The sequence below is a fragment of the Salipiger bermudensis genome (assembly GCF_017309175.1).
Taxonomy (GTDB): Bacteria; Pseudomonadota; Alphaproteobacteria; order Rhodobacterales; family Rhodobacteraceae; genus Salipiger; species Salipiger bermudensis.
The window spans coordinates 1-53,156 of the sequence record NZ_JAEKJV010000016.1; the positions used below are offsets into that span (position 1 = coordinate 1).

At 65.9% G+C, this 53,156-nt stretch carries 61 protein-coding genes (1 of these 61 running past the window's edge); 18 read left to right on the top strand and 43 right to left on the bottom strand.

The genetic code is table 11. The features are described from left to right. Positions 1 to 266 precede the first annotated feature (266 nt). The 6 genes from JF542_RS18575 to JF542_RS18600 all read right to left on the bottom strand — a co-directional run bounded on the left by JF542_RS18575 (position 267) and on the right by JF542_RS18600 (position 6,012). The gene (locus JF542_RS18575) at positions 267 to 1,757 is read right to left on the bottom strand and encodes an AMP-binding protein (protein WP_207076941.1); all 1,491 of its coding nucleotides are present in this window, start codon (positions 1,755 to 1,757) and stop codon (positions 267 to 269) included. 18 nt (positions 1,758 to 1,775) lie between these two features. Next, positions 1,776 to 2,189 (bottom strand): DUF3830 family protein, encoded by a 414-nt coding sequence (locus JF542_RS18580; protein ID WP_207076942.1) that lies wholly within the window; start codon positions 2,187 to 2,189, stop codon positions 1,776 to 1,778. 19 nt (positions 2,190 to 2,208) lie between these two features. Continuing rightward, positions 2,209 to 3,495 carry a TRAP transporter large permease gene (locus JF542_RS18585; protein ID WP_207076943.1) on the bottom strand — a complete coding sequence of 429 codons (1,287 nt, stop codon included), beginning with the start codon at positions 3,493 to 3,495 and terminating at the stop codon, positions 2,209 to 2,211. Next, positions 3,495 to 4,007 carry a TRAP transporter small permease gene (locus JF542_RS18590; protein ID WP_007804041.1) on the bottom strand — a complete coding sequence of 171 codons (513 nt, stop codon included), beginning with the start codon at positions 4,005 to 4,007 and terminating at the stop codon, positions 3,495 to 3,497. The genes JF542_RS18585 and JF542_RS18590 overlap by 1 nt, the downstream gene beginning before the upstream one ends. An 82-nt stretch (positions 4,008 to 4,089) precedes the next feature. Next, positions 4,090 to 5,067 carry a TRAP transporter substrate-binding protein gene (locus JF542_RS18595; RefSeq protein ID WP_207076944.1) on the bottom strand — a complete coding sequence of 326 codons (978 nt, stop codon included), beginning with the start codon at positions 5,065 to 5,067 and terminating at the stop codon, positions 4,090 to 4,092. A gap of 66 nt (positions 5,068 to 5,133) precedes the next feature. Further along, positions 5,134 to 6,012: a dihydrodipicolinate synthase family protein gene (locus tag JF542_RS18600; protein WP_207076945.1), complete on the bottom strand. Its 879-nt coding sequence runs from the start codon at positions 6,010 to 6,012 to the stop codon at positions 5,134 to 5,136. Positions 6,013 to 6,142: 130 nt separating this feature from the next. Between JF542_RS18600 and JF542_RS18605 the strand changes: the two genes are divergently transcribed. The 4 genes from JF542_RS18605 to JF542_RS18620 all read left to right on the top strand — a co-directional run bounded on the left by JF542_RS18605 (position 6,143) and on the right by JF542_RS18620 (position 8,852). Next, on the top strand, positions 6,143 to 6,508 hold the full coding sequence (locus JF542_RS18605; RefSeq protein ID WP_207076946.1) for a tautomerase family protein: 366 nt from the start codon (positions 6,143 to 6,145) through the stop codon (positions 6,506 to 6,508). A gap of 66 nt (positions 6,509 to 6,574) precedes the next feature. Next, positions 6,575 to 7,717, top strand: a complete 1,143-nt coding sequence (locus tag JF542_RS18610; RefSeq protein ID WP_007804034.1) for an acyl-CoA dehydrogenase family protein — start codon at positions 6,575 to 6,577, stop codon at positions 7,715 to 7,717. Further along, positions 7,714 to 8,157 carry a MaoC family dehydratase gene (locus JF542_RS18615; RefSeq protein WP_207076947.1) on the top strand — a complete coding sequence of 148 codons (444 nt, stop codon included), beginning with the start codon at positions 7,714 to 7,716 and terminating at the stop codon, positions 8,155 to 8,157. Before JF542_RS18610 ends, JF542_RS18615 begins: the two co-directional genes overlap by 4 nt. Before the next feature lie 14 nt (positions 8,158 to 8,171). Then, on the top strand, positions 8,172 to 8,852 hold the full coding sequence (locus JF542_RS18620) for a GntR family transcriptional regulator (protein WP_207076948.1): 681 nt from the start codon (positions 8,172 to 8,174) through the stop codon (positions 8,850 to 8,852). A 265-nt stretch (positions 8,853 to 9,117) separates the two neighbouring features. Here JF542_RS18620 and hydA read toward each other — a convergent pair whose 3' ends face one another. From hydA to JF542_RS18640, 4 genes are all read right to left on the bottom strand, one after another. Next, on the bottom strand, positions 9,118 to 10,527 hold the full coding sequence (hydA, locus tag JF542_RS18625) for a dihydropyrimidinase (RefSeq protein WP_207077025.1): 1,410 nt from the start codon (positions 10,525 to 10,527) through the stop codon (positions 9,118 to 9,120). Between the two features lie 72 nt (positions 10,528 to 10,599). Continuing rightward, positions 10,600 to 11,565, bottom strand: coding sequence for a TRAP transporter substrate-binding protein (locus JF542_RS18630; protein ID WP_207076949.1), 966 nt, complete (start codon positions 11,563 to 11,565; stop codon positions 10,600 to 10,602). Positions 11,566 to 11,618: 53 nt separating this feature from the next. Continuing rightward, positions 11,619 to 12,896 carry a TRAP transporter large permease gene (locus JF542_RS18635; protein WP_007804024.1) on the bottom strand — a complete coding sequence of 426 codons (1,278 nt, stop codon included), beginning with the start codon at positions 12,894 to 12,896 and terminating at the stop codon, positions 11,619 to 11,621. After that, positions 12,893 to 13,465, bottom strand: a complete 573-nt coding sequence (locus JF542_RS18640; RefSeq protein WP_207076950.1) for a TRAP transporter small permease — start codon at positions 13,463 to 13,465, stop codon at positions 12,893 to 12,895. Before JF542_RS18640 ends, JF542_RS18635 begins: the two co-directional genes overlap by 4 nt. A gap of 230 nt (positions 13,466 to 13,695) precedes the next feature. On the opposite strand from JF542_RS18640, the gene JF542_RS18645 reads away from it, so the two are divergent. Next, a complete protein-coding gene (locus tag JF542_RS18645) occupies positions 13,696 to 14,481 on the top strand; it encodes an HpcH/HpaI aldolase family protein (protein WP_242533833.1) in 786 nt (261 codons plus the stop codon). Here the strand turns inward: JF542_RS18645 and JF542_RS18650 are convergent. From JF542_RS18650 to JF542_RS18690, 9 genes are all read right to left on the bottom strand, one after another. Then, on the bottom strand, positions 14,471 to 15,427 hold the full coding sequence (locus JF542_RS18650) for a LysR family transcriptional regulator (RefSeq protein WP_224888153.1): 957 nt from the start codon (positions 15,425 to 15,427) through the stop codon (positions 14,471 to 14,473). The two genes, JF542_RS18645 and JF542_RS18650, sit on opposite strands and share 11 nt — an antisense overlap. Before the next feature lie 8 nt (positions 15,428 to 15,435). Next, on the bottom strand, positions 15,436 to 15,723 hold the full coding sequence (locus tag JF542_RS18655) for an EthD domain-containing protein (RefSeq protein ID WP_007804016.1): 288 nt from the start codon (positions 15,721 to 15,723) through the stop codon (positions 15,436 to 15,438). Next, positions 15,720 to 16,643, bottom strand: a complete 924-nt coding sequence (locus JF542_RS18660) for a dihydrodipicolinate synthase family protein (RefSeq protein ID WP_207076951.1) — start codon at positions 16,641 to 16,643, stop codon at positions 15,720 to 15,722. Before JF542_RS18660 ends, JF542_RS18655 begins: the two co-directional genes overlap by 4 nt. Next, entirely contained in the window at positions 16,643 to 17,572 is a 930-nt protein-coding gene (locus tag JF542_RS18665) for a dihydrodipicolinate synthase family protein (protein ID WP_207076952.1), read from the bottom strand. Before JF542_RS18665 ends, JF542_RS18660 begins: the two co-directional genes overlap by 1 nt. Then, positions 17,569 to 18,003 (bottom strand): MaoC family dehydratase, encoded by a 435-nt coding sequence (locus tag JF542_RS18670; protein ID WP_207076953.1) that lies wholly within the window; start codon positions 18,001 to 18,003, stop codon positions 17,569 to 17,571. Before JF542_RS18670 ends, JF542_RS18665 begins: the two co-directional genes overlap by 4 nt. Before the next feature lie 2 nt (positions 18,004 to 18,005). Next, entirely contained in the window at positions 18,006 to 18,401 is a 396-nt protein-coding gene (locus tag JF542_RS18675; RefSeq protein ID WP_207076954.1) for a hypothetical protein, read from the bottom strand. A 17-nt stretch (positions 18,402 to 18,418) separates the two neighbouring features. Further along, a complete protein-coding gene (locus JF542_RS18680; RefSeq protein ID WP_007804007.1) occupies positions 18,419 to 19,579 on the bottom strand; it encodes an acyl-CoA dehydrogenase family protein in 1,161 nt (386 codons plus the stop codon). 33 nt (positions 19,580 to 19,612) lie between these two features. Further along, the gene (locus JF542_RS18685; protein ID WP_007804005.1) at positions 19,613 to 20,815 is read right to left on the bottom strand and encodes a CaiB/BaiF CoA transferase family protein; all 1,203 of its coding nucleotides are present in this window, start codon (positions 20,813 to 20,815) and stop codon (positions 19,613 to 19,615) included. A gap of 108 nt (positions 20,816 to 20,923) precedes the next feature. Further along, complete coding sequence (locus tag JF542_RS18690) at positions 20,924 to 22,147, bottom strand: amidohydrolase family protein (protein ID WP_207076955.1); 1,224 nt, start codon at positions 22,145 to 22,147, stop codon at positions 20,924 to 20,926. 262 nt (positions 22,148 to 22,409) lie between these two features. Here JF542_RS18690 and JF542_RS18695 point away from each other — a divergent pair, with 262 nt between their 5' ends. Further along, positions 22,410 to 22,832 (top strand): nuclear transport factor 2 family protein, encoded by a 423-nt coding sequence (locus tag JF542_RS18695; protein ID WP_207076956.1) that lies wholly within the window; start codon positions 22,410 to 22,412, stop codon positions 22,830 to 22,832. Between the two features lie 39 nt (positions 22,833 to 22,871). On the opposite strand, the gene JF542_RS18700 is transcribed toward JF542_RS18695, so the two are convergent. From JF542_RS18700 to JF542_RS18715, 4 genes are read right to left on the bottom strand one after another with little or no spacing between them, the layout of a single operon-like run. Next, positions 22,872 to 23,489, bottom strand: coding sequence for a MotE family protein (locus JF542_RS18700; RefSeq protein ID WP_207076957.1), 618 nt, complete (start codon positions 23,487 to 23,489; stop codon positions 22,872 to 22,874). Positions 23,490 to 23,495: 6 nt separating this feature from the next. Then, positions 23,496 to 23,861: a flagellar motor switch protein gene (locus tag JF542_RS18705; RefSeq protein WP_207076958.1), complete on the bottom strand. Its 366-nt coding sequence runs from the start codon at positions 23,859 to 23,861 to the stop codon at positions 23,496 to 23,498. Further along, on the bottom strand, positions 23,845 to 24,786 hold the full coding sequence (locus tag JF542_RS18710; protein WP_007803996.1) for a flagellar motor switch protein FliM: 942 nt from the start codon (positions 24,784 to 24,786) through the stop codon (positions 23,845 to 23,847). Before JF542_RS18710 ends, JF542_RS18705 begins: the two co-directional genes overlap by 17 nt. Next, entirely contained in the window at positions 24,783 to 25,373 is a 591-nt protein-coding gene (locus JF542_RS18715; protein ID WP_207076959.1) for a flagellar basal body-associated FliL family protein, read from the bottom strand. Before JF542_RS18715 ends, JF542_RS18710 begins: the two co-directional genes overlap by 4 nt. 199 nt (positions 25,374 to 25,572) lie before the next feature. Between JF542_RS18715 and fliF the strand changes: the two genes are divergently transcribed. From fliF to JF542_RS18740, 5 genes are read left to right on the top strand one after another with little or no spacing between them, the layout of a single operon-like run. Further along, the gene (gene fliF, locus JF542_RS18720) at positions 25,573 to 27,204 is read left to right on the top strand and encodes a flagellar basal-body MS-ring/collar protein FliF (RefSeq protein WP_340689165.1); all 1,632 of its coding nucleotides are present in this window, start codon (positions 25,573 to 25,575) and stop codon (positions 27,202 to 27,204) included. Beyond that, positions 27,201 to 27,875, top strand: coding sequence for a FliH/SctL family protein (locus tag JF542_RS18725; protein WP_207076961.1), 675 nt, complete (start codon positions 27,201 to 27,203; stop codon positions 27,873 to 27,875). Before fliF ends, JF542_RS18725 begins: the two co-directional genes overlap by 4 nt. Then, the gene (locus JF542_RS18730) at positions 27,872 to 28,216 is read left to right on the top strand and encodes a FliM/FliN family flagellar motor switch protein (protein WP_007803990.1); all 345 of its coding nucleotides are present in this window, start codon (positions 27,872 to 27,874) and stop codon (positions 28,214 to 28,216) included. Before JF542_RS18725 ends, JF542_RS18730 begins: the two co-directional genes overlap by 4 nt. Then, positions 28,213 to 29,061 (top strand): flagellar type III secretion system pore protein FliP, encoded by an 849-nt coding sequence (gene fliP / locus JF542_RS18735; protein WP_007803988.1) that lies wholly within the window; start codon positions 28,213 to 28,215, stop codon positions 29,059 to 29,061. The genes JF542_RS18730 and fliP overlap by 4 nt, the downstream gene beginning before the upstream one ends. 20 nt (positions 29,062 to 29,081) lie before the next feature. Next, a complete protein-coding gene (locus tag JF542_RS18740) occupies positions 29,082 to 30,146 on the top strand; it encodes a flagellar motor switch protein FliG (protein ID WP_007803985.1) in 1,065 nt (354 codons plus the stop codon). Positions 30,147 to 30,167: 21 nt separating this feature from the next. On the opposite strand, the gene JF542_RS18745 is transcribed toward JF542_RS18740, so the two are convergent. The 8 genes from JF542_RS18745 to JF542_RS18780 form a co-directional block, all read right to left on the bottom strand. After that, entirely contained in the window at positions 30,168 to 30,992 is an 825-nt protein-coding gene (locus JF542_RS18745) for a DUF1217 domain-containing protein (RefSeq protein WP_207076962.1), read from the bottom strand. Further along, positions 30,989 to 31,399, bottom strand: a complete 411-nt coding sequence (locus JF542_RS18750) for a flagellar biosynthesis repressor FlbT (protein ID WP_007803980.1) — start codon at positions 31,397 to 31,399, stop codon at positions 30,989 to 30,991. The genes JF542_RS18745 and JF542_RS18750 overlap by 4 nt, the downstream gene beginning before the upstream one ends. Further along, positions 31,368 to 31,805 carry a flagellar biosynthesis regulator FlaF gene (locus JF542_RS18755; RefSeq protein ID WP_207076963.1) on the bottom strand — a complete coding sequence of 146 codons (438 nt, stop codon included), beginning with the start codon at positions 31,803 to 31,805 and terminating at the stop codon, positions 31,368 to 31,370. Before JF542_RS18755 ends, JF542_RS18750 begins: the two co-directional genes overlap by 32 nt. A 144-nt stretch (positions 31,806 to 31,949) precedes the next feature. Further along, positions 31,950 to 32,879, bottom strand: coding sequence for a flagellin N-terminal helical domain-containing protein (locus JF542_RS18760; protein ID WP_207076964.1), 930 nt, complete (start codon positions 32,877 to 32,879; stop codon positions 31,950 to 31,952). Between the two features lie 115 nt (positions 32,880 to 32,994). Beyond that, positions 32,995 to 33,915, bottom strand: coding sequence for a flagellin N-terminal helical domain-containing protein (locus JF542_RS18765; protein WP_207076965.1), 921 nt, complete (start codon positions 33,913 to 33,915; stop codon positions 32,995 to 32,997). Between the two features lie 115 nt (positions 33,916 to 34,030). Then, positions 34,031 to 34,441 (bottom strand): flagellar protein FlgN, encoded by a 411-nt coding sequence (locus tag JF542_RS18770; protein WP_007803972.1) that lies wholly within the window; start codon positions 34,439 to 34,441, stop codon positions 34,031 to 34,033. A 5-nt stretch (positions 34,442 to 34,446) separates the two neighbouring features. After that, a complete protein-coding gene (locus JF542_RS18775) occupies positions 34,447 to 34,758 on the bottom strand; it encodes a hypothetical protein (protein WP_207076966.1) in 312 nt (103 codons plus the stop codon). 11 nt (positions 34,759 to 34,769) lie between these two features. Continuing rightward, a complete protein-coding gene (locus JF542_RS18780; protein WP_207076967.1) occupies positions 34,770 to 35,882 on the bottom strand; it encodes a flagellar basal body P-ring protein FlgI in 1,113 nt (370 codons plus the stop codon). 185 nt (positions 35,883 to 36,067) lie between these two features. Between JF542_RS18780 and JF542_RS18785 the strand changes: the two genes are divergently transcribed. Then, positions 36,068 to 36,841, top strand: coding sequence for a winged helix-turn-helix domain-containing protein (locus tag JF542_RS18785; protein WP_110740148.1), 774 nt, complete (start codon positions 36,068 to 36,070; stop codon positions 36,839 to 36,841). Here JF542_RS18785 and JF542_RS18790 read toward each other — a convergent pair. The 4 genes from JF542_RS18790 to JF542_RS18805 all read right to left on the bottom strand — a co-directional run bounded on the left by JF542_RS18790 (position 36,809) and on the right by JF542_RS18805 (position 42,646). After that, positions 36,809 to 37,870, bottom strand: a complete 1,062-nt coding sequence (locus JF542_RS18790; RefSeq protein WP_207076968.1) for a flagellin — start codon at positions 37,868 to 37,870, stop codon at positions 36,809 to 36,811. The two genes, JF542_RS18785 and JF542_RS18790, sit on opposite strands and share 33 nt — an antisense overlap. Positions 37,871 to 37,884: 14 nt before the next feature. Continuing rightward, positions 37,885 to 39,297 carry a flagellar hook-associated protein FlgK gene (flgK, locus tag JF542_RS18795; protein WP_207076969.1) on the bottom strand — a complete coding sequence of 471 codons (1,413 nt, stop codon included), beginning with the start codon at positions 39,295 to 39,297 and terminating at the stop codon, positions 37,885 to 37,887. Between the two features lie 29 nt (positions 39,298 to 39,326). Further along, positions 39,327 to 40,628, bottom strand: a complete 1,302-nt coding sequence (locus JF542_RS18800; RefSeq protein ID WP_007803962.1) for a flagellar hook protein FlgE — start codon at positions 40,626 to 40,628, stop codon at positions 39,327 to 39,329. Between the two features lie 140 nt (positions 40,629 to 40,768). Beyond that, the gene (locus JF542_RS18805; RefSeq protein ID WP_207076970.1) at positions 40,769 to 42,646 is read right to left on the bottom strand and encodes a hypothetical protein; all 1,878 of its coding nucleotides are present in this window, start codon (positions 42,644 to 42,646) and stop codon (positions 40,769 to 40,771) included. Positions 42,647 to 42,727: 81 nt separating this feature from the next. On the opposite strand from JF542_RS18805, the gene JF542_RS18810 reads away from it, so the two are divergent. The 5 genes from JF542_RS18810 (at position 42,728) to JF542_RS18830 (ending at position 46,449) form a co-directional block, all read left to right on the top strand. Beyond that, positions 42,728 to 43,477, top strand: a complete 750-nt coding sequence (locus JF542_RS18810) for a flagellar hook basal-body protein (protein ID WP_207076971.1) — start codon at positions 42,728 to 42,730, stop codon at positions 43,475 to 43,477. 15 nt (positions 43,478 to 43,492) lie between these two features. Then, positions 43,493 to 44,278, top strand: coding sequence for a flagellar basal-body rod protein FlgG (gene flgG / locus JF542_RS18815; protein WP_007803957.1), 786 nt, complete (start codon positions 43,493 to 43,495; stop codon positions 44,276 to 44,278). Between the two features lie 4 nt (positions 44,279 to 44,282). Further along, positions 44,283 to 44,945, top strand: coding sequence for a flagellar basal body P-ring formation chaperone FlgA (flgA, locus tag JF542_RS18820; protein ID WP_207076972.1), 663 nt, complete (start codon positions 44,283 to 44,285; stop codon positions 44,943 to 44,945). After that, positions 44,942 to 45,703, top strand: coding sequence for a flagellar basal body L-ring protein FlgH (gene flgH / locus JF542_RS18825; RefSeq protein WP_207076973.1), 762 nt, complete (start codon positions 44,942 to 44,944; stop codon positions 45,701 to 45,703). The genes flgA and flgH overlap by 4 nt, the downstream gene beginning before the upstream one ends. A gap of 86 nt (positions 45,704 to 45,789) precedes the next feature. Then, positions 45,790 to 46,449: a hypothetical protein gene (locus JF542_RS18830; protein WP_207076974.1), complete on the top strand. Its 660-nt coding sequence runs from the start codon at positions 45,790 to 45,792 to the stop codon at positions 46,447 to 46,449. A gap of 25 nt (positions 46,450 to 46,474) precedes the next feature. On the opposite strand, the gene JF542_RS24575 is transcribed toward JF542_RS18830, so the two are convergent. The 7 genes from JF542_RS24575 to JF542_RS24545 all read right to left on the bottom strand — a co-directional run bounded on the left by JF542_RS24575 (position 46,475) and on the right by JF542_RS24545 (position 52,197). Beyond that, complete coding sequence (locus JF542_RS24575; RefSeq protein ID WP_207076975.1) at positions 46,475 to 47,146, bottom strand: flagellar hook capping FlgD N-terminal domain-containing protein; 672 nt, start codon at positions 47,144 to 47,146, stop codon at positions 46,475 to 46,477. A 17-nt stretch (positions 47,147 to 47,163) separates the two neighbouring features. After that, positions 47,164 to 48,462 (bottom strand): flagellar hook-length control protein FliK, encoded by a 1,299-nt coding sequence (gene fliK / locus JF542_RS18840; RefSeq protein WP_207076976.1) that lies wholly within the window; start codon positions 48,460 to 48,462, stop codon positions 47,164 to 47,166. Then, entirely contained in the window at positions 48,459 to 49,199 is a 741-nt protein-coding gene (locus tag JF542_RS18845) for a sigma-70 family RNA polymerase sigma factor (RefSeq protein ID WP_242533834.1), read from the bottom strand. The genes fliK and JF542_RS18845 overlap by 4 nt, the downstream gene beginning before the upstream one ends. 85 nt (positions 49,200 to 49,284) lie before the next feature. Then, entirely contained in the window at positions 49,285 to 50,052 is a 768-nt protein-coding gene (locus JF542_RS18850) for a hypothetical protein (protein WP_207076978.1), read from the bottom strand. 331 nt (positions 50,053 to 50,383) lie between these two features. Then, on the bottom strand, positions 50,384 to 51,373 hold the full coding sequence (locus JF542_RS18855) for a flagellar motor protein MotB (protein ID WP_207076979.1): 990 nt from the start codon (positions 51,371 to 51,373) through the stop codon (positions 50,384 to 50,386). Positions 51,374 to 51,383: 10 nt separating this feature from the next. Then, positions 51,384 to 51,800, bottom strand: coding sequence for a Ros/MucR family transcriptional regulator (locus JF542_RS18860; RefSeq protein WP_207076980.1), 417 nt, complete (start codon positions 51,798 to 51,800; stop codon positions 51,384 to 51,386). A gap of 121 nt (positions 51,801 to 51,921) precedes the next feature. Further along, the gene (locus JF542_RS24545) at positions 51,922 to 52,197 is read right to left on the bottom strand and encodes a MucR family transcriptional regulator (RefSeq protein WP_207076981.1); all 276 of its coding nucleotides are present in this window, start codon (positions 52,195 to 52,197) and stop codon (positions 51,922 to 51,924) included. A gap of 159 nt (positions 52,198 to 52,356) precedes the next feature. Here JF542_RS24545 and JF542_RS18870 point away from each other — a divergent pair, with 159 nt between their 5' ends. Further along, positions 52,357 to 53,022: a helix-turn-helix domain-containing protein gene (locus JF542_RS18870; RefSeq protein WP_007803937.1), complete on the top strand. Its 666-nt coding sequence runs from the start codon at positions 52,357 to 52,359 to the stop codon at positions 53,020 to 53,022. Positions 53,023 to 53,031: 9 nt separating this feature from the next. On the opposite strand, the gene JF542_RS18875 is transcribed toward JF542_RS18870, so the two are convergent. Further along, on the bottom strand, positions 53,032 to 53,156 hold the 3' end of the coding sequence (locus JF542_RS18875) for a hypothetical protein (RefSeq protein ID WP_207076982.1). Its footprint extends 919 nt past the window's final position; the window shows 125 of its 1,044 coding nt (coding positions 920-1,044); the start codon falls outside the window, past its right edge; its stop codon occupies positions 53,032 to 53,034.

Consider the following 53,156-nt stretch of genomic DNA (forward strand, 5'->3'; position numbering starts at 1 on the left):
CGCGGTTCAACTCGCGCTCGCTCATCATCACCCATCCCATGCCCATTCTCCCTCAGTCTATGAACGGAGAGTGACATTCCTGAATTGTTCATGGGTGACATTTTAGCTTTGCGGCTACACATTCACAAATCTGAGAATCTTGATTATGTTCACTTTAGTCGTGGCGCGACGCGGCGGCGCTGAAACAAGTCAAATGCTCCGAGCTTGCCGGGACGTCGAGAAGACCACGGACTATGTTCGCGCTAGAGCTCCCGCTGCACCGGGCGTCAGCGGGTCGCGAGCCAGTCCTGTCGCAACGCCTTGCGGCGGATCTTGCCGAAGCCGTCGCGCGGCAGCGTCTCGCAGAGCTTCACCTGCTTGGGGATCTCCTGCGGGCTCAGATGGCTGGTGCAGAAATCGTGCAGCGCGCGCTCGTCCGGTCCTGAGGTGCCCTTCGGCACGACGCAGGCCACCACTCGCTGGCCCCACTCCCGGTCATCAATGCCGAACACCACCGCGTCGCCGATCTCGGGATGTTGCAGCAGCACCGCCTCGACGGTCTCAGGGTGTACCTTCACGCCGCCGGTGTTGATCACGTCGTCGCGCCGCCCGCCGAGATAGAGGAAGCCGTCCGCGTCCAGCCAGCCGACGTCGCCGATGCTCTGGAAGCCGTCGGCGTCGCGCTCGGGCTGCGGTGCGTCGGGGCCGGTGTAGTGGCTGCGCCCGCCCAGATCTGCAGGGCGCATGAAGATCTCGCCGGTCTCGCCCTCGGGCAGCAGCGTGCCATCGGGGCCGTAGATGCGGATCTCGGTCTCGAAGCCGCGCCCGACCGAGCCGCGATGCTCGAGCCATTCGGCGCCGGTGATGGTGGTCTGGCCGGTGTTCTCGCCCGAGCCGTACATCTCGGTGACGCGCTCGGGGCCGAGCACGTCGATCCATGCCTGTTTCAGCCAGCCGGCGCAGGGCGCGCCGGTGTGGTAGAGCGCGTGCAGGCTCGAAAGCGACGCGCCGCTTTCCTCGAGATGGTCGATCATCCGCACCATCATCGTCGGCACCAGCATGGCGAAGCCGATCTCGAAACGGTCGATGGCCTGCAGCGCGCGCACCGCGTCGAAGCGCTCCATCAGCACCAATCGGTTGCCCTCAAAGAGCCCGTTCTGCGCCCAGGTGAAGGGCGCGTTGTGCGACATCGCCCCGCAGACCAGCTGGACCTGGTCGCAGCGGAAACCGAGGCGCGGCGCCACGCGGCCCCAACTGGAGCCGGGCACGCGGGTAAACGGGCGCTCGTCGCACATCATCTTGGGCAGGCCGGTGGAGCCGCCCGAGAGCACGATCTTGCCCGGCGTCGGGATGCGGTCCTCGACCGTGGTCTCGGGCAGCGCAAGGGCCTCGGCTTCGAAGGCCTCGAGCGTCACGTCGCCGGTGCCCTCGCGCTGAGCGATGATCAACGCCGCGCCGCTGCGGGCCTTCATGGCCCGCGCGGTCTCGGGCAGGATGCCGGGGTCGAGCACCATGGTTGTGGCGCCGCAGCGCCAGATGGCGAGGGCCAGCGCCAGATGCGCCGGGATATTGCCGAGGGCGAAGGCGACCACGTCGCCCTGCCCCACGCCGCGCGCCTCGAGCGCGCGCGCAAAGCGGTCGGTCAGGACGTCGAGCGCCTGCCAGCTCAGCGACTGCTCCTCGCCTTTTGCCGGCAGAAAGCGCACGGCCTCGGCGCTGCCGCGCTCGGCGGCGAGATGGCGCAGCCTTGCGCCGTAGCTGATCGGTGTCACCGTCATGATCCGTCCTTCACGTCGTCAGACTTCCTCGAAATGGATGTCCTGCGCGCCCTCCCAAAGCACCTTGGGCCCGATTTCCTTCAGCTTGTCGAGGTTCGACGTGAGCGTGATGAAATGGTTGCCCGCGAGCTGGCCCATCTTGGAGGCGAAATGCACGCCGCCATAGGCGAGCAGGATCTCGGTCTCAGAGATGCCGCCGGGATAGAGGATGAACTGGCCCGGTGCCGGAAAGCTGGTGTGGTTCTCGTAATCGACGCCGAAATCGGTCTCGCCGAGCGGGATCCACACGCCCTCGCCGGACCAGCGCACATGCACCACCTTGCTGGTGTAGGGCATTTGGGCGCGGAACGCGGCGACGGTCTTGGGCGCGGCGTCTTCCTCGAAGAGGGCGTCGAACTCGATGCCGGCGATGGTGACTTTGAGCTTGGTCATGGTCTTGTCCTTGAAAGAATTATTCGATGAGCCCGAAGAGCCGCGGCAGGAACAGCGACAGGTCGGGAATGAAGGTCACCGCGAGCAGCATGGCGAAGAGCCCCGCCAGCGGCCAGCCGAGCCGGCGCGACACCTGCAGCACCGAGCGCCCGGCCACGCTCGACGACACGAAGAGCGACACACCGTAGGGTGGGGTCACTGTGCCGATGGCGCAGTTGAGGATGACGAGCAGCGAGAAGTGGATCGGGTCCACGCCCATCTGCGCCGCGATCGGCGACAGCACCGGCACGATGATCAGGATGGCCGCGATGGTCTCGAGGAACATGCCGACGAAGAGGAACAGCACGTTGGCGATGATCAGGAAGATCAGCGTGCTGGTCGAGACGCTGGCGATCCAGTCGCCGAGGATCCGCGGCACGTTGGCATTGGCGATGAGCCAGGAGAACACGCTGGCGGTGCCGATGATCAGCATGACGGCGGCCGACAGCGAGGCGGTCCGCAGGATCAGCCCGGGCAAACGCGAGATCTTGAGGTCGCGATAGACGAAGAGCCCGACGAGCAGCCCGTAGAAGCCCGAGATCGCGGCGGCCTCGGTGGGCGTGAAGACCCCGCCCAAGATGCCGCCGAGGATCAGCACCGGCATGCCGGCGGCGGGCAGCGCCTTCCAGCCGGTGCGGCCCAGGCGCTCGAGGGTGAAGGGTTCGGTCTCGCGGTAGGCGGCACCGCCCTTGCGGGCCTGGAAATAGGCGATGACCATCAGCATGGCGATGCACATCAGCCCGGGCAGCACGCCGGCGATGAACAGCGCCCCGATCGAGACGTTCGAGATCACCGCGAGGATCACCATGGTCAGGCTCGGCGGGATGACCTGCGCGATGGAGCCGGCGCAGGCGATCAGTGCGGCGCCGAAATCCACGTCATAGCCGCGGCGGCGCAGCTGCGGCTGCATGATCGCGGAGATCGCCGCGGTGTCGGCCGAGCCGGAGCCCGAGATCGCCGCAAGCCCGGCGGCGGCGACGCAGCTCACCTGGTAGAGGCTGCCGACGACCCAGCCGATCAGCGCCGAGGCGAAATCGACGATGCGGCGCGAGATGCCGCCCGCGTCCATGATGACACCGGCAAAGACGAAGAACGGGATCGCCATCAGGGTGAAGGAGTTGAGCCCGGCGAAGACGCGCTGGCTGACGATGGCGACGGGCACGTCGGTGGTGGTCACCAGCGCCAGCACCGCCGAGGCACCGAGCACGAAGACCACGGGCACACCGAGGGCCAGAAGGAAGACGAAGGCGGCAGCAATCACCAGCATCAGATCGCCTCCTCGGCATCGGGCTCGGGCGGCGGGAAGGGATTGTCCCAGCGCTGGATCACCGTGAGCAGCAGTTCGAGCGCCATGTAGCCGGCGCCGAAGGGCAGGCAGATATAGACGTATTTCATCGGCACGCGCAGCGCCGGCGAGCTCTGGAATTCACCCATGCGCAGCAGCGGCAGGCTGCCATAGGCCAGAACCGCGAGGAAGGTCGCGATGACCAGCGCGATGGCCACCAGCGCCACGCGAGCGGCGGGCAGCGGCAGCTTGGCGGGCAGCATGTCGATGGCCACGTGCTGCCCCTTGGCGACGGCGACGCCGGAGCCCAGCAGGACCAGCCAGATCTGGCTGAACGTGGCGATCTCAGAGGCCTGCGCGATGGAATAGTTGAAGACGTATCGCCCCCCGACCTGCACCAGCACCGAGATCATCATCACGCTGAAGAGCAGGATCACCACGCCCGAGACGACGAAGCGCAGGGCAAGGCAGAGGCGTTCGAGAAGGGCGAACATGCGCGGGCTTTCTATGCGAGGTCTTTGCAGAAACCCCGGCCGCGGGTGGGCGCGGCCGGGGGAGTTGGATCGAGTTGGGAGATTACTCGACCGATTTCACGAGCTCGAAGATTTCTTTCTGGGCGTCGGTCTCGAGATACTTTTCCTGCACCGGAGCCGCGGCTTCGCGGAAGGCGGTGGTGTCGGGGCGGGTGATCTTGACGCCGACCTCTTCGAGATCCGCAAAGCGGGCGTTGTCGCTGGCGAGATAGGCCGCGCGCTCGGCCTTGCCGGCCTCGAGGCCCGCCTCGTCAAGCGCGGTCTTCACGTCGTCGGGAAGCGCTTCGTAGGCGGCCTTGCCCATGATCACCGGAGCGACCAGCTCGAGCCAGCCGACCACGGCCCAGTCGGGCGCGACCTCGTAGAACTTCTGCGAGAAGAAGTTGGTGTTGGCGGCTTCGGCACCGTCGACCACGCCGGTTTCGAGCGCACCGTAGAGTTCGGTATAGGCGATCGGGGTGGCGTTGGCGCCGAAGGCGTTGAACGTGTCCACATGGGCCGGGTTCTGCATGGTGCGGATCTTCAGACCCTCGAGATCGGCCAGCGACTCGATCGGCTCCTTGGTCATGATGTGACGGGTGCCGGCCGAGAACACGGCGAGCAGGTGGAAGCCCTGCGCGTCGAGCGCGCCGCCGATGGCGTCGAGCACCTCGGGATCGCTCAGGGCGCGGTCCATCTGCTCGGCATCCTCGAACAGGAAGGGCAGCGAGAACACCGACAGGTCCGGCACGAAGTTCGACAGCGTCGAGTTCGCGGTCACGGCGATGTCGACAGTGCCGATCTGGGTGCCCTGGATGCTCTCCATCTCGTCGCCGAGCGTGGCGTTGTCAAAGACCTCGATGGTGGCCGCGCCGTCGGTCTTCTCTTCGAGGATCTCGGCCATCTTGCGCATGCCGACGCCATAGGGCTCGTCGGCATTTGCGTTGTGGCTGGCCTTGAGGGTGATCTCCTGCGCGAAGGCCGGAGCGGCCACGGCAGTCGCGCCGAGCGCGATGCAGAGGGCGAGGTTGGTGAGTTTCATTGTGATTTTCCCTGTTGGGTTTCTCTCTGATGGGGCGGAAATTGTCCCCCGGCGCTTGCGCCGGGATCAGGCCTCCGCCAGCAGCCCGAGATCTTTCAGAATGGTTTCCAGCTCGGCGCGCTTGGCGTCGGGCAGCGGCAGGCGCGGCGGGCGCGGGTCGCCCATCGGACGGCCGATCATGGTCATCGCGGCCTTGGTGGCCGAAACGTAGAGATCGCCGGCCAGTGCGTTGATCAGCGGCAGGCTCTCTACATACAGGTCGCGCCCCTCGCCGGAGCCGTCGACTGTGCGCTCGAAGGTCTTTGCCGAGAGGCCGGGCGCGATGTTCGACATCACCGAACTGTAGCCCTCGGCGCCGGCAAGATAGCTCTCCCAGGGATAATAGCCTGCAAACACCGTCATGCGGCCCTTGCAGGCCTCGAGCAGCTCGGTCACCCGGTGCACGTTCTTCGACGTGTCCTTGATGTAGGAGATGTTGTCGACTTCCGAGAGACGGCCCACGAGGGCCGCGCTCAGGTCCACGTTGGCGGTGAACGGGTTGTTGTAGAGCATCACCGGGATCGACAGCGCCTCGGCGACACGGGTGAAGTGCACGGTGAGCTCTTCATCGGTGGGCGAGGAGTAGTAGGGCGGCACCAGCATGACGCCGTCGGCGCCGAGCGCCTCGGCCTCGCGGCTGATCTCGACCGCCTCGTCGGTCCACTCTGCGGCGGTGCCGATCAGCACCCGAACGCGGCCGGCGGCTTGGCTGATGACGGTCTCGGCGACGGCGGCGCGCTCGTCGCGGGTCAACGACAGGAACTCGCCGGTGCTGCCCAGAGGGATCAGGCCGTGCACGCCGTCCTCGATCTGCCAGTCGACATAGCCCCGCAGCGCCTGAAGATCGACGCGGCCTTCCGCGTCGAACGGCGTCACGCAGACGGTGTAGCTACCCTTGAAGGTCATTCCGGTCCTTTCCGATCTCGGCAGCGCCGATCCAAATCTGTTGCACTCACGTTTGATCTGATCAGATAATGAGTCAACTCGTCAGCTTCCCGGCGAGCCAATTTCTCCCCTGCCGCCAAGGAGCCGCATCATGCCCTTCATCGAAATCATCGACCGCGACGCAACTCAGGAAATACGGGAGCTTGCGACGAAAGACATGACCGATGGTCTCTGTCAGGCCTTCGACATCAAGCCGGAAATTGTCACCTGCTATTATTTTTCGGCCCCCGACTATTCCTACGGACATGCCGGAAAATATGGCGAAAACGCCGAAAATTTCCGCGTTTTCATAAAAGTCCATGCGTTCCCTCGCCCACAAAATGCAAAAGAAACAGCGGCCCGGGCGATCACCGAGGCCGCGGTCCGTGCCTACGGCGTGACCGCCAAGAACGTGATTGTCTACTTTTTCGACCGCGACCCCTCGGATGCGTTCCATGCCGGGGTGGCCTCGGCTTGACCGCGCCGCACCCGGCTGTGTAGCTGTTGATCAGATAATATCACATCCAACAGATCGGAGATCACTTTGGATCAGTTTTACACCGAAGAGCAGCGCATGGTCCGCGAGACCGCCCGCCGGCTCTCCGACGACGTGGTCGCCCCCGCCGCAGCCGCCATCGACCGTGACGACGTTTTCCCGCGCGCGATCTACGAAGCCCTCGCCGAGCAAGGGCTTTTCGGCGTCGCGCTCCGCGAGGAGGCAGGCGGCGTCGGGCTCGACGCGATGGCCGCCTGCATCGTCATGGAAGAGATCGCGCGCGGCTCGGGCGCGGTCGGCAACGCCTTCGCGATTCCCGTCGAGGCGGCGCTGTTCCTCGATCATCACGGCAGCGACCAGCACAAGGCGCTGATTCCCGGCATCCTCGAGGGCAAGGTGATTCCCGCCACCGCGGTGACCGAGCCCGACCACGGCTCGGACGTGGCGGCGATGACCACCACCGCCCGGCGCGAGGGGGATGAGTATGTCATCAAGGGCACCAAGGCCTGGGTCACCTTCGGGCAGGTCGCCGACGTGATCATGGTCTTCGCCAAGACCGATCCCGAGGCCGGCCATCGCGGCATCTCCTGCATCCTCGTCGAGACCGACCGCGCGGGCGTGTCGCGCGGCAAGTCCGAGGAGCTGCTGGGGATGCACGGCCTTGCCGAATGCATGGTCAGCTTCGATGACGTGCGGGTGCCGGTGGGCAACCTGATCGGGCCCGAACACGGCGCCTTCAAGATGGCGATGGAGAACTTCAACTTCTCGCGCCTGATGATGTCGTCGATGGCACTCGGCATGGCGCAGGCGGCGATGGAAGACGCCATCGCCTATGCCAATGACCGCAAGCAGTTCGGCAAGCCGATCTTCGAGCATCAGGCGGTGCAGTTCATGATCGCCGACATGGCCAAGGACATCTCGGCCGCGCGGCTGCTGATCCACAATGCGGCCAAGCTCTACGATGCCGGCCAGCCGATTGCACTCGAGGCGGCGCAGGCCAAGCTCTTCACCACCGACATGGCGCAGGGGCACATCTCGAACGCGCTGCAGATCCATGGCGGCAACGGCTATTCGCGTGAATTCCGCGTCGAGCGCCTGTTTCGCGACGTGCGCCTGAGCCAGATCTACGAGGGCACCAACCAGATCCAGCGCATGATCATCGCGCGGCAAGTCCAGAAGGCCTACGCATGAACCTGTTCTACGAGGACGTCGAGGTCGGCGCGACCTACACCACGCCGTCGCACGAGATCACGGTGGCGGACATCGCCGATTTCTGCCGCCTGACGCGCGATTTCCATCCGCTGCACACCGATGCGGACTATGCGAAGAAAGCCGGGTTTCCCGGCATCATCGCGCATGGGCTTTACGGGCTGGCATTGATGGAGGGTCTGAAGACCGAGCTGAAGCACTACGAGCAGACCTCGATCGCCTCGCTTGGCTGGAACGACGTGCGTTTCAAGCATGCCATCGTCGCGGGCGATACGGTCTACGTGGAAATGGACTTTACGGCGAAGCGCGAAAGCGGCTCGCGCCCTGCCGGAATTATCACCGAAGCGGTGCGACTGTGCCGCGCCGACGGCACATTGCTGATCGAGGCAGAGCATATCTCCTTGATCCGCAAGGCCCCCTGACGGAAGCTCCCGCCATGCCCACCGATCCCGCCGACGCGCTGACCCTCGATCCCGCCCAGAACTCCGTCGATCAGGCCACGCGCCTGATCCGAGAGGATATTCTTTCGGGACGCATCGCGCCGGGGGATCGGCTCAAGACCGCCGAACTGGCCAAGCAGCTAGGCTTTTCGACGATGCCCCTGCGTGAGGCTTTGCGGAAGCTCGAGGGCGAGGGTCTGGTGGCGATCGAGCCCAACCGCGGCGCCACCGTGCGCAAGCTCGACCGGGCCTACATCACCGATCTCTTCGAGCTGAACACCGAGCTGCGGGTTTTCGCGGTGCGGCGCGGCATGTCCGCGCTGACGCTGGAGCGGATCCGCGAGCTCGAGGCGCTGGCGGCGCAGTACCGCGCGCAGATCGAGGCGCGCGAGGACATTGCCGCCATCGAGACCAACCGCCGCTTCAACGCGCGGCTGGTGGAGTTCGGCGGCAACCGCGAGGCGCTGCGGGTGTTCCAGCGCGGCTGGGACACGATCTTTGCTTTCCGCCGCGGCTTTGGCTACGGCACCGGGCGCCGTCGGGTGATGGCCGAGGAGATGCAGCTTCTGATCGATGCGCTGCGCCGTCAGGACGCGACCAGCGCCGAGGCGATCCTGCGCATGCAGAACGCCGCGATGATGGAAGACCTGGTGTCGCGGATCGCACCGGAGGTGTGAGGGTCCCTTTGATGAAAGGGTGACGCCCGCCCCGCATCACCGGCCCGCGGGCTAACGAAACGGTGACGCCAGCCGCGCCATCGCGGCCCGCGGGATGGCGATCGAACACTTAGAATTCCTCGATTTATCCCAGCCGTGTCCGAAGGACCTCGAAGCTAAGTGCCAAGCTCTACCAAATCGCCAGCCCGGTGGGGCGGGATGGCGATGGCGCGGCGCCTTCGGCTTGTTCCGCGCCGGCAAGTCTCGGAGGCGCTCGCCGAAATCCTCAGCCCCCGAACGCCTGGCTGGTGCCGCGCTCAAGATAGACCCCGGCATCACGGCCCCCAGTCACCTCGCCCTCGGCAAAGATCGTCTTGCCGCGCAGGATGGTGCGCACCGGCCAGCCCTTGACCTCGAGCCCCTCGTAAGGCGTGTAGTCGCAATCGTGGTGCATCAGGCTCTGCGAGATCGTCACCTCGCGCGACGGATCCCAGAGCGTGATGTCGGCGTCCGCGCCCACGGCGATCGTGCCCTTGCGCGGGTAGAGCCCGAAGAGCTTCGCCGGGTTGGTCGCGGTTAGCGCCACGAAGCGCTCGAGGCCGATGCGGCCCTTCGAGACCCCTTCCGAGAACAGGATCGGCATCCGGGTCTCGATGCCGGGAATGCCGTTCGGCACCCAGCGGAACGAGGTGCGCGCGCCCTCCACGTCCTTGCCCTTCGAGTCCTCGAAGCGGAACGGGCAATGATCGGAGGAGAAGATGTCGAAGGTGCCGTCGCGCAGCCCCTCCCAGATCGCCTTCTGGCTGTCGCTGTCGCGCGGCGGCGGCGAGCAGACGTATTTCGCGCCTTCGAAATCCATGTTCAGACCCTTCAGGTCGTCGGCGGTCAGGGCGATGTATTGCGGGCAGGTCTCGGCCCAGACATTCATGCCGCGGCGCTTGGCCCACTGGATCTGCTCCATCGGATCGCGGCCCGAGACGTGCACGATGGTGATCGGCACGTCGGTCAGCTCGGCATGGGAGATCGCCCGGTGCGTGGCCTCGCGCTCGACCGACTGCGGCCGGCTCTCGGCGTGGTAATAGGGCGCGGTCCTGCCGGCCTCTTCCAGCCGCTTGGCCATGTAGCGGATGGCGTCGTAACCCTCGGCATGGACCATGACCATGGCCTTCTCGCGCCGCGCCACATCGAAAACCTCGAGCAGTTCGGCGTCGTTCAGCACCATGTCGTCATAGGTCATGAAGACCTTGAACGAGGTGTAGCCGGCCTTGACCAGCGCCGGCAGCTCCTGCCCAAGCACCTGAGGCGTCGGGTCGGTGATGATCAGGTGAAACGAGGTGTCGACATGGCACTTGCCGTCGGCCGCCTCGTGATAGGCCTGCACCGCCTCGCGCAGCGACTGGCCCTTCTGTTGCAGGGCAAAGGGCATGACGGTGGTGTTGCCGCCGGCTGCGGCCGAGCGTGTGCCGCTCTCGAACCCGTCGGCCATCACCACGCCGCCGCCCTGCGGCTGCTCGAGATGCACATGCGCGTCGATGCCGCCCGGCAGGGCCAGCAGCCCCGCGGCGTCGATCTCCTTCGCCGCCTCGCCCACGTCCTCGGCGATGGTGACGATGCGCCCGTCGCGGATGCCGATCTCGGCCCGGATGCGGTCGGCGGCGGTGACGATTTCGGCGTTTCGAATGGCGAGATCGAGCATGTGTGTCTTGTCCTGCATGTAGTTGGTCGGTCTGCGGCGCCGGGGGAGAACGACGCCGCAGACCGGAGTGGCTCACTCCGAGGTAAGGGCGTCGAACAGCGCCTTCTGACCATCGGTGGTGAGCTGGCTCTCGTAAAGGGGCTGCGAGGCCTCGATGAACGGAGCGGTGTCGGGCTCGGTGATGGTGACGCCCATCTCGGCAAAGCTGTCGAGCAGCGGCTGCTCCTGGTCGACGACATACTGGCGCTGCCAGCTGGCGGCCTCGGCACCGGCTTCCATCAGAGCGGTCTGGATGTCCTCGGGCAGCGCGTCGAAGGCGTCTTTCTTCATCGTCACCGGGGCGGTCATGTTGAGCCAGCCGACCAGCGCGAAGGAGGGTGCGACCTCGTAGAACTTCATGCCGTCATAGCCGGTGGAGGCCCCTTCCGCGCCATCGACCACGCCGGACTGCAGGGCGCCGTAGAGTTCGGAGTAGGACATCGGCGTCGGGTTGGCGCCATAGGCCCGGAACGCCTCGACGTGGATCGGGTTCTGCATGGTGCGGATCTTCATGCCCTCGAGATCGGCAATGTCCTCGACCGGCTCCGAGGTCATCAGGTGGCGGATGCCCGAGGAGAACACGGCCAGAAGCTGGAAGCCTGCGCCGTTGGCGGAGTCTTCCATCATGTCGAAGTTGGCGTCGACCTTCTCGCCCAGCGACGGGATCGAGTGGAACAGGAACGGCAGGTCGAACACCTTGTAGTCGTCGACGTAGTTCGACAGCATCGCGTTCGAGGTCATGCCGATGTCGAGCGAGCCGAGCATCACGCCCTCGACGGTCTGCTGCTCGTCGCCGAGCTGGCCGCCGGCAAAGATCTCGAGCGTGGCGGCGCCGTCGGTCTTGGCCTCGAGCAGATCCTTCATCTTCTGCAGGCCCATGTCCTGCACTTCGCCGGCGGCGTTGGTATGCGCGACCTGAAAGCTGTATTCTTGGGCCGCGACCGGTGCGGCGGCAAGCGCGGCGAGGGTCGCGAGTGTGGTGAGAACTCTGTTGGACATCAGTTTTTTCACTTTCTTCTGGTTGGTTTGGGGAGAAATCCGAATGCCCTAGGTCACAGCAGGACCGAGGGCAGCCAGAGGGAGATCGCCGGCACGAAGGTCACCAGCATCAGCGCCACCAGCATGCAGCCGAGCGGCAGCCAGACCTTGCGCGAGACCTGCTCGATGCGGCGCCCGGCAACGGTCGAGGCGACGTAGAGGCAGATGCCGTAGGGCGGCGTGATAAGCCCGATCGACAGGTTGAGCGCGGTGATCACGCCGAACTGCACCGGGTTGATGCCGTAGCTCTGCGCGATGGGCAGCAGGATCGGTAGCAGGATCAACACCGCCGAGATGCTTTCCATGAACATTCCGACCACGAGCAGCAGCACGTTGACGATGAGCAGAAAGGCGACGGGGTTGCTCGTGACGCCGGTGAGCCAGTCGCGCAGCATGGCGGGGAAGCCCTGCGTCGCGATGATCCATGTGAAGACCGAGGCCGTGGCGACGATGATCAGCACCGTGGCCGAGAGGCTGATGGCGCGCAGGAAGATGCGCGGCAGGTCGCGTACGGTGATCTCGCGGTAGATGAACATGGTGACGATCAGCGTGGTGAAGAGCGCCACGCAGGCCGCCTCGGTGGCGGTGAACACGCCGCCGACGATGCCGCCGAGGATCACCACCGGCACCAGCATGCCGGGCACCGCCTCGAGGAAGCTGCGGCCAAGGCGGCCGAGGGTGAAGGGCTCGCGGTCGCGATAGGCCTCGCCGCCGCGCTTGGCGAAGAGCCAGCAGCCCAGCATCAGGCCGGTCATCACGAGAAGGCCCGGCACGATGCCGCCGAGGAACATGGCGCCGATCGACTGGTTGGCGGTGATGGCGATGACGATCATCACGATCGAGGGCGGGATCACCGAGGCCAGCGAGCCGGAGGCGGCGATCACCGCCGAGGCGAGGTCGATGTCGTAGCCGCGCTTGCGCATCTCCGGTGTCATCACCGCGCTGATCGCGGCCGTGTCGGCCGAGCCCGAACCCGAGATCGCCGCGAGGCCGGTGCCGGTGACGATGGAGACGAGGTAGAGGCTGCCGGTGATCCAGCCCACCAGCGCGCCGGCGAGGTTGACGAAGCGCCGGGCGATGCCGCCGGCCTCCATCAGTAGGCCGGAGGCCACGAAGAACGGGATCGCCATGAGGGTGAAGGAGCTGATGCCGCCATAGACCCGCTGCGCAACGATCGAGATCGGCGCCGTGGTGGTGAACTCGATGGCCACCAGCGCGGCGATGCCGAGCGCCAGGACAATCGGGATGCCCGAGACGAGAAGAAGAAGGAACCCGCTGCCTGCCCAGATCATGCCTTGGCCTCCTCTTTCTCGGAGGCCGCTGCCCGGTCGGGATCGATCACGCGCGGCAGGGTGGTGACGGCAAACTCGATCAGGAAGTAGCCGAAGCCCACCGGCAGCGCCATATAGGGCACCGCCATCGGGATCTGCAGCGCCGGCGACTTGATCATGAAGCCGATGCTCAGCATCGACAGCGAGCCCACGACCACCACGCCGAGGAACCACAGCCCCAGCAGCAGGCCTGCGCCATTGCAGAGCCGCTGCACCGGGAGCGGCGCCTTGCGGATCAGCACGTCGACGCCGACATGCTGGTTGAAGCGCATGGCGATGCCCGCGCCCAGCAGGATCAGCCAGACTTGTGCAAAGGTGGCGGTCTCCTCGCTCCAGGCGATGGAGTAGTTGAAGAAGTAGCGCCCGATGATCTGGGCGAGGATGGCGCAGGACATGTAGGCCAGCAGCAGCAGCGCCGACACGTCGACGATGCGGCGCAAGATGGTCAGGCAGAGCCCGGGGATCCTGAGAAGCGGCGAAGCGGTCAGGGATCCGCTCGTGTCGCTGTTGCTGGTCGTCCGGTCTGGCATGGACGCGCCTCCTTGTTGTCTCGGCGGGGTCGCGGGTAACGGATGTCGTTCCCGTCGTCACCGGCGCCGGTTTCCGAGGAGGTTACCGGCAAGCGCGAAGCAATGAAGGCTGGAGGCTATAAATATCCTTATAGGAAGTATTTATTCCGCCGTTTTTCCGAATATTCCGGAAAAATCTGATCTACCGTGATGCCAACGCAAAAATCTCCAGATCAAAAATAGAGCATATTATGAGCATCAGATCAAATCCCGGGCAGTCTGAAAACGTCTCCAGCGCGGCTTACGGCCTCGCCTTCTGTGTTCTGGGCCGGGCAGAGTCGGTTCTCATGGCGCGCGGCGCGGGATTCGACTTCGTGGTGGCCGACATGGAGCATGGCCCCATCGGACTGGGCGAGCTCGGGCAGATGGCGGCGGTCGGGATCGCGGCGGGTCTTCCGGTATACGGCCGCGTTACAGGGCCGGATTCCGCGGATATTGCGCGGGTCCTCGACTGCGGCGCCACGGGCGTGATCGTCCCCCATGTGGACAGTGCCGCGGATGCACAGCGCATCGCTCAGGCTTGCCGCTTTGGCCCGCGTGGGGCGCGCGCCCTGCCCGGCCCGCTGCCGATGCTGGACTACCGCGTGGTTCCCGCCACCGAACTGGTGGACGGTGCCGAGCGCAACGTGGAGGTGATCGCGATGATCGAAAGTGCCCCTGCTTTGGGCGCAGTTGATCAGATCGCAGCAACTCCCGGCATCGACATGCTGATGATCGGCACCAACGATCTCGCGGACGGCATCGGCCTTCGCGGCCAGATCGACCACCCCGATCTGCGCGCCGCCTTCCAGCGCATCGCGGGCGCGGCGGCGGCCCATGGCTGCGGGTTCGGGGTGATGGGCCTGCCGGAGGCGCTGGTCGAAAGCCACGCGCTGGCGCTCGGGGCGCGCGCGATCGTCGCCACCAACGAAACCAACCTGATTACCGAAGGGGGCGCGGCGCAGCTCGCGCGGCTGAAGGCGAAGGCTACTCGCTGACCGGGCGGCGGCTTTCTTCGCGCACCTCGGCGAGGCGCAGCGCAACCCGCTCGCGAAAGGCCTTGATGAAGCGCTTGGTCTGCCGCGACGGGCTCTTGCTCTTGGGCATCGCGGCGGCAAGCTCGAAACTCATGTCGGCGCTGTAGGGCCGCACGACGAGCCCGGGCCGCATGGCGGTATAGGCCGAAAGCTCGTCCACCAGCGCCACGCCCCAGCCATCGCGCACGATGCGCGCGGCGGCGTTCATGAAGCGGGTCTCGATGGTGGGGCGGTAATCCAGCCCCTTGGCGCGGAAACTGTCGGCCATCATCAGCCCGATCCGGTTGGCCACCTGCGGGCCGACCATCGGGCGCTCGACCAGGTCCTTGGGCGACACCACGTCAAGCTTGGCGACGGGATCGTTCTCGTCGCAGAGCACCACCGCCTGCAGCGTATCGATGAGCTCGTAGGCCATCGCCTGCCGCTCGTAGGGCGAGATCGCGAAGGCCACGTCGGCGACGCCGTTCTCGACCACCTGCAGCACGCTGTCGAGCGGACGGGTCTCGAGCGAGATCTGGATGCGGGGGAACTCGCGGGCGTAATCGGCGATCACCCGGGGCAGCACCGCTTCGCTGAGCTCGGCGGTGGAGGCCACGCGGATGCGGCCGATCTTGCCCATACGCAGGTCGGCGGCGCGCTGGTTGACCGCGTCGCGCAGCAGAAAGAGCGGCTCGGATTCCTCGAGCAGGATCAGGGTCTCCTCGGTCGGAGACAGCCGGTTGCTGATGCGTTCGAACAGGGGAAATCCGAGCACCGTCTCGATATGCCGGATGGTGTTCGAGATCGAGGGCTGGGACATGCCGAGGCGCTCCGCGGCGCCGACGGTCGTGCGAAACTGCACGACGGCGCGGAGAATCTCGAGTTGACGGAGGTTCAGTATGTCTCCGATTGGTTTCCCCTGTCCCAACGCGCGGCTCAGCTTTGTGTCAGGCGGATGCGCGTGAAATTGCGCACCTTGTCGCTGAACGGCCCGAAGCCCTTGATAGCATTGAACTCGGGCGTTTCATAGGCTTCCGGCCCGGTGATCGTGTAGATCGCCACGTGGCGCGGCCCGCCCTCGAGGCATTTCTCGCGCCGTGCATTCAGCCAGCCGGGGCAGGCGAGGATGTCGGGCAGGTGAACGGTCTCGTACCATTCGTCGAAGGCGGCCTCGTCTTCCGGGTCGACATCGACAAAGACGATATGGGTTTGCAGTTGGCTCATGGGATCAGCTCCAGGCAGGGGCGCAGCGCGGTCATCAGGGCGTCGAGCTCATCGCTCTCGATGCGCGGCGTGGGGGCGCGGCAGGCAGGGGTGTCGATGCGGCCGAGCTCCGCGAGGCAGGCCTTGAGGCGCGCGGCGGCCATGTGGCCGGGCGCGGCATAGATCAGGCGGGCAAGGCCGAAGAGCGCGGCGTGGATTTCCTGTGCCGGGGCAATCCGGCCCTCGCGCACATGGGCGTCGAGCGCGGTGATCAGCTCGGGGACGAGCGCCGAGAGGCTGACCGCCGAGCCGTCGCTGCCGATCATGAAGCAGGGGAAGAGATGCTCGTCGCCCGAGGCCATGACGGCCACGTCCGGACGCATCTCGCGGGCAATGCGGCGGGTGACCTCGTAGGACTTGGTCTCCCAGCTGCCTTCCTTGATGCCCGCGACGCTGTCGATCTCGAGCAGGCGGCGCAGCACGTCCGGGGTGTAGGCGAGCTTGAACGAGCCGACGGAGCCCTGGAACAGGTAGACCGGCGCGCCGGTGGCGGCGGCGATGCCCTCGTGATGGGCGACGATGGCGCGCGGGTCGGCCCCGAGCGCCCAGGAAAACGGCGCAAAGACCATCACCGCGTCGGCCCCGGCATCGAGCGCGGCCTGTGCATCGGCGGCAGCGAAGGCGGTGTTCTCGCCGCTCACGGCAGCAAGGATCCGGCGCCCGCCCGCGACGTTGCGGGCGATGCGGACCACCTCGGCCTGCTCGGCGCGCGACATGTGGATGCCCTCGCCCGCATGGCCGTTGAGCAGCAGCCCCGCCTGCCCGGGGTCGGACAGGACGGTTGCAAAATGCCGCTCGAGGCTGGCGCGATCAAGCGCGCCCTCCTCGGTCATCGGGCAGATGGTGGCGGCAAAGAGCCCGCCATTCTCTGCGGCGGACATCACAGCACCTCGGCCGCGATCAGCGCCTGGCGCACGCCCTCGCGGACCTCGTCGGACTGCGGCAGCAGCGGCAGGCGCGGGGCGGCGTTCTTGATCACGCCCATGATCTCGAGCCCGTCCTTCATGCGGGTGTGCATGTCGATCACCGGGGTCGGTCCATAGATCGCCCGAACCACCGGGTAGAGCCGGTCGTTGGCGGCGCGCATCTTGGCGAGGTCCATCTCTTCCGAGGCGTTCCAGAGGTCGGCCAGCAGGCCGGGCACGAGGCTCGCGAGGCCCGACAGGATGCCGTCGCCACCAAGCGCGACCTGCGCGAAGAACCAGTGGAAGTTCGACGGCAGGATGGCGGTGTTGTCGTCGGCGGCCTGAACCGCGCGGCGGTTCTCGTCATAGGCAAGAAGCGTGGCCGAGCCTTCCTTGATCGCCACCACCTCGGGGATCTTGGCGATCTCGGCCAGCACCGGGGTGGCGAGGCCGAAGCCGGAGGCGATCGGGAACTGGAAATGCGACAGCGGCATCTGGAGCTCGCGCGCCAGAAGCTCGTACATCTTCACCGCGGCAGTGGTGTTGGCGTTGCCGCCGCCAAGCGCCTCGGGCGGGAAGATCACCGCCACGTCGGCCCCGGCCTCGCGCACCGCCTCGGCCTGACGCAGTGCGTCGGGGATGCCGGTCGGCACCACGCCCACCAGCAGCGGCTGGTCCTTGGAGATCTGGGCGCGGGTGCGCTTGATCACCTCGAGCTTTTCATCATCGGTAAGCGCGGTGGCTTCGCCTGCGTGGCCGTTGACGAAGACGCAGTCGGTGGTCTCGGGCTTGGCGCAGTGGTCAAGCACGGCGGCATAGCCGTCCCAGTCGATGGCGCCCTGCTCGTCGAAGGGCAGTACGGTGGCGACGGTGATGCCGCGAAGATCCTTGGCCGTGATGGTCATGTCGTCACTCTCTTTCTCGGGAATTTCAGCGTGGCGTCGGCTTTCAGCACTTCGACGCCCTCCTCGTTCTTGGCCGAGGCCTGCCAGTCGACGGTGCGGTTCTCCTCGTCCTTGGACGAGATCCAGATGTCGAAGGTGATGGTGTCGCCGTAGCGCACGGCGCCGGTGAACCAGAAGCTGTCGCGGATCGACACGCCCACGGTGCCCACCAGCTCGGCGGTCAGCACCGAGGTGCAGATACCGGCGACAAGGATGCCCGGGGCGAGGCGCTCGCCGAAGCGGGTGGTCGAGGCATAACCCTCGTCCACGTGCACCGGGCCGAAATCGCCGGTGGCGGCGATATACATCGCGCCATCGGCCTCGGTGATGGTCTTCGAGACGGAGACGCGGTCGCCGACCTCCAGCTCGTCGATATTGCGGATGTCATACATGCTCAGGCCCCCAGCGGCACCATGCGCGCGGTGCCGGTGATCACCTCGTCACCCTCGACCGCGATGCTCAGATCGCAGACGATGGCCTCGGACGACGCCTCGGTGACGGTCGCGGTAGCGGCGATCGAGCTTCCGACCGGGAGCGCGCGGCCGAAGGCGACCGAGAAGTCGCCGATGCGCCACGCCGGGCCAGCGAGGCGACCAAGCGCGGTGGTCAGCAGGCCGGCGGCGGCAAGCTCGAAGACCGACATGTCGGCCAGGCCCGCGTCCTTGGCATGGGCGCGGTCGACATGGGTCTTGGTCATGTTGCCGGTGATGCCGGTGAAGAAGCCCTGCTCGGCCACGGTCATGGTCTTGCGGAAGGTGATGGCGTCGCCCTTGGCGGGAAGATCGGTCATGCGGAAGGCTCCTTGGCTCAGAGGGTCAGGCCGCGCTTGATCACCGAGCGGGCGATCAGCATGCGGTGCACCTCGGAGGTGCCGTCGTAGATACGGGTGACGCGGGCATCGCGGTAGATGCGCTCGAGCGGCAGCTCCTTGGTGAAGCCGTAGCCGCCGAAGACCTGGATGCCGCGGTCGGCGACCCGGCCCAGCATCTCCGAGGCCTGCACCTTGACCATCGACACCTTGTCGCGCGGATCGAGCCCCGCATCGACCTCCCAAGCGGTATTGAGCACCATCATCCGGGTCGCGAAGATCTCCATCGCGCTGTCTGCGATCATCTGCTGCACCATCTGGAAGTCGCCGATCGGTTGGCCGAACTGCTTCCGCGTGGCGGCGTGCTCGCGCATCATGTCGAGCACGCGGCTCGCCATGCCCACGGCGCGGGCGCCGATATGGCCGAGACGGATGCCGCCCACGTTGGCCATCATCACCTTGAAGCCGTTGCCGACCTCGCCCAGCACGTTGCCCTTGGGGATGCGCACGTCGTCGAAGTTCAGCTCCGCATGACCGTAGCCGCGGTGGCCCATCATCGCCTGGTTGCGGGCAACGGTGAAGCCGGGCATGCCCTTGTCGACGATCAGCAGGCTGATGCCGCCACGGGCGCCCTTCTCGGGATCGGTCAGCGCCATGACGATGACGTAATCGGCGATGTCGCCATCCGAGATGAAGTGCTTGGTGCCGTTCAGCACCCACTCATCGCCATCGAGATAGGCGTTGGTCTTGATCGCAGCCGCGTCCGAACCGGCGCCCGGCTCGGTGATCGCCATGGCGCAGATCTTGTCGCCCTTGACGGTGGGGTAGAGATACTTGTCGCGCAGCTCGCCCTCGAACTGTTCGAGCATCGGGTAGACCTGCCCGAAGACACGCCGGATCAGCGCGTCCGAGGTCTGGCCGAGCTGCTCCTCGACGAGGCACATGTCGAGTACGCCGAGACCGGCACCGCCGACCTCTTCGGACATGTTCATGGCGTAAAAGCCCAGCTCCTGCGCCTCGGCTTTCACCGCCGCCAGCTTCTCGGGCGGGATCTTGGCGGCCTCTTCGGTTTCCTGCTCGAGCGGTTGCACCTTCTCGCGTACGAAGCGGCCGACCGCGTCGGTGACCATCTTCATCTCTTCGGAGATCGTGAAATCCATCTTGTCTGCTCCTGTTGGTCTCTTGGCGCGGGCTCAGCCGCGCATCTTGTCCGATTGCACGATCACGCCCTCGGCGATCAGCCGGTCGATCTCGTCCGCCGAGAGGCCCGCCTCGGCCAGCACCTCGCGGCTCTGGCCGCCAAGCGCCGGCGGCGCGAGGCGCACCGGGGGGGTCTCGCCGTCGTAGCGGACAGGGTGCGAGAGCATGACCAGCGGCGTGCCGCCAGCGCTCGGGGTTTCGGTGAAGGCCGCGAGGTGGTCGACCTGCGGGTTGCTCTTGAGCCCGTCGTAATCTTGCACGACCTCGTGCCAGACGCCGGCCTCGGTGAGCTTGGCGACCGCCTCGTCAAGACTGAGCCGGGCCATGCCCTCGGCCACCATCCGCGAGATCTCGCCGCGCTTGGAGAAGCCCTCGTCGGCCGAGAGCTCGGCCAGCGCCGGCAGCTCCAGCGCGCCCGCCAGCTGCGGCGGCGTCGACATCGAGATCATCACGTGGCCATCCTTGGCGGCGTAGATGCCGTAGGGGGCCGGGCTGAACCAGTTGGCCATGCCATCCTCGCCCCGCGGGCCGGCGCGGTCGGCGCCGTTCATCCACGCGGTGATCGACTCGCCCTGCAGGTCCATCGCCGCCTGCAGCATGTTGACGTCGACCCGGCGGGCTTTGCCGGTGCGCTCGCGCTCGAACAGCGCCGCAATGATGCCAGCCACGGTGAGCGCCGCGGCATGATGGTCGATCGGCACCGAGCCCACGGCGACCGGGCCGCTCTCCATGCTGCCGGTATGGGCGGCAAGGCCGGTCATCGCCTGCAGCAGAACGTCCTGCCCCGGGCGCTTGGCATAGGGGCCGTCGACGCCGTACCCAGTGGTGGTGGCGTAGATGATGCGTGGGTTCACCTTGCGCATCTCGGCCTCCGACAGGCCCAGCTTGTCGAGCGTGCCGGGGCGGAAGTTCTCCATCACCACGTCTGCGGTCTCGATCAGGCGCTTCACAGTGGCGATGCCCTCGGGCGACTTCAGGTCGACCGCGATCGAGCGCTTGTTGCGCCCGGTGGTGATGTGGTTGACCGAGGTGTCGTCGACGAAGCGGTTGGCCACCGCCCAGTTGCGCTGGAACGCGCCGCCCAGCGGCTCGACGGTGATCACGTCTGCGCCGATATCGCCCAGATGCTGCGCCGCGGCAGGGCCGGACAGGAAGTGGTTGAAGCTCAGTACTCGGATTCCGTCAAGCGCGCCCATCGTGGTTCCTCTCGTGTTGCGAGACAGAGCCTAAGGCAGACGCGGCGAGCCGGGAATATATCCAGCTATGATAATGCCGGGGTGGAAAATTGACCTATCGAATAGTCTTCAGGGCCTGAAGAGACGCGGCGCCGGCGCCTCGAAGGTCATCCGCCCCGCCTTCATGCCCCAGAGCGGGCGGCCGATCTCGGAGACGGTGGCGGCCCGGCTGGGAGCGGGCAGCAGGACCAGATCCGCAGGCCCTCCGACCGCGATCCGGCTGTCATGGCCCAGCAGGCGAAACGGATCCTCGCTGATCATCGCGAAGCAGGCGGCGAGGTCTTCGGGGCGGCCAAGCTGGGCGACATTGGCGAAAAGATTGGCCATGCGCGGCAGCGAGCAGTCGCCATAGGGCGTGAAGGGATTCAGCACGTTGTTCGTCGCCACGGTGCAGCGCACCCCCGCCGCGTGAAAGACATGTGCCGGGGCGACACCGCGCGGCACCGCGTGGTCATGGTCGCGCCCGGTGATGAACAGGTCGGTCGCCGGCAGCACGGTCAGCGCAATGCCGGCATCGCGCAGCAGGGCTACGCTTTCGGCAAGCCGCTCCGGCGGCAGCATCGAAAGCTTGGTGACGTGCCCGATGGCGACGCGGCCCTGCATGTCGTGGGCAATGGTCTGGCGCGCGACCTCGTCGAGGTGTCGCCAGCTCGTGTCGAGGTCGAAGTCGAGATGAAAATCGAGATCCACGTCGAACGCCCGCGCCATGCCGAAGATCCGCGCAATCTGACCCTCTGGGTCGCTGTCGGTATAGGGGCAACCGCCGAGCAGGTCAGCGCCCTGCTCCAGCGCCGCGCGCAACAGCTCTTCGGTGCCGGGGTAGTTCAGCAGGCCTTCCTGAGGGAATACGCAGATCTGCAGGTCGAGCGCCCAAGCGTAATCGGCCTTGAGCCGTCGCACGGCCTCGAACCCGGCCAGACCGATCACGGGATCGATCTCGACCTGCGTGCGGATCAGGGTGGTGCCCTGCCCAATGGCCTTGTCGAGCACCTGCGCGCCTCGGGCATAGACATCCTCGGTGGTGAAGTCGCGCTTGGCGGTGGTCACCGCCTCGAGCGCGCCCCGGAGGTCGCCCGAGCGGTTCTGCGCCCGCTCGAGGATGCAGGCCTTGTCGAGATGCAGGTGACTGTCGGCAAAGCCCCGGATCAGCAACCCGCCGACCGCGTCGCGTTCGGGCGCATCGCTGGCGATGGTGGGCGCGATCTCGGCAATGCGCCCGTCCTTCACGCCCAGGTCGACCGGTGCAGCGCCGTCTTCGAGCCGCGCGCGGCGGATCACCAGATCGAGGCTCATCGCGGCACTGCCCCTGCCACCGTGGTCCATGTAAGTTGCCGCATTGTCTGACCTCATCTGCGTCGGCTGGTGTCCCGCCGGATTACGTGGCTGCCGCGTGGCGCCTGTCAAAACCCCTGCCGGGACATCGCGCGCATTTGCACCGAACCGGAGGCGCATCGCTCGCCTTGCCGGCAGTCCCTGCAATTGCTGTAGGAAATCGCGCCCCGAAGGTCTAGCACGGGCGGGACAACACACCTGCCGCACTCGCCGAGGAGCCCCCATGTCCACGACCCTGTCCATCGATCCCGAAACCCTCGGCCCCGAAGCGCGTATCGTGCACGACTATCTCGAGGCCTCGATGGTGCCCGACCCCGAGCGCGCCGCGACCTACATGGCGGATGACGTGGTCATCACCTTTACCGGCGGGCGGGTCTATCATCACCCCTCGGGCCCGGCCGGGTTCAACGCCATGCGCTACGCCTGGGTGAAGAAGGACATGCGTCAGTTCGACGTGGCTCAGGGCGCCGAGGGCACGGTGGTCTATTCCACCGGCTACCTCTACGGCGAATGGCATGATGGCACGGCGTTCGAGGGCAACCGCTATGTCGATCGCTTCGTGGTCGAGAACGGCAAGATCGTGAAGATGGATGTCTGGAACGACAGCGCCGAGCGCATCCTCTCCGCACGCGGCATCGAGGCCTGACGCTCGCGGGACGCGGCTCCGAACCGCATCCCGAAAAGCTCAGAGCTTGATGTCGTTGAGACGCTGGTCGCCCGGCAGCTTGGAGCGCTCGAGGATGATCTGCGAGATCGCCCGCGCCCGCACCGGCGTCAGGGCCGCCATGATCGGGGCGGCGTCACGCTCGTTCATTGTGCCGAGCACCATGACCGAGACCTCGATGTCGAGATCGTTCATGATCGCCGCGGCGTCCTTGGGCTTCATGTTGCGATAGAGCGCCACGAGCCGGTCGACATCCGACGTATGCGCCGCCTTCACCTTGTCGAGCAGCGCCTCGAGCTCGGTCTTGAGGTCCGCGAGCCGCTGCTGCTCGACCTCGAGCGTTTCCGCGGTCAGATCGAGCTCTGCCTCGCGCTTGGCATGCTGCTCTTTCTGTGCTTCGAGCAGTTCGCGCTCCTGCTGGATCGAGGCGAGCAGCTCTTCCGGCGCCTCGCAGACCTTCGGCTCGGGCGTCGCCGCCGGGCTGTCGGCATCGGTGGCGGCAGCGGAGGCGGCGCTCACGAAGGGCGTATTGTCGTCGGCGCCGGCGCTGGAAAAGCCGGGCTCATCCATCAGCGTGACGCCGATCTTGGCCACGACCGCAAGGGCGAGGCCGGCGAGAACGAAGGTGATCGGACGCATTCGGGATCAGGCCTCGCGCTGCCGGACGGTTTCGAAGAAGCCGCGCACCAGTTCGGACTTGCCCGAGGCCTTGGTGGCGCCGGCCGGGCGCGTCGGGCGCTCGCGGGAGGTGCGGAAGGACGGCTCGGCGCGCGTCATCTCCGGCTCACGCTCACGCTGGGGCCGCGGCTTGGGCTCGGCCTGCTGGCCCAGCGAGCGCAGCACCGACACGGTGCTTTCGCTCCGATCCACGGCCTCGGAAAAATTGCCGATCATCGGCTCCATTTCGCGCAGGACCCGCATCAGGCTGCGAACACGCCGATCCACCACCCAAGCATAGGTCAAGGTACCCACAAGCAACACAAGAATTGCGATATCAATCACGAAGGTCATCGGGGGAGTCCTTTTCTTCGTAGAGCTTTTCGGAGAGTTTCAGCGCGATCCGCCCATTCTTGCGGTGGCCGACCTCGGCGCGGGCAATCTCCTTGCCGGCGCAGCACAGCGTCACCGGATCGTCGACCTGGATGCCAAGGTCGAGCACCTGTCCGGGCGCCCAGGCCAGCACGTCGCGCATCGGCAGCACCGCCTGCCCCATCACCGCCGACATCGGCACGTTGGTGCTTCCGAGCATGTCGGTCATCTTGAGCCGCCAGCCGCTGTCACCGCCGAGCTGTCCGCCGGTGAATTGCTGCGACAGGATGTGGCTCACCTTCTCGAACGCGGTGTTGGGAAGCACAAAGACCATCTCGCCGATCCGACCTTCGATGTCGATTGTCAGCCGGGCGCGCACGCAGGCGCTGGTCGGCGGTGCAAGAAGCAGCGCCTTGGGGTTGGTCTCGAGATGGCTGATGTCGAAATTCACCGGCGTGACCTTGGCGAAGGCGTTCGACAGTTCGGTCAGTACCGTCTCGGTGAAATTCTGACCGATGCGCTTCTCGATGCTGGTGAAGTTGCGGGTCTTCTTCTCGCCGGTGGCGACGGTCCGCCCGCCGAAGGTGATCTCGATGATGCCGAACAGCAGCTCCGGCGTCATGATCGCAGCGATGGTGCCGCCCCACTCCTCGGCCGTGGTGACCGAGATCAGCGAGGGGTCGGGCTGATCCTTGAGCGCATCCTGACAGCTGAGATAGTCGATGCCGCCGAGGCTGACTTCGGCCATGGCGCCGAGATAGCTCTTCAGCGTCTGCGCCAGAGACAGCGAGAAGCGGTCGAACACCACCTCGAGCATCGGCAGCCGGGCGTAGGAAAGCTTGGCGCGCTCGACGATCAGCTCCTCGACGGCGCGGGTGTCGGGGGTGAGGGTGCGTGCGGTGCTCATTGTACGATCAGGTCCGCGATGAGGAACTCCTGCGGCGCGTCGCTGTCCGAAATGGCGCGGGCACGGCGCAGAAGCTCGGACTTGAGCCGCACCAGCCCGATCGAACCCTGCAGGTCGTTCTCGTTGAGCTGCCGAAGGTATTCCTGGAAGCTGTCGCGCAGGAAGAGCTTGCGGCTCTCGATATTCTCGGCGCCTGAGACCCGGTTGTCATAGGCCAGCGCCAGGTTGAGCTTGAGAAAGCGCGTGGTCTGGCGCCCGGTGGCGGTGGTCGCGGTGATGTTGACGATGATCTCCTGGAACGGTGTCACAACGATATGCTCGCCCGGCAGCCCCGCCGGGGTCGCGGGAGCAGCGCCGTGCCCGTCCCCGGCCGCGTGATCCTCGGCGGCATCCTCGCCAGAGGCGGCTGCCTCGTCCTCGGGATCGTCCGCCAGCCCCACGAGCTCCATGGCGCCCTGCGGTCCGACCGACGCCACGAAGCCGCCCGCGAGGGCCACGACGCACAGCAACAGCAGCGCAACGATGCGCAGCAGCGTCTTCTTTTTCGGCGTCTCAGCGTCCTGGGATGTCCCGGTTGAGTCGGCCATCGCCCCTGTTCTTCGAAGTTGTTCTAATCTTGCACCACAATGCGCAGAATGACGGTTTAAAGCAAGTATAAAAGGTGAGCTAGTTCTTGCCGGTCAAGAATAATTATGGTTATCCTTGGGCAAGACTGGGGAATAGGCAGAACTTCGCGTGCAGGGCATTCTAGACAATCTGAAATCGTTGGGGTGGAAACGTCTTACGGTGCTCGGCGGAGCTGGCGTGGCGATGGTTTTCGCCATGTTCTTCGGGCTTTCCGCGGTGACGACACCGGATTACGTGGCGCTTTACCGGGACCTATCTCCTGCCGAAGCGGGGCGCATGGTCGAATCGCTCGAGCAGGCCGGAATTCGTTCGCGTACCGACATGGCGGGCACCGCGGTCAGCGTTCCGGGCGAAGACATGGCCCGGGCCCGGATGCTGCTGGCCGGCGCCGGCCTTCCGAATGACGGCACCCCGGGCTGGGAGATCTTCGACGAGGCCAGCGGGCTCGGCATGAACACCTTCATGCAGCGGGTGAACCGCGCCCGCGCCATGGAAGGCGAGCTGGCCCGTTCGATCCAGACCATCGACGGGGTCGAGGCCGCCCGCGTCCATCTGGTTCTGCCCGAGCGCGAGCCGTTCTCGCGCGAACGCCCGCGCCCCTCGGCCTCGGTTATCGTGCGCGGCTCGCGCCAGGTCGGGATGCGGCAGGCCCGCGCGATCCGGTCGCTGGTCGCCTCGGCGGTACCCGATCTCGCCCCCGCGCAGGTCACCGTGCTGTCGGCCACCGGCGAGACCATTCTCTCGGAAGACGGCGAGGCGGGCAGCGAAGCTTCGCTGCAATCGGCCCGCGCCCAGATCGAGGACCGGCTGGGACAGCGCATCGCCCAGATCCTGAGCGCCCGCGTCGGCGCCGGCAACGCGCGGGTGCAGGTCAGCGTCGATCTCACCACCGAGCGGCAGGTGGTGCGCGAGCAGACCTACGACCCCGATCAGCGCGTCGTGCGCTCCACCGAGACCCGCGAGGAAACCCGCGAGGACCAGACCGCGGCGGGCGGCGAGGTCGGCGTCGCCGATGATATCCCCGCGGCGCTGGCCGCCGACGTGCCGGGCAACAACCGCAACACCGCCAACAGCACCAACGAGATCGTCAATTACGAGATCGGCGGCACCTCCTCCGAGACGGTGCGCGAGCCCGGCGACATCGAGAAGGTCTCGGTCGCGGTGCTGGTGAACGGCATCTACAACGTACAGGACGGCGGCGCTGTCGACTACGAAGAGCGCAGTCAGGAAGAGCTGCAGCGGCTCGAAGCGCTGGTCCAGAGCGCCATCGGCTTTGATGAGGCGCGCGGCGACAGCGTCGAGGTGGTGAGCCTGCGCTTCATGGATTACTCGATGGATGTCGGCGAGCCGGTGTCGCGCAGCTTTGCCCAGACGCTGACCGAGAACACCGGCACCATCCTGCGCGGCGTCTTCGCGCTGGCGCTGGTGGCGGCAGTGCTCGCTCTGGGCGTCCGACCGGCGCTGAACCGGGTCTTCGACCAGCCGGCGATTGCCGAGGGCGGCAGTGCCGATCTGCCCGGCCTTGCGCCCTCCGGCAACCTGCCCGCCACCACCACGGGCGAGAGCGCAACCGCGTCGAACGCGCAGGGCGCCGGGGAGCGACCGGTCTACCAGAGCGGCACCGTGCTCGACCCTCTGCCCCCCGGCGCCGAAGAGATGGTCGAACTGGCCGCGGTCCAGGGCGGCGTGCCGCGCGGCCTGATCAACACCGTGAGCGAGCTGATCGAACGCGAGCCAGAAGGCGCGATCACCGTGGTCCGGTCATGGCTTGCTGAAGGACCGAACGCATGAGCTTTGTCTTCGACCGCAACTTCGATGCCGAGTTCGACGCCGCCCGCCGCGGCGAAGAGCCTGTGATCGGGGCGGTGTTCACCCGGGCGCAATTCGAAGAGGCCGTGGCCAACGCGCGCCAAGAGGGCTTCGAGGCCGGTGTCGCGCAGGGCCAGACCGAGACGCTGCAGGCGACCGAAGCCTCGGCCAGCCAGCGTCAGCTGTCGGCGCTCGAGGCGGTGACCCCTGCCCTGCGCCAGCTCATCGACGATGCCGACCGGCACCACGCCACGCTCGAGCTCCAGATGGTGGGCTTCGTGCTCGAGGTGTTCGAGCAGCTCGCCCCGGATGTCTCGGCGACACTCGCCACGGGTCAGGCCGAGCGCGAGGCGAAGAACGCCGTGCGCATGGCGCTCGGCTCGGCGGTGCTGCGGATCTGGTTCGCCCCCGGCGCGGTCGAGAGCTCGGGCGCCGAGGTGCAGCACGCCGCGCGGATCGCCGGGCTTGGCGGGCGCATCGACATCAAGGCTGATCCCGATCTCGGCCCCGGTGACGTGCGCGCCGAATGGGATCACGGCGTGATGGCCTACAGCTTCAAGGACATCTGCGCCCGCATCCTGTCCTCGCTGGGCCAGACGCGGGACGAGATCGACCGAAGCCTCGAACAGGACAGGCAGGAGAGCAGGACATGAGCGAAGAGCTCGGAGACGACGTACAGGACACCGTGGTGCAGGCCGTGGCCGAAGAGGCCGCCGCCGAGCAAGCCAGCAAGGGCGGCGCCAACAGCATCGACGCGATGCTCAACGTGGGGCTCAACGTGCAGATCGTTCTGGGCCAGACCCGGATGCCGATCGCCCAGCTGCTCAAGCTCAGCCGCGGCTCGATCATCGAACTCGACAAGAGCATCGGCCAGCCGGTCGAGGTGGTCATCAACGACCGGCTCGTGGCGCGCGGCGATCTGGTGAAGCTCGAGGATGACCGGCTTGGCGTCTCGCTGATCGAGATCGTCAAGGATTACGTGTCCGAGAAATGATCCGGTGCGGCGGCCTTTCCAGAGCGGTCCTTCTCTGCCTGCTGGCAGCGGGGCTGTGCGGGCTGGCCGCCACCGAAGCCCATGCGCAATCGGCAGGCTCGGACCTGTTGGGCGCCATCGGCGATGCGCTGAGTTCGGCGCCGGCGGGCTCGGACGAGCGTGCCACACTCTCGGGCCGCATCATCCAGCTGATCGCTGCGATGACGGTGCTGTCGCTGGCACCGGGGCTGCTGGTCATCATGACCAGCTTCACCCGCTTCGTGATCGTGTTCTCGATGCTGCGCTCGGCGCTCGGCCTGAATCAGTCGCCGCCCAACATGGTGCTGACCTCGATGGCGCTGTTCATGACCTTCTTTGTCATGCAGCCGGTCTTCGAGGACGCCTGGGAAGGCGGCGTCCAGCCGCTGATGGCCAATTCGATCACCGAGGAGCAGGCCCTGATGCGGGTCGGCGAGCCGTTCAAGCTGTTCATGTATGCCAACACGCGCGAGAAGGATCTGGCGCTGTTCCGGGACATCGCGGCGCGCAGCGAGGGCACGGTGCCCCCCGAGGAAAGCGCACCTGCGCCGCAGAGCGCCGAGGATGTCGGCTGGCGCGAACTGGTGCCGGCCTTCATGATCTCGGAGCTGCGGCGGGCCTTCTCGATCGGCTTCCTGATCTACCTGCCGTTTCTGGTCATCGACCTGATCGTGGCCTCGGTGCTGATGAGCGCGGGCATGATGATGCTGCCGCCGGTGCTGATCTCGCTGCCGTTCAAGGTGATCTTTTTCGTCCTCATCGACGGCTGGTACATGCTGGCCGGGTCTCTCATGGAAAGCTATCTCCCGCTCGCGGGCGGCGGGTAGCGTAAGGAAGGGTGCAGACTATGGCCGTTGCAGACATCAAGCGGACGACCTCTTCGTCGACGGGCTCGGGCAAACCGGCGCGGCGCCCGAAGAAGCTGACCGGCCCGCAGAAGGCGGCCGTGCTGTTCCTGTCGCTGGGCGAGAAGCGCGGCTCGGCGCTGCTGCAACAGCTCGACGACGAGGAAATCCAGCAGATGACCCGGGCGATGTCGGGCCTCGGCTCGATCTCGTCCGAGACCGTCGAGCAGGTGCTGACCGATTTCGTGCAAGACATCACCAATGGCGGCGGCGTCGTCGGCTCGTTCGCGGCGGCCGAGAACCTGCTGCGCTCGCTGATGCCGGGCGACAAGGTCGACGGCATCCTCAAGGACATTCGCGGCCCGCTGAAGGAGCGCGATCTCTGGGCGCGGTTCAACACGCTCTCCGAGAACGTCATCGCCAACTACCTCAAGGGCGAGCACGAGCAGACCATCGCGGCGATCCTGTCGAACGTGAACACCGACGTGGCCGCCAAGGTGCTGCCGATCCTCGGGCCGGAAAAGATGCACAACGTGGTCGAGCGGATGATCCGCATGGAGGCGGTGCCGCATCACATGATGCAGCAGATCGAAGAGTCGCTGCAGGCCGACATCATGAACGCCGGCGCCCAACCGACCACCGCCGAGCAGCACCAGCGCATGGCCGACCTGTTCAACAAGCTCGACCGCAACGCCTTTGACAACATGGCGCCCGAGCTCGAGGACAAGATCCCCGATACGTTCAACGCCATCCGCGCCAAGATGTTCACCTTCGAGGATCTGGCCAAGATGGAGGCGATGGACCTCGCCAAGATCATGCGCGGCGTGCCGGGCAACACCCTTCCGACGGCGCTGCGCGGCGCCACCGATATTGCCCGCGACGCCTTCCTCAACGCGCTGCCCGCGCGGTCGCGCGACATGCTGACCGAAGAGATGGAGAGCATGGGGCCGGTGCGGCGGCGCGACGTGAACGCGGCGCAGGCGCTGATGCTCGACTACGCCCGTCAGCTCGCCGACGACGATCAGGTCCGCCTGCCCTTCGGCGAGGACGAAGAGGATATCTTCTGAGGCGGAGCGCGCCCCCGGGCTTTAGCGGGTCTTGTAGCCGCTGAAGCCCTGGATCGCATCGATGTCGATGGTCGCGGGGATATAGCTTCCCGACGCAGCGCTGAGCGCACCCGAAAGCAGGGTCACGGCGGCGTTCGAGCTGGTGGCGATGTCGGATGTTGCATCGCTGATCGCCACGTAGCGTCGCACCAGATCATCGACCACGTCCGGATCCGACAGTGTCTCGAGGTCCAGCCGGTCGTTGATGATCGCCGCTTGCCTGTCGATGTCGATGCCGGCCAGCGCTTCGGGCAGGCCAAAGGCGGTGCGAAAGAACTCGGACAGGTCGCTGTCGCGCAGGATGTCATAAGCCGAGTTGATGCTGCCGGCCTTGCGTCGGAACTCGAGCACCGTGCCGATGGCTTCGTTCTCGTCGCCCTTGCCGTTGACATATTGCGTGTCGACATACTTGTCGACGACCGCCGCTTTCCAGCTGGCGTCAAGGGTGTTGAGGTTGCCCTGCCCCGCCGGGCCGAAGCCCATCGCGTTGTGGAAATCCTTGAAGCGGGAATCCGTCAGCCGGTTGACCAGGGCGCTGCTGTCGTTGATGTCGCTCTCGAGGACCTTCTCCATCATCGCCTTGCCGAAGATCTGGTCCTCGAGATCGTAGGCTTTCATGACGAAGCTGTAGAGACGGTAATCCTCGGTCAGATCCTCCACATTCTCGACATTGCCGATGTTGTCGAGGAAATACGCGATCTCGCGCGCGTGCTGCGGCTCGTTGCGGATCAGCTCCTGATCCTTGTCCTCGGTCGCGTTGACCAGCTGCAGCGCCACCGAGCTTGACATGCCCGCGATCGAGATCATGCGTCGACAAGCTCCGATTGCTGCGGCCCGAAGACCTCGTCCTCGCGCTTCATCAGCGGGCGCAGGTCGCGTAGCGCCGTGAAGTACTCGCCCTTGCTGACGTTGTTGGCCGCCTCGAAGACATGCGACCGCAACTCGCTGCCGAACACCGGCACCAGCTCGGCCAGGCGTGTCTGGATCTCCTTGAGCAACCGCTCGCGGCGGGCCGGCTCGATCAGCGCATTCTGGATCAGAAAATACACGATCCGGACGGGCGTCGAGGCCGCATCCGGTTTCAGCAGATCCGTTTCGCGAATGATGTCGGCGCGGTTCTCGACGGTGATCGTCGATTTGCGACCGCCATTGCGCATCATGCAGCCGTTGACGACGAAGCGTTCAAACGGCTTGAGCGTGAGATTGAGTGCCATCTTGAGTCACCGCTGCTGGAGTCGGGCGCTGGCCGGAAAGGCCGCCGAGAATGTTCTGGTTCACGTCGATCAGGGCCGGAAGGCCGTCGCCGCCGCCGATCACCACGCCGCAGGTGCGATCAACCCACATGGCGATCGACAGCAGGTTGGCGCGCAGCTCGGTCGGAAGCTGGTTGTTATCATCGGTCAGGTCGGTGCGGAGCCTGCTCCACAGGACACGGTTCTCCGCCACTGCGTCGCGCAGGCCGTGTGCCAGAACTGCCGTGCGTGCGAACTTGTCGCGCGCCGCCAGCCAGTTGGCGCGATGCTGCTCCATGCTGCCAGTGATGCGGGCGAAGACGCGGGCTTCGATCTGCTTCGGCGAGGCGCTTTCGCGGATCGTTTGTTTGTATGCCGAGATGCTCATTCCATTACTGCCTTTTCTCCCCCGGCTCCTTGCGGGGTGTTCCATCACGCGGGCCCGGTTGATCCGGTGCTCCGTTGGTGAGAGGGCGCCCGAGGGCGCCCCCCGATTGTCAGGTCAGCCGGTGGCCAGAGCCACCGTGCTGGATCAGCGGAAGAGCGACAGGATGTTCTGCGGCGCCTGGTTGGCGATCGACAGCGACTGGGTTGCCAGCTGCTGCTGCACCTGAAGGGCCTGAAGACGGGCCGCTTCCTCTTCCATGTTGGCATCGATCATCGAGCCGACGCCGGCGTCGATGTTGTCAACCACCGAGGAAAGGAACTCCTGCTGGTTCTCGAGGGACTTCTCCGACTGGCCGAGCTTGGTGGCGATGTCGGTCACGGCGCCTGCAACACCTTCGGTCGACGCCAGAACGCCGGCAAGGAATGCCTCGCCGGTCGCCGCATCAGCGTTGGCCGCAAAGCCCGTTGCGATTGCCTCGAAGTTGGCGACCTGCTTCTGCACGTCGTAGGTGTCGACCGTGATCGAGGTGGTCGCATAGGTGCCACCGGCACGGGTGATGCCGGTCACGACATTGCGCGCCACCGGAGCGGCACCGCCCGAGTCGCCAGCGGAGGTCAGGGTACCGTCCGCGGCTGTAACAGCTGCCGCGGTGCCTGCTGCGGCACCTGCCGCCAGCATGTCGTCGCCATTGAAGGTCGACTGCTGCAGAGTGGTCTTCATCTGCTTGACCAGCTCGTTGAGATCATTCTCGATCTCGGCCTGGCCACCGGTAGCGCCCTGCGCGAATGCCACCTTGTCGAGGAACTGCTGCCCGAGGTCGTTGATGGTCTCGGCACCAAGGCGCGCGGTGGCGACCGAGTTCTTGGTCAGGGTCAGGCCTTCGTTGATCGACGCGTAGACCGAGCTGTCGCCCTTCATGGTCTCGGAGATCTGGAAGTAGGCGGCGTTGTCCTTGCCGGACTCGACCTTGAGACCGGTGGAAATGCGGCTCTGCGTGCTCTCGAGGTTCGAGTTGATCTGACGCAGGGTCGACAGTGCGCTCATCGCGCTTGCATTGGTATTGATGGAAGACATTTTAACTGCTCCGAATTCTATCGTTACTGCCCGTCATTCTGACGGAAACCTATATTTTAAGCGGGACGACCCGCCAGACCGGTGCAACCGGGCTGGCGGATCAGGACGTTGCGGATCAGCGGAACAGCGACAGGATGTTCTGCGGCGCCTGGTTGGCGATCGACAGCGACTGGGTTGCCAGCTGCTGCTGCACCTGAAGGGCCTGCAGGCGGGCCGCTTCTTCTTCCATGTTGGCATCGATCATCGAGCCGACGCCGGCGTCGATGTTGTCGACCACCGAGGAGAGGAACTCCTGCTGGTTCTCGATCGACTTCTCCGACTGGCCGAGCTTGGTGGCGATGTCGGTGACATTGCCAACTTCGGTTTCGGTCGCGGCAAGCACGCCGGCGAGGAAGGCCTCGCCGTTGGTCGCGTCGGTCGCGTTGGTTGCGAAGCCATTCGCGACCACGTTGAAGTTGTCGACCAGCGACAGCATGTCGTAGGTCCCGACCGAAATGTCGGTGGTGCCGTAGGTGCCGGCACGGGTGATACCGGTCACGACATTGCGCCCGGTGACATCCGCATCAGACGTCGCGGTGGTGATGACACCGGTGGTGCCGTCGATCGTCGCCGCCGTAAGCGTGGCACCTGCGCCGAGCATGTCGTCGCCATTGAAGGTCGACTGCGACAGCGTCGTGGTCATCTGCTTGACCAGCTCTTTGAGGTCGTTCTCGATCTCGGCATGGCCGCCGGTGGCGCCCTGCGCGAAGGCCACCTTGTCGAGGAATTCCTGCGCCAGACCGTTGATGGTCTCGGCGCCGAGGCGCGCGGTCGAGATCGAGTTCTTGGTCAGGGTCAGGCCTTCGTTGATCGACGCGTAGACCGAGCTGTCGCCCTTCATGGTCTCGGAGATCTGGAAGTAGGCGGCGTTGTCCTTACCGGACTCGACCTGAAGGCCGGTGGAGATCCGGCCCTGGGTGCCCTCGAGATCCTTGTTGATCTGGCGAAGGGTCGACAGCGCGTTCATCGCACTGGCGTTGGTATTGATAGAGGACATTATTTTCTGCTCCGATTTCTATCGTTGTCCTTCGTCTTTCTGACGAAAACGGTCCTGCCGTATCGCAGGCGTAACACGCGAAATCGAAACAGTGTAAAATTTTGGTTCTGTCGATTTAGATCGACTTGTCGAACCGTTGCGAGGGAGTCACAGGTCCTTCCTTGGGTGTGCCGTCACGATCATAGAGGCCGCGAAGGCTTTGACGATCCCGGATTCTTTCAATTTCCCGCGCAACATCCCCTGTGGCTTGGGTCATTCGCTTCAAAAGCGCCAGATCGGTGTGGATAAGATCGCGCAGATCGTCGAGTTTCTTGCGCAGTTTCTGGCTCTGCGGGTCGTCACGCCCGAGATATTTTTCCGCGGATCCAAATGCCGTCTCAATTTCGCCAAGAAGCTCGGTTTTGCGGGGATAGAGCTCTTCGACACGCGCCAATTGGCCCTGCCCGATGGCGGCAATCTCGTCCCGTAGCAGCCGGGCCAGCCGGTCGATCAGCTGCGCGGCCTCGACATGGGTCATCTCGGACATCGGCGTCACTCCATCTCTCGGGTCTGGCTATAGGCGGACAGCGCCCGTTCGAGGCTGGCCGAGAGCCCGGCCCCGCCCTGGTCGACGATCTCGCGGCTGAACGCCTCGGCAAGGAAAAAGCGCCAGTTCTCTTCCGCCTGCCCGCCGCCGAAATCGCCGATCTCGACCTGCTTGAGCATCTCGTCGATCATCTGGGTGAGGAACATCGCCTCGAATTCCTTGATCGCGCTGTTCGGCGCATCGGGCGCCGCGGCGCCGGGCTGGGCGACCTGGGCGCCGGTGACCTGAAGCGCGGCCATGTTCGTGCTCACGTTCATCGCGCGGCTCCTCAGATGATTTCCAGATCGGCGTGCAGGGCGCCTGCGGCCTTGATCGCCTGCAGGATCGAGATCGTCTGCATGGCGCTCAGCCCGATGGCGTTGAGCGCATCGACGAGCCGTTGCAGGCTCACGTCGGCGCCTTCGAGAATGGTGAAATGCGCCTCCTGCTCCTCGACACCCACGGTGGTGCGCGGCACCACCACGGTCGTGCCGCCGATGGTGATCGGGTTGGGCTGGCTGACCACCGGGTCCTCGCGCACCATCACCGTCAGCCCGCCCTGGCTGACCGCCACCCGGTCGATGCGCACGTTCGCGCCGATCACGATGGTGCCGGTCTTGGCATCGACCACGACCTTGGCGATGCTGTCCGGCTCCAGCCGCAGGTTCTCGACCTCCGACAGCACCCCGGGCACATCGCCCTTGCCCGCGCCTTGGATGGCAAGCTCGACCGTGCCCGAGTCCAGCACGCGTGAGGAGTTGCCGCCAAGCCGGTCATTGATCGCGTCCGACATGCGCACGGCGGTGGTGAAGTCCGGATTGCGGAGCGTGATGCGCACCGAGTTCAGCGAGGAGAGCTGGAAATCAACCTCGTTCTCGACCGTGGCCCCGTTCTCGATCCGGGCCACCGTGGGCACGCCCTCGGTGATCGACGCGGCAACGCCCGTGGCCGAGAAGCCCGCCACCGCGATCGGCCCCTGCGCCACCGCATAGACCTCGCCATCGGCACCGGTCAGCGGCGTGACGATCAGCGTACCGCCGCGCAGCGAGGTGGCATCGCCCAGCGAGGACACCACCACGTCGATGGTCGAGCCGAGCCGCGCGAAGGGCGGCAGCATGGCGGTGACCATCACCGCGGCGGTGTTGGTTGTCTTGATGTTGTCATCGGACAGATTGCCGACTCCGAGCCGCTCAAGCATCGCCTCGATGCTCTTCTCGGTGAAGGGCGAGTTGCGCAGGCTGTCGCCGGTGCCGTTGAGACCGACGACAAGGCCGTAGCCGACAAGCTGGTTCTCACGCACGCCCTCGAAGGTGGCGATGTCCTTGATCCGGACATCGGCCAGCGCCGGCAGGGCAAGGCTGAGCGCGCTGATCAGCGCTAAGAGGCAGGCTGCAATCCGCATGGTCTTCCGGTTGGATCGGTTTCCGTTGCCTCAAGATTAAACATGGAAAAGGAGATGTCAGCAATGATTAAATCATGGATATCCATACTATCCTTGTCTTATGCTTGACCACCGGGCTTTAACAAAGCATGATCGTTGCATCCGCTCATGGATAACAAGATCCGAAGGCCCATCGGGAGTGCGTGGTGCATATCTATCTTTACGAGCCGCGGCCCAACGCATTCAAGGGCCTGCTGATCAGGCTGGACGAGGCCCAGTGGGACCCCGTGGCGGTGAACGACGACCTGTTCGACCGCGAGCTGGACCTACTCGGGGCGGATGGCTACGCCGACCGGCCGGTGCTGCTGGCCGAGCATCCGCGTCTGGTAGAGCATATCTCGCGCCTGCGCCGGTCCGGGTGCCGCAACCCGATCCTTGTGCTGCGCGTGGCGCGCGACCCCGAAGCGGCGATGGACGCGCTCGATGCGGGAGCCGATGACGATATCGTCGGGCCGGTGACCGGGCTCGAGCTGCGCAGCCGCGTCAACGCCATCACCCGACGCTTTCACGGTCACGCCGCGGGCACCCTGCGGATCGGCGACATCACCGCCTATTTCGACGGCCGCGACCCCGATGTCGGCGGCCAGCCGATGAAGCTGTCGCAGCGCGAATTGGCGATCTTCCAGCAGATCGCGCTGGCGGCGCCGCGGGTGGTTTCGAAATCGGTGATCTACGATGCGGTCTACGGCATGGCGCAGGACCAGCCCTTCGACAAGGTGATCGACGTCTACATCTGCCGCATCCGCAAGAAGATCGAAGAAATGTCCCCCTTGGGCGACCCGCATATCCGCACCATTCGCGGGCGCGGCTACAAGCTCTCGCCGGAAAGCGAGGCGGAGACCGCGCAGGATCGTCCCGCGCGCCTCCGCGTTGCCGCCGGTTCGGGATCAGCGCATGAAGTTCAGAAAGCTCAGCTGTGACAGCCGGGCGGTGGCCGCGTAGCTGGCCTGAAGCTGGGTCTCGAGCGCAGTGATCGTGGTCGCCGCCTCGTAGCTGTCGACCTCGACCATCTCCGCCACCCGGTTCTTGTAGAGGTTGGCCCGGTCTTCCATGCGGGTATTGGCCTCGTCGATCCGTGCAGAGGCGGTGTCGAGCTTCATCCGGCTGTCGAGCAGTCCCGAGAGCCCCGCACTGAGGCGATCGTTGGCGGTCGAGATCCAGGTCTCGTAGGCGGCGGGATCGTCGATCTTTGCAACATCGGTCGCGGCCAGCATCGCCAGCCCCTGGAACACCTGCCGGAACGCCTCGTCATTGGCCTGCACGCCGTAGGTCACCGTGATGCCGTCACCGATGCCCACCGACATCGGCGCCGTCCCGGTCGCGCCGGTGAAGAACAGCCCATCAAAGGTCTGATCCGGATCGGCGGCGGTGTTGTCGAAGAGGGCGTCGAGCTCGGCGATGCGCGCTTCGGCATCGGCGGCGGTGTCGAGGCCACCGGCGAGAATGCCGTCGATCACCGCTTTCGGGGTCAGCCCGGTATCGGCGCGCGCGCTGTCATAGTCCTGGATCGCGGAGGTTCCGTCGCTCGGGCCGGCGAACAGCGGGATGCCGCCGTAATTGACGTTCGCCATCGAAAGCAAAGAGTCCAGAGACGCCTGCGCCTCGGTCTGGATCCCGGCAGCGGTGCCCCCGTTCGTGCCGGCATTGGCGATCGACAGATCCAGTGTCCTCTGAATGGCTTCCCCCATCGAACCGAGCGCGCCGCTCATGGTATCGAGCCGGCCGCCGAGAAGCGTGTTGGCGGCGATCTGCGCCTCGTCGCGTTCGAGCGAGGCGTTCAGGTTCAGCGCCTCCGAGGCGCTCGGGCCGAGGGATTTGTAGATGTCGCTCTTGACGCCGCTCGCCAACTCCTGCTCGGCCTTGGCGAGCTGGGTCTGCATCTCGGCATTGTCATTGCGCCGCAGAAGGTTGCTGTAGAGCGTCGAGGGGGCACGGGTGAAACCGATCATCGTGAGCTCCGGGGTCAGATCGCGCTGAGCAGGGTGTCGAGCATCTCGGAGACGACCGACAGGGTCTGCGCGTTGGCATTGTAGGATTGCTGGATGGCCGCAAGCTGCTGCAGCTCGTCATCGACATTCACGCCCATGAAGGATAGTCGCGAGCTCTGCACGGCGATGGCGCCCGCCGCGAGGCTCTCGGCCGAGGTCTCGGCGCTGGCGCGGGTGGTGTTCTGACTGGCGATCAGCGTCGAGATGTAGCTCGACAGGCTCATGTTGTCGCCGAGCCCGAGGCTCTCGTCGAAATTCAGCGCGCCATCAAGCGTATCGAGGAAGGCCGTGACCTGCGTATTGTCGCCGGCAGGGCCGGGCGCATCGGCCCCAAGCCCGTCGCGGATGCGCCATAGCGAGCCGCCACTCTCCGGCACCACGGCATCATTCACCGAGATGCGGCTGGCCAGCCCCGGCTCGAACGGATTCGAGAGCGCCGCGCCGTTGTCGGTGATGAGGCCGGCCTCACCAGCGGCAAGGCTGGCATCTGCCGCGACCATGCCGTCGATCAGCGCTCGCGCCACCTCGTCGAGCTGGGCCCGCATCTCGGGCAACACGGTGGTGATCAGCTCGATCTTGCCCGAAAGAGAGCCCTCCGAGATGCCGCGCTTGCCGGCGACGCCGGGCGTGATCTCGATCTCGCCCGCGGTCAGGATGCCGGTGTCGGTGTCGAAGCTCAGGGTCTCCGCCTCGCCCCCCGTGATCAGCGCAGTGCCGCCGCCGGTAAAGATCTCGATGCGGCCCTTGCTGTCGGTGCGGGTGGTGAAATCGATGTATTCGGACAACGCGTCGAGCTCGGCGCCCAGCTCGTCCTGCAGTGCAAGCCGTGCGTCGGCGGACTGGCCCTGACCGGCGAGCCGTTCGCTCAGCCCGGCGATCTTCTCGAGCGTGCTGTTCACCGCCGCCACGTCGGACGAGATGCCATCCCCTGCCCTGTCGAGCGCCGCATCGAGATTGGCGCCGGCACGGTTCAGCGCCTGCGTCAGTTCCTGCGCATCGCCGACCGTCGCCCGCTGCAGCGCGGTGTCGGCGGGAGAGACCGCCAGCAGCCCGAGCGAACTCTGGAAATCGGTCAGCCGGGTCAGCACGGTGTCGGTGCTTTCGGTGTCGCCAAGCAAAGAGGTGTAGCTCTCAAGCCCTGCCGCGATGGCATCCTGCTTTGCCGTGCGTCCGACTTCGCCGCGATACATCGCGTCAAGCGCGCCATCGACGGCGCGGGTGATCTCGCTCACCTGCGCCGCACCCTGGACATTGGTGGTGACCTGGGTCTCGCGCCGCGCGTAGCTGGCATTGTTGGCGTTGGCGATGTTGGTCGAAACGGTTTCTGCCCAGCGGGAGCTGGTGCTCATCCCGCTGCGCGCCGCGTTCAGGGCGGTGATCAGGCTCATGTCGTATTCCTATCCGGCGACCACGCCGATCAGCGCTTGAGGTTCACGGTCTCGTTCAGCATCTCGTCCGCCGTGGTGATGATCTTGGCGTTCGAGGAGTAGGCGCGCTGACGCTGGATCAGGCTGGTGAGCTCTTCGGCGATGTCGACATTGGCCGACTCCACCCCGCCAGAGGTCATCGTGCCGGTTTCGCCGGTGCCGGGCTGGCCAAGGTAGTAGCTGCCCGAGGTGTTCGACGTGTGGAAGGTCGAGTTGTTGCTGGTCTCGAGTCCGTTGGGGTTGGCGAAGGTCGCCAGCGGGATCGAATAGAGCGCCTTGCGGGTGCCGTTGTCGAACACGCCCCAGACATCGCCGAACTCGTCGAACTCGACCCGGGTCAGCGTGCCACTCTCGCTGCCGTTGGGCCTGACCGTCATCGGGGTGTAGTCGCCCGAGAACTGGGTCAGCCCCTCGAAGCTGCCGGGCGCGCCGAGCGCCATGGTGACGACCTGCGGCTCGGTGCCGTTGTCGATCGTCAGGGTCATCTCGCCAGTGGCCGGGTCGAAGGCAAAGCCCGCGGGTGCGGCGGCGGTGACGGTGACATCGCCATAAGCTGCCGGCGCACCGGCATTTTCGCCGGTGTCGTTGAAGCTCATCGTCACGGTGCCATACTCGGTCGTCGCATCCGAGACCGTCACCACCCACTCGTCATCGTTGACGGAGGGCTGGAAGGACAGCGTGAGCCGCTCGGACTCGCCAAGCGCGTTGAAATACTCCGCCGAGGTGACGAAGGCGTCGCCGGGCGTGTCGAGGCCGGTCTCTTGCGACGGCAGGTTGCCCGAGATCGAAACAGCGGTCGTCGCCGTGCCGCTGATCGTCTGGTTGGCGATGTTCACCGGCTCGAGGTCGTTGAAGCTGGCGCGGTCGACGGCGCCGAGGGTGCCGTCATCGCCGTAGCCGAAGCCCATCAGGTAGAGGCCGGCTGCATTGACGAGATTGCCGTCTTCATCGGGTTCGAAGCTGCCCACCCGGGTGAACATGTTGCCGGCGGTATAGGATGCGTCGATGTTCGAATTGACCACGAAGAAGCCGCTTCCGGTGATCGTCAGGTTCGAATTGACCGACGTGTCCATGAAGCTGCCTTCGGCCGTGTTCGAGTGCGTCACTTCCGTGGCGACTCCGGTCGAGAAGCTGCCGGAAGCCGAGGTCGAGCCGGAGGTGACCATCTGCGAGAAGCTGCGCCGATAGCCAACCGTGTCCGCGTTCGCGATGTTGTAGGAGATCTTTTCGACAGCCTTGGAGTTCGCCATCAGGCCGCTGACCCCGGATGCCATCGCGTTGGAAATGCTCATGTCCGCCTCGCCTTTTTTGCATCGGTGATACCTCACCGTTCGTTAACCAAATACCAGATCTCGGTTACACCATGTTTAAAGATCTGTTTGCTTGGCAATTTTTACGCGAATCTTGCCAGAATTTGGTCTTGCGAAGCAAGCTAGTTGAGTTGCTCTGATCCCGGCAAGGTTTCGAGCATCTCCGTCGCACCGTCGATCCTTGCCCGGGCAGTCTCTTCGCGCAGCGGCAGAAGGTCCGGCGCGGCCTGCGTGAGGCTGCGCTGAATGTCTTCCCAGGCGGGCAGTTCTGTCAGCGCCGGAAAGGCGCGCGCGATGTCGGCGGTCTGCGCCATGTCGTCGCTGCGATGCGCCGCGAGCAGGTAGCGGATGCTGTCCGGAAGCGGCATCTCATCGCCGAGCCGGTCGTGCAGCCGGCCATAGGCGGCGACAGCCTCGGGCCAGTCTCCCTCGTCGAAGCGGGCCTGCGCCCGCAGGCGCAGCACCTGCTCAGGGGCCCCGTCGCCATTGGCTCCAAAAAGCTCGCTCACCCGGCCAGCCTGCTCCAGGTAGCGCGCTGACACCATGTCGTAGCGCTCGCGCAGCGCGGCATCGGCCGGTACCAGCGGCTGCGCCAGGAGCGCGCCGAGGGTCTCCCATTGCCCGCCAGCCGACAGCGCCTCGGCCTCCTTCACCTTGAGGCGGTCGAGATGCCCCTCGCCCGGCTCGCTGATGCCGAGGTCCTGCCCGGCGGTGAGATAGTCATGAATGGTGGCGTATTCGCGTGCCGCCATCGTCGTCGCTCCGGCCTTCAGAAAGGTGTCGGCAAGCAGCTCGGCCGCTTCCGCGAAATCGGCGTTGAAGCGGAAGAACGGCGCGATGCGCTCGTGGTTGGCCATGTAGCGCCCGAGCGAGATCTCACGCGAGGCGCCCTTGCGGTAAAGCTCGTCGATCAGCACCCGCGCCTTCTGCCGCGCTTCAAGCGCTTCGGGGCTCTCGGGGTGGCGCACGATGATCCGCCCGTAGGTTTCGACCGCGCTCGCGGCATCCTCGGCGATGAGTTGCAGCGACGCGAGATCCCGCAGCGTCTGCGCTCCTTCCTCGCCCCCGCGCCACATCTCGGCCTCCTGCGCCAGCAGCTCGACCGCCTCTTCCGGCGCGAGAGCGTCGTGTTCGAGCCCGAGGTCGACAAGCGCCCTGCGCGCCCGATGGGCCCAGAGGTCGCTCTCACCCTGCGCCTGCACGTAGCTGTCGAACGCGGCGAGCGGCGCATCTCCGGCCTCTGCGACGCGGCCCAGCAGAAAGTGATAGGCCGACCCGCGCTTGAGCGAGGGATAGGCCTCGAACGCCGCGGCTAGATCCCGGGCGAGCCGCCATTGGCGCGTCTCGATGGCGCATTCAAGCAGCCCGGGCAGAACCCGCTCCTGCACCGGCTTCGAGAACCGCGCCAGACGGGTCACCGCGGCATCGAGCAGCGCACCTGTCTCCTCGCAGCGGCCCTCACGCAGGTGATTCAGCACAAGAAACAGGGGCTGGTCCGCCCACTCGCCGTGGCCCGGCTCGAGCAGCGACCGCGCGCGCTCGGTCAGGGGCCGGTCGAGCGGGTCGATCAGCCCGAGGGCCAGCTCGAAGGCGCTGGCGCGCAACTCGTGGGCCAGCGGCAGCCCCGGCCCCTGTACCCCTCCAAGCACCGACAGCCCTTCGGACGCGAGCCCGTGTGCAAAGTAGAATTCGGCCAGATCGGTCAGCGCGCGGGCCTGCGCCGGCTTGTGGTCACCGGCGTCGCGCAGCTTGCGCATCAGCGTGCGGCGCTCCTCGAGAAACGGCAATATCTCGCGCCGCTCCAGGTAGAGCGGCGGCGGATTGATCACCTCGAGAGGGCTGAGCAGCGCCGGCGAAAAGCGGTCCTCGAGTGTCGAGGCAACGACTCCCGCCTCCCGCTCTGCCAGCGCCGGGGTGGCGCAGAGCAGAAGCGCGACGGCGGCCGCAAACGAGCCTCGAAGAGCGCAAGGATAGGCCACTTTCTTTGATCGCCTCGCCATGATAATACTTGCGTTATCCTAGCAAAGCCCGCATTCTTCGCAAGAAAAGAATGAACCGGCAAACATTGACAGGCATCGTGCATGGATAATTCGACCTACGTCGCGATCTCCAAGCTGACCGCGCTCGAGCGCCAGCTGGACGTGACTGCGAACAATATCGCCAATGCCAATTCCAGCGGCTTCAAGGCCGAGCGCGTGCTGTTCGAGAGCTACCTGCAGAAAGACGATGCCTCGCTCGCCGGCGAGGGCACCAACTACGTGCTCGACCGCGGCTCCTATGTGGATGACACGCCCGGCGTCGTGGTGCAGACCGGCAATCCGCTCGACCTCGCGCTGACCGGTCAGGGCTGGTTCGCCTACGAGATGCCCGATGGCCGCATGGCCTACGGCCGCGATGGCCAGCTCGTGCTCGACGCGCAGGGCCAGGTGACCACCGCCAGCGGCGCCCAGATCCTCGACCTTGGCGGCGCGCCCCTGAACATCCCGCCGGAATTCGCCGCTTCGGTGACCATCTCGGACGATGGCGTGATCTCGTCTCCCGAGGGTGGCGTGATGGGGCAGATCGGCATCTTCGAGCTGCCCGACCGTCAGACGCTGAGCCGTGGCGGCGCCGGCATGTTCGTGCCGAACGCCGAGGCGCAGGGGCTGGCCCCCGACGAGACCGGCTCCAGCGTCATCCAGGGCGCGGTGGAAAGCAGCAATGTCCAGCCGGTGACCGAAGTCACGCGGCTGATCAACATCCAGCAGGCCTATCAGCACGCGCTCAACCTGGTCGCATCGGATGACGAACTGAAAAAAGAGATGCTGACCCGCATCGGACGGAACAGCTAAGCGAGGGACTGGAAGATGAAGGCACTGGGCATCGCCGCAACCGGCATGATGGCGCAACAGACGAATGTTGACGTGATCTCGAACAACATCGCCAACGCCAACACCACCGGCTTCAAGAGCGCGCGGGCGTCGTTCACCGACCTCATCTACGAAAATCAGTCCCGCGAGGGTGCGGTGACCGCCGAAGAGGGCACCACCCGCCCCATCGGTCTCGACATCGGCCTCGGCGTGCGCTCGGTGGGCACGCTGCGCCTGAACACGCAGGGCGGCCTGACCCAGACCGAAAGCCAGCTCGACCTCGCCATCGACGGGCGCGGCTATTTCACCGTCAACCTGCCCGACGGCGACCAGGCCTATACCCGCGACGGCTCGTTCCGGCTGTCGGCAGAGGGGCAGATCGTCAACCACCAGGGCTTCGAGATCGATCCGGGTGTCGTGCTGCCGGACAACACCACCGCGGTCGAGATCAGCGAGACCGGCATCGTCAGCGCCTATGTCGAGGGCGACCCGATCCCGGTCGAGGTCGGCCAGCTGACGCTGACCACTTTCGTGAACGACGCCGGCATGCGGCCGCTCGGGAACAACCTCCTCGAGGCCACCGTGGCCTCTGGCGACGCCATCCCTGCGCTGCCCGGCGATGCCGGTGTCGGCATCCTGCGGCAGGGCTATCTCGAGGCCTCCAACGTCGACATCATCCGCCAGATCACCGACCTCATCCAGGCGCAGCGGGCCTACGAGATGAACTCGAAGGCAATCGAGACCGCCGACCAGATGATGTCGGCCGCCAACCAGATCAAGTAAGCCCATGCTGCGCCGCCTCGCCACCCTGCTCTGCGCCCTGACGCTCACCGCCATCCCCGCGCTGGCCGAGACCACGCAGGTTCTGATCGAGGAACAAGTGCGCAACACCTGGGGCGACACTTTGCCCGTCGAGGCCAGCCTCCAGATCCGCTTCACCGCCGGCCCGGTCGACGAGGCCGAGCTGATTTCGGCGTTCTGGATGGACAAGGACACCGGCAGTTTCCTCGCCAACGCGGTGACAGAGGATGGCATCACCCACCGGCTGCAGGGCCTCGCGGTGGCCAAGCTCAGCCTGCCGGTGCCGACCCGCCGGCTGATGCCGGGCGAGATCGTCTCGGCCGCCGACATCAAGATCGTCGATCTTCCGATCGCCCGTGTCGGCGTCTTTACCCTGACCGATGCCGAGATGCTCGAGGGCATGCAGGTGCGGCGGATGCTGGCGCAGGGCCGCCCGGTGATGCGCCAGTCGGTGATGGAACCGCTGGTGATCGGACGCGGCGACAAGGTGAATATTCTCTATGACGACGGTCGCCTGGTGGTGACCGCCCCGGGCCGCGCGCTCACCGATGCCCATCGCGGGCAGGATGTGCGCATCGTCAATCTGGTCAGCAACAACGCGCTGACCGCCGTCGCCCGAGAGGAAGGGCTTGTGGAGGTGATCCGATGAAAACCCGGCGTGTCACACTTTTCACGGGCTCGGCCCTGACCATCCTTGTCGGTTGCGGCACCCCCGCTTTCGACCGCGACCCGCAGCTCAGCCCTGTTGGTGTCGATCCCAGCGAACTGGCCGCCGCGCGCAATGTCAGCGTGCCGATGCCACCTCCCGAGGCAGTGCGCGTGCCCTACCGCGCCGAGGGCGCCTCGCTCTGGGAGCAGGGGTCGTCGGGCTTCTTCGGCGACCAGCGCGCCACGCAAGTGGGCGACATCCTGACGATCATCATCGAGATCGACGACGAGGCCAGCCTCAGCAACGAGTCCGACCGCAACCGGACCGGCAGCAGCACCCTCGCCTTCCCCAAGTTCTTCGGCTACGGCACCCAGATCGACAAGATCCTGCCCGGCGTCGGTCCCGAGGACCTGCCCGAGGGCAATCTCGTCGACATCACCTCGACCACAGGCGCCGCCGGCGACGGCTCGATCGAGCGCAACGAGGCGATCTCGCTGCGCATGGCCGCGCTCGTCGTGCAGCAGCTGCCCAACGGCAATCTCGTGGTGCTGGGCCGTCAGGAGGTCAAGGTCAACGAAGAGCTCCGCGAGCTGCGTGTCTCGGGCATCATCCGCCCGCAGGACATCAACCGCGACAACTCGATCCCCTACGACAAGATGGCCGAGGCCCGGATCGGCTATGGCGGACGCGGCGCGATCAGCCGTCAGCAGACCCGTGGCTACGGCGAGGACGTGATGGACATTATCTTGCCGTATTAATTCCGGTTTGAGCCATGTTTGCATAAAACTGTCGCCCGAATTGGCGCGCATAACCGACCCTGACCAGGAACATGTGGGATTCGGTTATGAAGAAAGCCTATATCGCCTTTGCGGCCCTGCCGGTGCTTTTCGGGGCCGCCGGTTTTGCGGGTGGGCAATTCATCCCCTCCGACAAGACCCATGGCAGCAAGGAAGCCGCACATGAGGCACCGGCGCAGGGCGCTGGCCACGACGGCGAAGACATCGCGGGGCGCAGCGACGCCGAGAAGGTGCTCGACAAGCTCGCCAGCTCCGCACCCGAGCAGCTTCCCGAGGAAGAGGGCGGCAGCCATGGCCACGCCCCGAGCCAGGCAGATGCCGGTCACGGCGCGAGCCCCGAGCATCAGTCTGCCAGCCTGATCCGCAAGGATCCCTTCGGCGACAGCAGCGTCGTGCGCCTCGGCCGCGTCAGCGTGCCGGTCTACCGCCCCAACAGCGTGACCTACGTGGTCTCGGAAGTCGGGGTCGCGATGCGCGACAGCGAGACCGCCGAGGTCTTCAACGTGGCCGAGAACGCCTCGCGCCTGCGCGACGTGATCCTTGCCTCGATGCACAAGGCGGCCGGAACCTCGGCCCTGCAAGGCCCGAGCATCGACACCGAGAAGCTGACGAAGACGCTTGTCTCCGACCTCAAGGCCGATTTCGGCGAGGGCGTGTCGGACGTGTTGTTCCTGTCGCTCATCAAGGCCGACGTGCCGCGCAGCTGAGGCTGCCCGGCGCGCCGGTCGCGACTCAGCGGATCTCTTCGATCAGCCCGGCGAGCGTGGTCCCGCCATTCGCCATCTGAAGCGTCGCCAGACCGTTCTCATAGGTCATTCCGGTGACCCGTGAGGCTGCATAGGTCTGCGCGGGCACGCTGTTGCCGGCGGCATCCGCGGCCGACACCACCATGTAATAGCTGCCCTCGGGCAGCGGCAGACCCTCGTAATCCATTCCGTCCCACGTGACGTTGTGCAGCTCGCCCGCGCTGCCCGAGAGACCGTCAAAGCTGCGCAGCAGGGTGCCGTCGGCCGATACGATGGACATCGACACGTTGCTGGCCTCGCCCGCAAGCCGGTAGCTCGCCACGGCCGCCCCGCCTGCCTCGAGTGCAAGCTGTTCGGTCGGGGCCACCACGCTGCGCCCGATCAGGTTCAGCCCGGCAATCGCCGACATGCTGGAGAGCTGCGACGAGATTCCCTCGAGATTGTCGTTCACCGCCACCGACTGCTCCACCTGGCTGAGCTGCGCCAGCTGCGAGATGAAGGTGGTGCTGTCCATCGGCTCCAGGGGGTTCTGGTTCTGGATCTGCGCCGTCAGAAGCGTGATGAAGCTCTCGTAATCCTCGCTGAGCTGGCTCATCGAGGAAGAGGCGGTGGTGCCTGCGCCGGTTACATTGCCGGTGCCGAATGGGTCGATCGCCACGGCGCTCTCCTCTCAGTTCAAACCTGGATGTCGACGCCGCCGGACAACGGCAGCACGACCTGTTTCACGTCGACCTCAGGCTCTGTGCCCGCGGCCTCTGCATCGAAGGCAAATCCACCCGCACCCGGGGCGCCCTGCCCCTGCGACTGGCCCTGCCCGGAATTGCGCGCGCCGAGATCCGAGAAGCTCAGCGACCTGGTGTCGACCTGATGCCCGGCATCGCGCAACATCGTGAGCAGCCCGTCGCGATCGGCGCGCAGGGCCGTCAGGACCGAAGCCTGCTCCGCGCGCACCGTGACCTTGAGCGCGCCGGTCTCGTCGGGCGCGAGGTCGATCTCGAGCGAGCCCATGCCCTCGGGCTTCAGCTCGACGCGGATGCGGCCTGTCTCGCTCACATTGGCGCGGACCTGGTTCAGGATCTGCTCCGAACTCGGCGCGGCCGGCATCTGTGCCGGGCGCGGCGCCTCGCTCTGCAGCAACGGCGCGGCCTCGGAGGTGCCCGCCGCCGGCGCGACCAAAGCAACCTGGATCTGCTGGCCGGGCTGAGGTCCGTCCTGCGTGACCGTGCTCGCGGCCTGCACGACCGGAACCACCTGCGGCTGCGCAGCGCGCTGGGTCATCGTGACCGGCGCATCGGCACTGTCGAACGCGGCGCTGTCGAGCCCCGCCTCGGCCTTGCCTCCGGCGCCCTGCGCAATTTCGGAAAGCTGCGCCCGGCGGGTCGGCTGCGCGATCTCTTCCGCCATGCCCAGCACCCGCCCCGCAAGCGCCTGCACCCCCGGCTCGGTCGCCACCTCGCGGGCGAGCCCGGTGGGCTCGCCCTCCAGCGCCGCGCGCAAAAGCGGCACGGCCTCGGCGAGGGTCCGCCAGCCGGCGTCGGGTGCCGCAGGCTCGGGGCGCAGTCCGGCCAGCGGCAACGCCGTCCCGGTGGCCACCGCCTCGGCACGCCGGGTCACGCCGTGCTCGCTGCCCGCCTCAGCCTCCGCGCGCCCAAGCCCGGTCTCGGTCAGCGCCATGCGCAACTGCTCCATCCGCGCGGGGACCGCGGCCAGCGCCGCAGCAAGGTCATCGAGCATCGGCGCGAGAATATCCTCGAGCTCGGCATCCGTCAGATCCGGATCCGCGAGCGCCTCCTCTGCCTCGGACAGGATCGCGGAGAGGTCCGCGCCCTCGTCCCCGGGCACCGTCACCGCATCGCTGCGCAGGAACGCCATGATCGATGCGAAGGCGCCGTCCCCCTCGCCCGCCCGTGCCGTGGCATCCGCGCCCTTGGGCTGGTCCGGCATCGTGCCGAAGATCGAGAGGAATTTCATCATGACAGCACGTTCCGCGAAAAGCCGCAGTCGATCAAGACGCGGCGCAGGCGCATCATCGCGCGCCGTTCGACCTGCCGAAGCCGGTCCTGGGTGATGCCGAGATCGGCGGCGATGTCCGCCAGCGTCTCGGGCTCGGGGGCAAGTCGGCGGCGACGGATCACCGCGACCTCTTCGGGCTCCATCCGCGCCAGCGCATCGTCGATGAGGCGCAGCAGCATCCGGCGCTGGCTTTGCAGGCTGGCATGTTCCTCCGGGTCGGGCTCACTCGAGACAAGAAGCTGCGCCGGGTCGCGCCCGGCGTCTTCCTGATGGGTGTCGAGCGCGAGGGTGCCGCGCGTCGCAAGCTGGACGATGAACACATCCTCGTCCGACAGCTTGCCCATCTGGGCGTCGAGATAGGTGCGCGAGGGAATGTCGATCACCGCCTTGATCCGCGATAGCGCCGACGACACGGCATTGCGCACCCACCACGCGGCATAGGTCGCGAAACGCACGTCCTGCGCCCGGTCGAAACTGTCAGCGGCGCGCAACAAGCCCATCAACCCTTCTGCCGCGAGATCCTCGAGATGCACCGGATTGTCGGTGAACCGCGCCGCGTGCGACCAGGCCTGCCGCGCATGGGAGCGCAGCAACACCTCGAGCGCCGCGCGGTCGCCGCGATCCTGCCAGCCACTGATCGCAGCCCGCTCCTGCTCGAAACTGAGCAGCGGTTCGCGCATCGCGGAGTGATACGACATGGACATCATGAAGAAAACGCAAAGTCATCCTTATCTGCAAGGACAAGTAAGCATAAATCCCAAAATGTCGGAAGAACTTAATGATTTACTGAAGGTTAAAGCGAGCCGCGAGCCGGCTTTGCAGGGTCGGAGTCTGGCGCTCAGGGGCGCCCAGAACCGCACGCAGCACCGCCTCCATCCGGCTGACCCATTCCGGCAGCACCAGCGGTGTGTCGGCCACGCGCAGCAGATCACCGTTCACCATGCGCGGATCGGGCGCGGTGAAGCCCGGATCGAGCCGGGACAGGTAGCCCTGAAGCAGCGGCTGCCAGAGGAAATCGGGCCGCGAGAACAGCGTCGGATCGGGCAGGCGCACCCCCTGCTCGACAACCCAGTGGCGCTCGAGGCTTTGCCCGAGCCCAAGGGCGAAGGCCTCGGTATCGAGCGCGCTGCCCTGCGCCCGCAGGCCCGCTGCCCGGCGCATCGCGGCGTGGGCCACGAGGTAGAGCGCATCGGTCTCGCGTTCCATCGGCAGGCCGGCCTGGTTGAGCAAGAGCTGAAGCGCCTCGCCCACGGCCGCGCCCATGAGCGCCGACAGGTCGGTGTCGCGCTCGGGCAGAAAGAGCACCAGCGTCCCGTAAGGCAGGTCGACCGGGAGTTCCTCTACAAGCACATCCCCGAGCGGCAAGGCCGGGGCGAGCTCGAGCTCGTCGGACATCGCGAGCGGGCGGGTGCAGGACGCGCCGGCCAAAAGGCAGACCGCGCGGACCGGGAGAATGCGGCTGAACATGGTCTCGAAGGCGCGGTAGCCGTCATGGATCGGAAGCGTGACGCCATCCTGCCAGATCAGACTGAGCACCTCTCCGCTTCGCATGTTTGGCCCGTTCCCCGTATCGTGTGCTTGCCTGTCCCCACACTATTTCTGGGGTATGCACCGGGAAAGCCACCAAATGTTAAGCGCCGGACAAGATATAGGCGAACCAGAGGGACAGTGCTCTATATAGGGTGCGCGCACCGGAATGGCTAAGGTGTTGTGTTTGCCTGATAATTCTCGAGAAGCCAAGAGGCTGATAGCGCAAAATCCCTCTCCACATCCTCTGACTTTTCTTAACATTTTGAAAAAAACGTGTGGATATAGTGGAGAAGCGCCCCAAAGGGACACTAGATGTGGTGAAATCTGCAACAGTTAGCCCGGCAGTGCGGACTCACTCTTGCGGGGCCGCTCCCGCCGCTGCCTCGGGATACTGCACGGTCACGCTGATGCGGCGGTTCTCCGGCGCATCGGGCGACCCCGGGTTCAGCGGCTCGGTGTCCGCCAGGCCAGAGATCCGCGTGATGCGTTCGGGGCTGACTCCATTGGCCATCAGCACCCTGCGGGTGGCATTCGCACGATCGGCGGAAAGCTCCCAGTTCGAGTAGGTCGCGGCGCGCGTGTAGGGCACCGAATCGGTGTGCCCGGAGATGGTCAGTTCGTTCGGCAGCTCGACAACCGCATCGGCAATGATCCGGAGCAGGTCGCGGGTGCGATCCTGTATCCGGGCGCTGCCGGTGGCGAACATCGATTCTCCGCTCTTGTCGACGATCTGGATCTCGAGCCCGTTCTCCGTACGGTCAAAGCGCAGGTTGTCGGAGTAGCTCTCGAGCTCCGGGCTGCCGACCACTTCCTGCATGATCTGCTGCTCCAGACGCTCCTGTGCCTCGTCCCATTCCTGCTGGGCGCGTTCGGCCGCGGCCTGGGCGCGGGCGGTCTCCATCGGATCACTGCCCTCGTTGATCGTCGCGCTTTCCTGACGGCCCTCCGGGCGGGTGTCGTACTCGACCTGGATATTCGGGTTGGTGTCGCGCAGCCGGCTGTCGAACACCGCCAGCGGGTTCTCCTGGCCGAAACTCGGGAGCTGCACCGGCGTGGCCGGCCCGTCGGTCCCACTCATCACGCCGTCGTCTGCAAGCACCGTGCCATCGAGCAGACCGTCGCCGCGCCCACCGCTCTGCGACAAGCTCGGGGTGAAGTAGTCCGCCAGCCCGCGCAGCTTCTCTTCGTCAGATGCGGCGAGAATCCAGAGCAGCAGGAAGAACGCCATCATCGCCGTCATGAAGTCGGCATAGGCCACCTTCCACGCGCCACCATGATGGCCGTGCCCGTCATCCTCCTCGATCCGCTTGATGACGATGGGCTGCTCGTTATTTCCTGCCATGCGCTACGTCTTAGTCCTGTCCGATCGGAAGGGTCCGGTCATATTTCCCAAGCCCGGCCTCCTTGGCGTGGGCCGCCTTCTTGCGCGAATAGCTGGGTGCCACGAGCGGAAAGTCCTCCGGCAGGCCAAAGGCGGTGCGATACTCGGCCTCGGTCATGCCGTGCTCGGCGCCGAGGTGACGCTTGAGCATCTTGAAGCCACGACCGCAACACAGGCAGTACACCTTGTCTTCGGTCACCGCCTGTTCGAGCGGCAGCGCCGGTTGCATGCCCGCCCGGGCCGGTGCGACCTCTGCCGGCACGTCGTCGAGCTCTCCGGACAGGCGGCGGTAAAGCGCTACGATCTCGTCGGGGGTGACATCGGGGCGCGAAGCGTAGGCCGCCACGATGCGGCTGACCTGCTCCTGCTTCTTATCCTCTGCACTCATGCTGCTGTCCCTGCCTTTATTCTTGTCCTTGTTGGGCCTCGGGTGCTGTTCCCACCTCCGGCCGCAAGTTCATTCGAGGGCTTCTGAAGTATAATTAATCGTCCCTCGTTGTTTTCCAAGCTTATCCTTGAAGCTTCATGGATTTGGCGGCATCCCGCCGAGCCGCGTACGCCGCCGAGACCATGGGATAATCATCCGGAAGGCCCCACTTCTTTCGATACTCCTCGGGCGTCATGCCCAGCGTCTCGCGGAGATGGCGCCGCAATAGCGGACGCCGCTGCCCTGTTTCGAGGCAGAGCAGCGTGCCCGGCCGGTCGTCAGCCCACTGGACCTGCGCCGGTTTGGCATGGCGGTCGCCGATCAGACGTTGCAGAATTTGGCGCAGGTTGATCCTCATTCCCGGCTCTCTTCTTGTTGTTGCTTGTTAATCGCGATGTCGTCTTGGACTTGTCATCAGTTAAGAAATACGGAGGTAAGGTTAATCCTCGGTGAAAAGTTCTGAATTTGTTTGCGAATCCTTGTTTTCCTCTGAAACAGAGGCCGCCCTGACGGTAGCATGAAGAAAAGAGCATCCTTCTCGGTCGTCCTGGAGCGCGACACCGACCGCCGAAACGACTGGGCGGCATTGCTGCGGGCCGCCGGGCTGCGCCGTGTCCTGCGCCGCGCCCGCCCGGCCGAAATGAGCGACCTGATCGCGCCGGATGCGCCGCTCACCGCGATGATCGTCGGGCTCACGGCGCATGGGCCGCGCGATGACGCCATGCTCTCGCTGATCGCCAGTGTAAGAAGGCAGGTGCCGGGCGCCGTTATCCTTGCCGTGGATCATGGCAACCGGCCGCGCGGTGCGGCCGAGGCCTTTGCCGCCGGGGCCGACGATGCGCTGCGCGCCGATCACGATCCATCCGAGCTTCGCGCGCGGCTTGCCGCCCGCCTGCAGAGCGCCACGCAAGGCGGACAGCGTGCCGCCTGGCTGGCGCAGCTCGGGCTGACGCCGCTGGAGGAGCGGATCTTCTCGGCTCTCAATGCGCGGCGGAACGAGATCGTCAGCCGCCCGGCGCTGGCCGAGGCATTGGGCGAGGAGGAATGGCGCTACGGCGACCGCCGGATCGACGTGCATATCGCCCGCATCCGCCGCAAGCTCGACGCCCATTTCGATGGCGCCGTGACGCTCCGCACTGTGCGGTCCCAAGGTTATGTCATGGAAGGCGAGCCGCGGCTCTGACCGAAGTTGTCAGTCCGCGCCCTCGTCGAAGGCCACGAGGTTCGCCGGCGCCTCAAGCAGATTCGGGGTCTCGACTGCGTTGATCATGGTTCCGGCCGTCAGCCCAACCCCGGTCAGCAGCACCACCGCGACGC

What these genes read in the sequence shown, in the direction of transcription:
- JF542_RS18575 (WP_207076941.1), bottom strand. Translation starts at nt 1,757, where the DNA reads ATGACGGTGACACCGATCAGCTACGGCGCAAGGCTGCGCCATCTCGCC.
- JF542_RS18580 (WP_207076942.1), bottom strand. Translation starts at nt 2,189, where the DNA reads ATGACCAAGCTCAAAGTCACCATCGCCGGCATCGAGTTCGACGCCCTC.
- JF542_RS18585 (WP_207076943.1), bottom strand. Translation starts at nt 3,495, where the DNA reads ATGCTGGTGATTGCTGCCGCCTTCGTCTTCCTTCTGGCCCTCGGTGTG.
- JF542_RS18590 (WP_007804041.1), bottom strand. Translation starts at nt 4,007, where the DNA reads ATGTTCGCCCTTCTCGAACGCCTCTGCCTTGCCCTGCGCTTCGTCGTC.
- JF542_RS18595 (WP_207076944.1), bottom strand. Translation starts at nt 5,067, where the DNA reads ATGAAACTCACCAACCTCGCCCTCTGCATCGCGCTCGGCGCGACTGCC.
- JF542_RS18600 (WP_207076945.1), bottom strand. Translation starts at nt 6,012, where the DNA reads ATGACCTTCAAGGGTAGCTACACCGTCTGCGTGACGCCGTTCGACGCG.
- JF542_RS18605 (WP_207076946.1), top strand. Translation starts at nt 6,143, where the DNA reads ATGCCCTTCATCGAAATCATCGACCGCGACGCAACTCAGGAAATACGG.
- JF542_RS18615 (WP_207076947.1), top strand. Translation starts at nt 7,714, where the DNA reads ATGAACCTGTTCTACGAGGACGTCGAGGTCGGCGCGACCTACACCACG.
- JF542_RS18620 (WP_207076948.1), top strand. Translation starts at nt 8,172, where the DNA reads ATGCCCACCGATCCCGCCGACGCGCTGACCCTCGATCCCGCCCAGAAC.
- hydA (WP_207077025.1), bottom strand. Translation starts at nt 10,527, where the DNA reads ATGCTCGATCTCGCCATTCGAAACGCCGAAATCGTCACCGCCGCCGAC.
- JF542_RS18630 (WP_207076949.1), bottom strand. Translation starts at nt 11,565, where the DNA reads ATGTCCAACAGAGTTCTCACCACACTCGCGACCCTCGCCGCGCTTGCC.
- JF542_RS18635 (WP_007804024.1), bottom strand. Translation starts at nt 12,896, where the DNA reads ATGATCTGGGCAGGCAGCGGGTTCCTTCTTCTTCTCGTCTCGGGCATC.
- JF542_RS18640 (WP_207076950.1), bottom strand. Translation starts at nt 13,465, where the DNA reads ATGCCAGACCGGACGACCAGCAACAGCGACACGAGCGGATCCCTGACC.
- JF542_RS18645 (WP_242533833.1), top strand. Translation starts at nt 13,696, where the DNA reads ATGAGCATCAGATCAAATCCCGGGCAGTCTGAAAACGTCTCCAGCGCG.
- JF542_RS18655 (WP_007804016.1), bottom strand. Translation starts at nt 15,723, where the DNA reads ATGAGCCAACTGCAAACCCATATCGTCTTTGTCGATGTCGACCCGGAA.
- JF542_RS18660 (WP_207076951.1), bottom strand. Translation starts at nt 16,643, where the DNA reads ATGTCCGCCGCAGAGAATGGCGGGCTCTTTGCCGCCACCATCTGCCCG.
- JF542_RS18665 (WP_207076952.1), bottom strand. Translation starts at nt 17,572, where the DNA reads ATGACCATCACGGCCAAGGATCTTCGCGGCATCACCGTCGCCACCGTA.
- JF542_RS18670 (WP_207076953.1), bottom strand. Translation starts at nt 18,003, where the DNA reads ATGTATGACATCCGCAATATCGACGAGCTGGAGGTCGGCGACCGCGTC.
- JF542_RS18675 (WP_207076954.1), bottom strand. Translation starts at nt 18,401, where the DNA reads ATGACCGATCTTCCCGCCAAGGGCGACGCCATCACCTTCCGCAAGACC.
- JF542_RS18680 (WP_007804007.1), bottom strand. Translation starts at nt 19,579, where the DNA reads ATGGATTTCACGATCTCCGAAGAGATGAAGATGGTCACCGACGCGGTC.
- JF542_RS18685 (WP_007804005.1), bottom strand. Translation starts at nt 20,815, where the DNA reads ATGGGCGCGCTTGACGGAATCCGAGTACTGAGCTTCAACCACTTCCTG.
- JF542_RS18690 (WP_207076955.1), bottom strand. Translation starts at nt 22,147, where the DNA reads ATGAGCCTCGATCTGGTGATCCGCCGCGCGCGGCTCGAAGACGGCGCT.
- JF542_RS18695 (WP_207076956.1), top strand. Translation starts at nt 22,410, where the DNA reads ATGTCCACGACCCTGTCCATCGATCCCGAAACCCTCGGCCCCGAAGCG.
- JF542_RS18700 (WP_207076957.1), bottom strand. Translation starts at nt 23,489, where the DNA reads ATGCGTCCGATCACCTTCGTTCTCGCCGGCCTCGCCCTTGCGGTCGTG.
- JF542_RS18705 (WP_207076958.1), bottom strand. Translation starts at nt 23,861, where the DNA reads ATGACCTTCGTGATTGATATCGCAATTCTTGTGTTGCTTGTGGGTACC.
- JF542_RS18710 (WP_007803996.1), bottom strand. Translation starts at nt 24,786, where the DNA reads ATGAGCACCGCACGCACCCTCACCCCCGACACCCGCGCCGTCGAGGAG.
- JF542_RS18715 (WP_207076959.1), bottom strand. Translation starts at nt 25,373, where the DNA reads ATGGCCGACTCAACCGGGACATCCCAGGACGCTGAGACGCCGAAAAAG.
- JF542_RS18725 (WP_207076961.1), top strand. Translation starts at nt 27,201, where the DNA reads ATGAGCTTTGTCTTCGACCGCAACTTCGATGCCGAGTTCGACGCCGCC.
- JF542_RS18730 (WP_007803990.1), top strand. Translation starts at nt 27,872, where the DNA reads ATGAGCGAAGAGCTCGGAGACGACGTACAGGACACCGTGGTGCAGGCC.
- fliP (WP_007803988.1), top strand. Translation starts at nt 28,213, where the DNA reads ATGATCCGGTGCGGCGGCCTTTCCAGAGCGGTCCTTCTCTGCCTGCTG.
- JF542_RS18740 (WP_007803985.1), top strand. Translation starts at nt 29,082, where the DNA reads ATGGCCGTTGCAGACATCAAGCGGACGACCTCTTCGTCGACGGGCTCG.
- JF542_RS18745 (WP_207076962.1), bottom strand. Translation starts at nt 30,992, where the DNA reads ATGATCTCGATCGCGGGCATGTCAAGCTCGGTGGCGCTGCAGCTGGTC.
- JF542_RS18750 (WP_007803980.1), bottom strand. Translation starts at nt 31,399, where the DNA reads ATGGCACTCAATCTCACGCTCAAGCCGTTTGAACGCTTCGTCGTCAAC.
- JF542_RS18755 (WP_207076963.1), bottom strand. Translation starts at nt 31,805, where the DNA reads ATGAGCATCTCGGCATACAAACAAACGATCCGCGAAAGCGCCTCGCCG.
- JF542_RS18760 (WP_207076964.1), bottom strand. Translation starts at nt 32,879, where the DNA reads ATGTCTTCCATCAATACCAATGCAAGCGCGATGAGCGCACTGTCGACC.
- JF542_RS18765 (WP_207076965.1), bottom strand. Translation starts at nt 33,915, where the DNA reads ATGTCCTCTATCAATACCAACGCCAGTGCGATGAACGCGCTGTCGACC.
- JF542_RS18770 (WP_007803972.1), bottom strand. Translation starts at nt 34,441, where the DNA reads ATGTCCGAGATGACCCATGTCGAGGCCGCGCAGCTGATCGACCGGCTG.
- JF542_RS18775 (WP_207076966.1), bottom strand. Translation starts at nt 34,758, where the DNA reads ATGAACGTGAGCACGAACATGGCCGCGCTTCAGGTCACCGGCGCCCAG.
- JF542_RS18780 (WP_207076967.1), bottom strand. Translation starts at nt 35,882, where the DNA reads ATGCGGATTGCAGCCTGCCTCTTAGCGCTGATCAGCGCGCTCAGCCTT.
- JF542_RS18790 (WP_207076968.1), bottom strand. Translation starts at nt 37,870, where the DNA reads ATGATCGGTTTCACCCGTGCCCCCTCGACGCTCTACAGCAACCTTCTG.
- flgK (WP_207076969.1), bottom strand. Translation starts at nt 39,297, where the DNA reads ATGAGCCTGATCACCGCCCTGAACGCGGCGCGCAGCGGGATGAGCACC.
- JF542_RS18800 (WP_007803962.1), bottom strand. Translation starts at nt 40,628, where the DNA reads ATGAGCATTTCCAACGCGATGGCATCCGGGGTCAGCGGCCTGATGGCG.
- JF542_RS18805 (WP_207076970.1), bottom strand. Translation starts at nt 42,646, where the DNA reads ATGGCGAGGCGATCAAAGAAAGTGGCCTATCCTTGCGCTCTTCGAGGC.
- JF542_RS18810 (WP_207076971.1), top strand. Translation starts at nt 42,728, where the DNA reads ATGGATAATTCGACCTACGTCGCGATCTCCAAGCTGACCGCGCTCGAG.
- flgG (WP_007803957.1), top strand. Translation starts at nt 43,493, where the DNA reads ATGAAGGCACTGGGCATCGCCGCAACCGGCATGATGGCGCAACAGACG.
- flgA (WP_207076972.1), top strand. Translation starts at nt 44,283, where the DNA reads ATGCTGCGCCGCCTCGCCACCCTGCTCTGCGCCCTGACGCTCACCGCC.
- flgH (WP_207076973.1), top strand. Translation starts at nt 44,942, where the DNA reads ATGAAAACCCGGCGTGTCACACTTTTCACGGGCTCGGCCCTGACCATC.
- JF542_RS18830 (WP_207076974.1), top strand. Translation starts at nt 45,790, where the DNA reads ATGAAGAAAGCCTATATCGCCTTTGCGGCCCTGCCGGTGCTTTTCGGG.
- fliK (WP_207076976.1), bottom strand. Translation starts at nt 48,462, where the DNA reads ATGATGAAATTCCTCTCGATCTTCGGCACGATGCCGGACCAGCCCAAG.
- JF542_RS18845 (WP_242533834.1), bottom strand. Translation starts at nt 49,199, where the DNA reads ATGTCGTATCACTCCGCGATGCGCGAACCGCTGCTCAGTTTCGAGCAG.
- JF542_RS18850 (WP_207076978.1), bottom strand. Translation starts at nt 50,052, where the DNA reads ATGCGAAGCGGAGAGGTGCTCAGTCTGATCTGGCAGGATGGCGTCACG.
- JF542_RS18855 (WP_207076979.1), bottom strand. Translation starts at nt 51,373, where the DNA reads ATGGCAGGAAATAACGAGCAGCCCATCGTCATCAAGCGGATCGAGGAG.
- JF542_RS18860 (WP_207076980.1), bottom strand. Translation starts at nt 51,800, where the DNA reads ATGAGTGCAGAGGATAAGAAGCAGGAGCAGGTCAGCCGCATCGTGGCG.
- JF542_RS24545 (WP_207076981.1), bottom strand. Translation starts at nt 52,197, where the DNA reads ATGAGGATCAACCTGCGCCAAATTCTGCAACGTCTGATCGGCGACCGC.
- JF542_RS18870 (WP_007803937.1), top strand. Translation starts at nt 52,357, where the DNA reads ATGAAGAAAAGAGCATCCTTCTCGGTCGTCCTGGAGCGCGACACCGAC.